At 63.3% G+C, this 50,630-nt stretch carries 59 protein-coding genes and 1 pseudogene (1 of these 60 cut by a window edge); 41 read left to right on the top strand and 19 right to left on the bottom strand.

Going from position 1 to position 50,630, the window contains the following annotated elements:
• A partial coding sequence (locus B3349_RS01850; protein ID WP_291585897.1) for a hypothetical protein occupies window positions 1-220 on the bottom strand: 220 nt, incomplete at its 3' end.
• Between B3349_RS01850 and B3349_RS01845 the strand changes: the two genes are divergently transcribed.
• From B3349_RS01845 to B3349_RS01720, 26 genes are all read left to right on the top strand, one after another.
• Window positions 214-1,569 carry a pseudouridine synthase gene (locus tag B3349_RS01845; RefSeq protein WP_291585896.1) on the top strand — a complete coding sequence of 452 codons (1,356 nt, stop codon included), beginning with the start codon at window positions 214-216 and terminating at the stop codon, window positions 1,567-1,569. The genes B3349_RS01850 and B3349_RS01845 overlap by 7 nt on opposite strands.
• A 101-nt stretch (window positions 1,570-1,670) precedes the next feature.
• Window positions 1,671-2,096, top strand: a complete 426-nt coding sequence (ndk, locus tag B3349_RS01840; protein ID WP_066533958.1) for a nucleoside-diphosphate kinase — start codon at window positions 1,671-1,673, stop codon at window positions 2,094-2,096.
• A gap of 90 nt (window positions 2,097-2,186) precedes the next feature.
• Window positions 2,187-3,311, top strand: coding sequence for a dual-specificity RNA methyltransferase RlmN (gene rlmN, locus B3349_RS01835; protein WP_291585895.1), 1,125 nt, complete (start codon window positions 2,187-2,189; stop codon window positions 3,309-3,311).
• Window positions 3,312-3,737: 426 nt separating this feature from the next.
• On the top strand, window positions 3,738-3,980 hold the full coding sequence (locus B3349_RS01830) for a hypothetical protein (protein ID WP_291585894.1): 243 nt from the start codon (window positions 3,738-3,740) through the stop codon (window positions 3,978-3,980).
• A gap of 16 nt (window positions 3,981-3,996) precedes the next feature.
• A complete protein-coding gene (locus tag B3349_RS01825) occupies window positions 3,997-4,974 on the top strand; it encodes a helix-turn-helix domain-containing protein (RefSeq protein WP_291585892.1) in 978 nt (325 codons plus the stop codon).
• Between the two features lie 3 nt (window positions 4,975-4,977).
• Window positions 4,978-6,261, top strand: a complete 1,284-nt coding sequence (ispG, locus tag B3349_RS01820) for a flavodoxin-dependent (E)-4-hydroxy-3-methylbut-2-enyl-diphosphate synthase (protein WP_291585890.1) — start codon at window positions 4,978-4,980, stop codon at window positions 6,259-6,261.
• Window positions 6,262-6,414: 153 nt separating this feature from the next.
• Window positions 6,415-7,710, top strand: coding sequence for a histidine--tRNA ligase (gene hisS, locus B3349_RS01815; RefSeq protein WP_291585889.1), 1,296 nt, complete (start codon window positions 6,415-6,417; stop codon window positions 7,708-7,710).
• Between the two features lie 20 nt (window positions 7,711-7,730).
• Complete coding sequence (locus tag B3349_RS01810; protein ID WP_291585888.1) at window positions 7,731-8,411, top strand: YfgM family protein; 681 nt, start codon at window positions 7,731-7,733, stop codon at window positions 8,409-8,411.
• Window positions 8,412-8,449: 38 nt separating this feature from the next.
• Window positions 8,450-9,574: an outer membrane protein assembly factor BamB gene (gene bamB / locus B3349_RS01805; protein ID WP_291585887.1), complete on the top strand. Its 1,125-nt coding sequence runs from the start codon at window positions 8,450-8,452 to the stop codon at window positions 9,572-9,574.
• A 13-nt stretch (window positions 9,575-9,587) separates the two neighbouring features.
• On the top strand, window positions 9,588-10,922 hold the full coding sequence (gene der, locus B3349_RS01800; protein WP_291585884.1) for a ribosome biogenesis GTPase Der: 1,335 nt from the start codon (window positions 9,588-9,590) through the stop codon (window positions 10,920-10,922).
• 109 nt (window positions 10,923-11,031) lie between these two features.
• Entirely contained in the window at window positions 11,032-11,280 is a 249-nt protein-coding gene (hfq, locus tag B3349_RS01795) for an RNA chaperone Hfq (RefSeq protein WP_066533936.1), read from the top strand.
• 72 nt (window positions 11,281-11,352) lie between these two features.
• Window positions 11,353-12,522 carry a GTPase HflX gene (gene hflX, locus B3349_RS01790; RefSeq protein WP_066533932.1) on the top strand — a complete coding sequence of 390 codons (1,170 nt, stop codon included), beginning with the start codon at window positions 11,353-11,355 and terminating at the stop codon, window positions 12,520-12,522.
• A gap of 69 nt (window positions 12,523-12,591) precedes the next feature.
• Window positions 12,592-13,962, top strand: coding sequence for an FtsH protease activity modulator HflK (gene hflK, locus B3349_RS01785; RefSeq protein ID WP_291585880.1), 1,371 nt, complete (start codon window positions 12,592-12,594; stop codon window positions 13,960-13,962).
• Window positions 13,963-13,974: 12 nt separating this feature from the next.
• Complete coding sequence (gene hflC / locus B3349_RS01780) at window positions 13,975-14,868, top strand: protease modulator HflC (protein WP_066533928.1); 894 nt, start codon at window positions 13,975-13,977, stop codon at window positions 14,866-14,868.
• 29 nt (window positions 14,869-14,897) lie between these two features.
• Window positions 14,898-15,089 carry a DUF2065 domain-containing protein gene (locus B3349_RS01775; RefSeq protein ID WP_291585877.1) on the top strand — a complete coding sequence of 64 codons (192 nt, stop codon included), beginning with the start codon at window positions 14,898-14,900 and terminating at the stop codon, window positions 15,087-15,089.
• Window positions 15,090-15,182: 93 nt separating this feature from the next.
• Window positions 15,183-16,337 carry an ATP phosphoribosyltransferase regulatory subunit gene (locus B3349_RS01770; protein WP_291585875.1) on the top strand — a complete coding sequence of 385 codons (1,155 nt, stop codon included), beginning with the start codon at window positions 15,183-15,185 and terminating at the stop codon, window positions 16,335-16,337.
• A gap of 29 nt (window positions 16,338-16,366) precedes the next feature.
• Window positions 16,367-17,743, top strand: a complete 1,377-nt coding sequence (locus B3349_RS01765; protein WP_291585873.1) for an adenylosuccinate synthase — start codon at window positions 16,367-16,369, stop codon at window positions 17,741-17,743.
• 50 nt (window positions 17,744-17,793) lie between these two features.
• Entirely contained in the window at window positions 17,794-18,318 is a 525-nt protein-coding gene (locus B3349_RS01760; protein WP_066533924.1) for a phosphoribosyltransferase, read from the top strand.
• A gap of 518 nt (window positions 18,319-18,836) precedes the next feature.
• Window positions 18,837-19,892, top strand: coding sequence for a YncE family protein (locus tag B3349_RS01755; RefSeq protein WP_414646835.1), 1,056 nt, complete (start codon window positions 18,837-18,839; stop codon window positions 19,890-19,892).
• Between the two features lie 83 nt (window positions 19,893-19,975).
• On the top strand, window positions 19,976-20,812 hold the full coding sequence (locus B3349_RS01750) for a polysaccharide deacetylase family protein (protein ID WP_291585914.1): 837 nt from the start codon (window positions 19,976-19,978) through the stop codon (window positions 20,810-20,812).
• Window positions 20,813-20,821: 9 nt separating this feature from the next.
• Window positions 20,822-21,808 (top strand): sterol desaturase family protein, encoded by a 987-nt coding sequence (locus tag B3349_RS01745; RefSeq protein ID WP_291585870.1) that lies wholly within the window; start codon window positions 20,822-20,824, stop codon window positions 21,806-21,808.
• 91 nt (window positions 21,809-21,899) lie between these two features.
• Window positions 21,900-22,736 carry an EI24 domain-containing protein gene (locus B3349_RS01740; protein ID WP_349682174.1) on the top strand — a complete coding sequence of 279 codons (837 nt, stop codon included), beginning with the start codon at window positions 21,900-21,902 and terminating at the stop codon, window positions 22,734-22,736.
• A 350-nt stretch (window positions 22,737-23,086) separates the two neighbouring features.
• On the top strand, window positions 23,087-24,502 hold the full coding sequence (gene glnA, locus B3349_RS01735; protein WP_192334992.1) for a type I glutamate--ammonia ligase: 1,416 nt from the start codon (window positions 23,087-23,089) through the stop codon (window positions 24,500-24,502).
• A 327-nt stretch (window positions 24,503-24,829) separates the two neighbouring features.
• Window positions 24,830-25,900 carry a nitrogen regulation protein NR(II) gene (gene glnL, locus B3349_RS01730; RefSeq protein WP_291585867.1) on the top strand — a complete coding sequence of 357 codons (1,071 nt, stop codon included), beginning with the start codon at window positions 24,830-24,832 and terminating at the stop codon, window positions 25,898-25,900.
• A 40-nt stretch (window positions 25,901-25,940) separates the two neighbouring features.
• The gene (gene ntrC / locus B3349_RS01725) at window positions 25,941-27,509 is read left to right on the top strand and encodes a nitrogen regulation protein NR(I) (protein WP_291585866.1); all 1,569 of its coding nucleotides are present in this window, start codon (window positions 25,941-25,943) and stop codon (window positions 27,507-27,509) included.
• Window positions 27,510-27,690: 181 nt separating this feature from the next.
• On the top strand, window positions 27,691-28,608 hold the full coding sequence (locus tag B3349_RS01720) for a hypothetical protein (protein WP_291585864.1): 918 nt from the start codon (window positions 27,691-27,693) through the stop codon (window positions 28,606-28,608).
• Window positions 28,609-28,812: 204 nt separating this feature from the next.
• Here B3349_RS01720 and xth read toward each other — a convergent pair whose 3' ends face one another.
• The 4 genes from xth to B3349_RS01700 all read right to left on the bottom strand — a co-directional run bounded on the left by xth (window position 28,813) and on the right by B3349_RS01700 (window position 30,476).
• Window positions 28,813-29,589 carry an exodeoxyribonuclease III gene (gene xth, locus B3349_RS01715; protein ID WP_291585862.1) on the bottom strand — a complete coding sequence of 259 codons (777 nt, stop codon included), beginning with the start codon at window positions 29,587-29,589 and terminating at the stop codon, window positions 28,813-28,815.
• A 112-nt stretch (window positions 29,590-29,701) separates the two neighbouring features.
• On the bottom strand, window positions 29,702-29,971 hold the full coding sequence (locus B3349_RS01710; RefSeq protein ID WP_291585859.1) for a MerR family transcriptional regulator: 270 nt from the start codon (window positions 29,969-29,971) through the stop codon (window positions 29,702-29,704).
• Complete coding sequence (locus tag B3349_RS01705) at window positions 29,968-30,177, bottom strand: hypothetical protein (RefSeq protein WP_291585857.1); 210 nt, start codon at window positions 30,175-30,177, stop codon at window positions 29,968-29,970. The genes B3349_RS01710 and B3349_RS01705 overlap by 4 nt, the downstream gene beginning before the upstream one ends.
• Window positions 30,174-30,476 (bottom strand): ASCH domain-containing protein, encoded by a 303-nt coding sequence (locus B3349_RS01700; protein WP_291585855.1) that lies wholly within the window; start codon window positions 30,474-30,476, stop codon window positions 30,174-30,176. The genes B3349_RS01705 and B3349_RS01700 overlap by 4 nt, the downstream gene beginning before the upstream one ends.
• 113 nt (window positions 30,477-30,589) lie before the next feature.
• On the opposite strand from B3349_RS01700, the gene B3349_RS01695 reads away from it, so the two are divergent.
• Complete coding sequence (locus B3349_RS01695) at window positions 30,590-31,042, top strand: hypothetical protein (protein WP_291585853.1); 453 nt, start codon at window positions 30,590-30,592, stop codon at window positions 31,040-31,042.
• Between the two features lie 41 nt (window positions 31,043-31,083).
• Here the strand turns inward: B3349_RS01695 and B3349_RS01690 are convergent, their stop codons facing one another.
• Window positions 31,084-32,829, bottom strand: a complete 1,746-nt coding sequence (locus B3349_RS01690; RefSeq protein WP_291585851.1) for a DNA cytosine methyltransferase — start codon at window positions 32,827-32,829, stop codon at window positions 31,084-31,086.
• A gap of 99 nt (window positions 32,830-32,928) precedes the next feature.
• On the opposite strand from B3349_RS01690, the gene B3349_RS01685 reads away from it, so the two are divergent.
• On the top strand, window positions 32,929-33,189 hold the full coding sequence (locus B3349_RS01685) for a hypothetical protein (protein ID WP_291585849.1): 261 nt from the start codon (window positions 32,929-32,931) through the stop codon (window positions 33,187-33,189).
• A 102-nt stretch (window positions 33,190-33,291) separates the two neighbouring features.
• Here B3349_RS01685 and B3349_RS20650 read toward each other — a convergent pair.
• The 6 genes and pseudogenes from B3349_RS20650 to B3349_RS01655 form a co-directional block, all read right to left on the bottom strand.
• A pseudogene (locus B3349_RS20650) lies at window positions 33,292-33,402 on the bottom strand (H-NS family nucleoid-associated regulatory protein); the annotation flags it as partial.
• Between the two features lie 56 nt (window positions 33,403-33,458).
• Entirely contained in the window at window positions 33,459-35,228 is a 1,770-nt protein-coding gene (locus B3349_RS01675; RefSeq protein ID WP_291585848.1) for a YqaJ viral recombinase family protein, read from the bottom strand.
• 2 nt (window positions 35,229-35,230) lie between these two features.
• Window positions 35,231-36,196: a recombinase RecT gene (locus B3349_RS01670; RefSeq protein WP_291585846.1), complete on the bottom strand. Its 966-nt coding sequence runs from the start codon at window positions 36,194-36,196 to the stop codon at window positions 35,231-35,233.
• A gap of 26 nt (window positions 36,197-36,222) precedes the next feature.
• Window positions 36,223-36,345, bottom strand: a complete 123-nt coding sequence (locus tag B3349_RS01665; protein WP_291585844.1) for a hypothetical protein — start codon at window positions 36,343-36,345, stop codon at window positions 36,223-36,225.
• The gene (locus B3349_RS01660) at window positions 36,342-36,482 is read right to left on the bottom strand and encodes a hypothetical protein (RefSeq protein ID WP_291585842.1); all 141 of its coding nucleotides are present in this window, start codon (window positions 36,480-36,482) and stop codon (window positions 36,342-36,344) included. The genes B3349_RS01665 and B3349_RS01660 overlap by 4 nt, the downstream gene beginning before the upstream one ends.
• 136 nt (window positions 36,483-36,618) lie before the next feature.
• The gene (locus tag B3349_RS01655) at window positions 36,619-36,912 is read right to left on the bottom strand and encodes a hypothetical protein (protein WP_291585840.1); all 294 of its coding nucleotides are present in this window, start codon (window positions 36,910-36,912) and stop codon (window positions 36,619-36,621) included.
• A gap of 208 nt (window positions 36,913-37,120) precedes the next feature.
• Between B3349_RS01655 and B3349_RS01650 the strand changes: the two genes are divergently transcribed.
• Together B3349_RS01650 and B3349_RS01645 are read left to right on the top strand one after the other, a co-directional pair.
• Entirely contained in the window at window positions 37,121-39,064 is a 1,944-nt protein-coding gene (locus tag B3349_RS01650) for a bifunctional diguanylate cyclase/phosphodiesterase (protein WP_291585839.1), read from the top strand.
• Between the two features lie 233 nt (window positions 39,065-39,297).
• Complete coding sequence (locus tag B3349_RS01645; protein WP_291585837.1) at window positions 39,298-39,708, top strand: hypothetical protein; 411 nt, start codon at window positions 39,298-39,300, stop codon at window positions 39,706-39,708.
• A gap of 204 nt (window positions 39,709-39,912) precedes the next feature.
• On the opposite strand, the gene B3349_RS01640 is transcribed toward B3349_RS01645, so the two are convergent.
• The 6 genes from B3349_RS01640 to relB all read right to left on the bottom strand — a co-directional run bounded on the left by B3349_RS01640 (window position 39,913) and on the right by relB (window position 43,908).
• A complete protein-coding gene (locus B3349_RS01640) occupies window positions 39,913-40,197 on the bottom strand; it encodes an H-NS histone family protein (protein WP_291585836.1) in 285 nt (94 codons plus the stop codon).
• A gap of 251 nt (window positions 40,198-40,448) precedes the next feature.
• A complete protein-coding gene (locus tag B3349_RS01635) occupies window positions 40,449-40,628 on the bottom strand; it encodes a hypothetical protein (RefSeq protein ID WP_291585834.1) in 180 nt (59 codons plus the stop codon).
• Window positions 40,629-41,728: 1,100 nt separating this feature from the next.
• Window positions 41,729-42,157, bottom strand: a complete 429-nt coding sequence (locus B3349_RS01630) for a hypothetical protein (protein ID WP_291585833.1) — start codon at window positions 42,155-42,157, stop codon at window positions 41,729-41,731.
• A 163-nt stretch (window positions 42,158-42,320) separates the two neighbouring features.
• Complete coding sequence (locus tag B3349_RS01625; RefSeq protein WP_291585831.1) at window positions 42,321-42,569, bottom strand: hypothetical protein; 249 nt, start codon at window positions 42,567-42,569, stop codon at window positions 42,321-42,323.
• 141 nt (window positions 42,570-42,710) lie between these two features.
• Entirely contained in the window at window positions 42,711-43,229 is a 519-nt protein-coding gene (locus B3349_RS01620; RefSeq protein WP_291585830.1) for a hypothetical protein, read from the bottom strand.
• A gap of 13 nt (window positions 43,230-43,242) precedes the next feature.
• Entirely contained in the window at window positions 43,243-43,908 is a 666-nt protein-coding gene (gene relB, locus B3349_RS01615) for a type II toxin-antitoxin system RelB family anti-toxin (protein ID WP_291585828.1), read from the bottom strand.
• A 74-nt stretch (window positions 43,909-43,982) separates the two neighbouring features.
• On the opposite strand from relB, the gene B3349_RS01610 reads away from it, so the two are divergent.
• Window positions 43,983-44,213, top strand: a complete 231-nt coding sequence (locus B3349_RS01610; RefSeq protein WP_291585827.1) for a helix-turn-helix domain-containing protein — start codon at window positions 43,983-43,985, stop codon at window positions 44,211-44,213.
• Between the two features lie 209 nt (window positions 44,214-44,422).
• Here B3349_RS01610 and B3349_RS01605 read toward each other — a convergent pair whose 3' ends face one another.
• Window positions 44,423-44,782, bottom strand: a complete 360-nt coding sequence (locus B3349_RS01605; protein ID WP_349682173.1) for a DUF2513 domain-containing protein — start codon at window positions 44,780-44,782, stop codon at window positions 44,423-44,425.
• Window positions 44,783-44,889: 107 nt separating this feature from the next.
• Here B3349_RS01605 and B3349_RS01600 point away from each other — a divergent pair, with 107 nt between their 5' ends.
• The 10 genes from B3349_RS01600 to terL form a co-directional block, all read left to right on the top strand.
• Window positions 44,890-45,378 carry a hypothetical protein gene (locus B3349_RS01600; protein WP_291585822.1) on the top strand — a complete coding sequence of 163 codons (489 nt, stop codon included), beginning with the start codon at window positions 44,890-44,892 and terminating at the stop codon, window positions 45,376-45,378.
• A gap of 312 nt (window positions 45,379-45,690) precedes the next feature.
• Window positions 45,691-46,170 carry a phage regulatory CII family protein gene (locus B3349_RS01595; RefSeq protein WP_291585821.1) on the top strand — a complete coding sequence of 160 codons (480 nt, stop codon included), beginning with the start codon at window positions 45,691-45,693 and terminating at the stop codon, window positions 46,168-46,170.
• Between the two features lie 3 nt (window positions 46,171-46,173).
• Window positions 46,174-47,265, top strand: a complete 1,092-nt coding sequence (locus B3349_RS01590) for a YdaU family protein (RefSeq protein ID WP_291585819.1) — start codon at window positions 46,174-46,176, stop codon at window positions 47,263-47,265.
• The gene (locus B3349_RS01585) at window positions 47,255-47,713 is read left to right on the top strand and encodes a hypothetical protein (protein WP_291585817.1); all 459 of its coding nucleotides are present in this window, start codon (window positions 47,255-47,257) and stop codon (window positions 47,711-47,713) included. The genes B3349_RS01590 and B3349_RS01585 overlap by 11 nt, the downstream gene beginning before the upstream one ends.
• 8 nt (window positions 47,714-47,721) lie before the next feature.
• Window positions 47,722-48,036 carry a hypothetical protein gene (locus tag B3349_RS01580; protein WP_291585815.1) on the top strand — a complete coding sequence of 105 codons (315 nt, stop codon included), beginning with the start codon at window positions 47,722-47,724 and terminating at the stop codon, window positions 48,034-48,036.
• On the top strand, window positions 48,029-48,442 hold the full coding sequence (locus tag B3349_RS01575; protein WP_291585813.1) for a recombination protein NinB: 414 nt from the start codon (window positions 48,029-48,031) through the stop codon (window positions 48,440-48,442). The genes B3349_RS01580 and B3349_RS01575 overlap by 8 nt, the downstream gene beginning before the upstream one ends.
• Window positions 48,439-49,026, top strand: coding sequence for a recombination protein NinG (locus B3349_RS01570; RefSeq protein ID WP_291585811.1), 588 nt, complete (start codon window positions 48,439-48,441; stop codon window positions 49,024-49,026). The genes B3349_RS01575 and B3349_RS01570 overlap by 4 nt, the downstream gene beginning before the upstream one ends.
• Window positions 49,023-49,547: a hypothetical protein gene (locus tag B3349_RS01565; protein WP_291585810.1), complete on the top strand. Its 525-nt coding sequence runs from the start codon at window positions 49,023-49,025 to the stop codon at window positions 49,545-49,547. Before B3349_RS01570 ends, B3349_RS01565 begins: the two co-directional genes overlap by 4 nt.
• Window positions 49,547-50,104, top strand: a complete 558-nt coding sequence (locus tag B3349_RS01560; RefSeq protein ID WP_291585809.1) for a helix-turn-helix domain-containing protein — start codon at window positions 49,547-49,549, stop codon at window positions 50,102-50,104. Before B3349_RS01565 ends, B3349_RS01560 begins: the two co-directional genes overlap by 1 nt.
• 64 nt (window positions 50,105-50,168) lie before the next feature.
• A protein-coding gene (terL, locus tag B3349_RS01555; RefSeq protein WP_291585806.1) for a phage terminase large subunit crosses the window boundary here: on the top strand, window positions 50,169-50,630 show its start. Its footprint extends 873 nt past the window's final position; only the first 462 of its 1,335 coding nucleotides appear in the window; its start codon is at window positions 50,169-50,171; its stop codon lies beyond the right edge, outside the window.

Raw genomic sequence — 50,630 nt, 5'->3', positions numbered from 1 at the left:
GCCGCCAGAGCAGCCGGAGCAGCCGGAGCAGCCAGAGCAGCCAGAGCAGCCAGAGCAGCCGGAGCAGCCAGAGCAGCCAGAGCAGCCAGAGCAGCCAGAGCAGCCAGAGCAGCCAGAGCAGCCAGAGCAGCCAGAAGACGATGGCGGAAACCAGAGCTGGATCTGGAAGAACCGCTTTTAAGTGCGCAAAGCCCGCCGGCTTCGCCACATGCAATGACACTAGACTGCGCCCGGGTGGCGCAGGGAATGGATCGTATGAACCCCAAAGACCGGGCGCCCCGTGGCGCCGCCAAACCTGCTGCCGGCGCCCGCAAACCGCGCGCAGCCGCACCGCGTGCCCCCCAGGTGGTGGACGCCGCCGAGGTGAATGAAGCCGTGGACGCCGCTGACACCGCCCTGGAAGCGCAAGGCTATGCCTTCGAAGATGTGGTGTCGGGTGCCCTGGACGCCGACGAAGCACGCGAAGACCTGGCGCCGGCCAAGCGCGTGCTGCAACCGCAGGCCGAATCGCCCAAACTGCACAAGGTGCTGGCCCAGGCCGGCATGGGGTCGCGCCTGGAGATGGAAAAGCTCATCCTGGAAGGCCGCATCTCGGTCAACAACGAGCCGGCCCACGTGGGCCAGCGCGTCCAGTTCGGCGACCAGATCAAGGTCAACGGCAAACCCATCCACTTCCGCATCGAGCCGCCACCGGCCCGTGTGATCGCCTACCACAAGCCCGTGGGCGAAGTGGTGACCCACGACGACCCGCAAAACCGCCCCACGGTGTTCCGCAAGCTGCCCAAGCTGCACGCCGGCAAGTGGCAGTCGGTCGGTCGTCTGGACCTGAACACCGAAGGCCTGCTGCTGCTGACCAACTCCGGTGCCCTGGCCAACAACCTGATGCACCCACGCTTCGGTCTGGAGCGTGAGTACGCGGTGCGCGTGCTGGGCGCCTTGAGCAAGGAAGAAAAGCAGCGACTGCTCGACGGCGTGCAGCTGGAAGACGGCGAAGCCAGCTTCGGCTCCATCGAGGACGGCGGCGGCGAAGGCGCCAACTGCTGGTACCGCGTCACCATCTCGGAAGGCCGCAACCGCGAAGTGCGCCGCATGTTCGAGGCGGTGGGCCACGCCGTCAGCCGCCTGATCCGTATCCGCTACGGCGCCATGATGCTGCCCAAGGGGCTCAAGCGCGGTGCCTGGCTGGAGCTGGACGACAAGGACATCCAGGCCCTGATGCAGGCCGCCGGTGCCGCCATCCCCAAGGCCGCGCCGCGCGAAGGTGCCGGCCTGCGCCGTCCCAGCGCCGACCGCGGTGCAAGCCGCCGCAGCGGCCCGGGTGCCGCGCGTCCGCAGGCGCCACGGCGCTTCCAGGACGGCGGCGGGCCCGAGCGCGACCGTCCGGCACGCTCCGGCGCGCTGTTCGGTGACGAAGGCGCCGCCCGCAGCAGTGCGGCCCGCGCCAAGCGCAGCGCACAGCCGGATCCGCTGAAGACTTCCGCTGGCTATATCGGCCGCGACAGCCTGGAGCGTTACCGCGCCACGCAGAAGAAGGGCTCTGGCGGCGGCCGCCGTGGCGGTAGCCGCTGAGCGGATAGGTCCTGCTTGCCAAGGCTTTGTGCCACCCCGGTAGAATCAAGGGTTTTGCCGGTGTGGCAAAAAACGAACTAAAACCTGATTAGGAAAATCAAATGGCTATCGAACGCACCCTCTCCATCATCAAGCCCGACGCAGTTGCCAAGAACGTGATCGGCCAGATCTACTCGCGTTTCGAAGGCGCTGGCCTGAAGATCGCCGCTGCCAAGCTGGTGCACCTGTCGCGCGCTGATGCCGAGCAGTTCTACGCTGTGCACGCCGCACGTCCTTTCTTCAAGGACCTGGTGGACTTCATGATCTCCGGCCCCGTGATGATCCAAGTGCTGGAAGGCGAAAACGCCATCCTGAAGAACCGCGAACTGATGGGCGCCACCGACCCCAAGAAGGCTGAAGCCGGCACCATCCGCGCTGACTTCGCTGACAGCATCGACGCCAACGCCGTGCACGGCTCCGACGCTGCCGAAACCGCAGCCGTCGAAGTGTCCTTCTTCTTCCCCGGCATGAACGTCTACGCACGTTAATCCCATGACTCCCATGCTGGCCAAGGCTGCTGCTAAGGCGGCACCCCCTGCATGGGAGTGCCGCCCATGCCGTGGTCTGGGCATGCAGATATGACCACCAATCTTCTTGATTTCGACCTCCAGGGGCTGGTTGCTTATTGCGAGCAACTGGGGGAAAAGCGTTTCCGTGCCACGCAATTGTTCCGCTGGATCCACCAGCGTGGCGCGAAGGACTTCAGCCAGATGACGGATCTGGCCAAGTCGCTGCGTGAAAAGCTGCAGCATGAGGCGGAAATCCGCCCGCTGCCGGTGATCACCCAGCACGAATCCCAGGACGGCACCATCAAATGGCTGTTCGATGTGGGGGACGGCAATGCCGTCGAATCCGTATTCATTCCCGAAGACGACCGCGGCACGCTGTGCGTGTCCTCGCAGGCGGGTTGCGCCGTGGGCTGCCGTTTCTGCTCCACGGGCCACCAGGGCTTCAGCCGCAACCTTAGCACGGGCGAAATCCTGGCGCAGCTGTGGTTTGCCGAGCATTTCCTGCGCAAGCACCTGAAGACCGATGAGCGCGTCATCACCAATGTGGTGATGATGGGCATGGGCGAGCCGCTGCAGAACTACAGCGCGCTGGTGCCCGCCCTGCGCACCATGCTGGACGACCATGGCTACGGCCTGTCGCGCCGCCGCGTCACCGTGTCCACCTCCGGCGTGGTGCCGATGATGGACCGCCTGTCCCAGGACTGCGCCGTGGCACTGGCCGTGTCGCTGCATGCGCCCAATGACCCGCTGCGCGACAACCTGGTGCCGCTGAACAAGAAGTACCCGCTGGACGAGCTGCTGCAGGCCTGCCAGCGCTATCTGGAATTTGCCCCGCGCGACTTCATCACCTTCGAGTACTGCATGCTCGACGGGGTCAACGACCAGCCGGAGCATGCCAGGCAGCTGGTGGAGCTGATCCGCAGCTATGGCAACGGCCGTCCCTGGTGCAAGTTGAACCTGATCCCGTTCAACCCGTTCCCGGCCTCCGGCCTGTTACGCTCGAGCAATGAACGGGTGGCAGCCTTTGCCAAGGCACTCAGCGATGCCGGGATTGTGACCACGGTGCGCAAGACGCGCGGTGACGACATCGACGCTGCATGTGGACAATTGGCGGGGGATGTGAAAGACCGCACCCGCGCCGCAGAACGCATGGCCAAGCAGCGCACCATCATGCTCAAGCCGGCGGCAGGTTAGAGAACTCAGAGCGAGCGGCCAGACCACCATTCGACAAGGGACCTCCAGATGTGCTTTCATTCCGGGAATGCCAAGACAGGTTGCCAGCGCAGGGCGATGCGCCCCAGCGGCGCAGCAACTTGGGCATTTGCGGTGGCGCGATGCGCCAGCACATCTTCGGTCCGCATCCTGCAGGCGCTGGAAAGCGTCGCTGCACCCTGCCATGTCCGCACCGGCATGGCATGTGACTTGCAAGCAGTCCCGCCGCACCAGGCCGGGCTGGCGAACGGACCGCAGCCCACCCTGCAACACGCCCTGTACCGCACTGCGCACCGCAGCGGGCAGGCCGGGGTACTCAGGGGTAGCTGCGGCCAGCCTCGGCCCGCAGGTCCTGTGGCCGCAGGTCGGACCAATGAAAAAGCTTACGAGATAGATGCAGGCAATCGCGTGATCGCCTACCATCTGGCAGATTTGCTGTTCGAGCTGCAAAGGGGGGAGCGTGCGCGCTTTCCCTTCTGTCGTTTGAACAATGGCGGGTACGCCAATGCCAAGTCCCTGAGGGAGGGGAGCCGCGTGGAGCGGGCATTGGATGCGACCTTGGCCATGCGACAGCGGGTTCGCCCGCTGCCGCGCCGGTTAGCGGATTCCACAGAATGGCAACGTTATGAGCAAGGGGCTTTCCATGGCTGAGCTCCAGGAAGCAGAAGTGACAGAACAACTCGAATCGCCACCCGCACAACAGACTGCAGGCAGTCTGCTGCGCCAGGCCCGTGAAGCGGCGGGCATGCATGTTTCCTCCTTGGCCGATGTGCTCAAGGTACCCGTGGCCAAGCTGCAGGCGCTGGAAGCCGACGACTGGCAGGCCCTGCCGGATGCGGTGTTCACCCGCTCGGTGGCGCTGAGCATCTGCAAGGCCTTGCAGGTGGATGCGGCACCGGTCATGGCCTTGCTGCCCAAGTCGGCAGCCACACAGAAGTTCACCGCGCCCGGTCCGGGCATCAACGAGCCTTTCCGTGACAAGGCCGTGCGCTCCGTGCACGACACGCCCAACCCGGGCGGTGCCTGGAAGTGGCTGGCCTTGGCCCTGCTGGCAGGTGCCGGCGGCGGGGTGTGGTACTTTGCCCAGAAGCAGGATCTGCGCGATGCGGTGGTCGCTTCGGTGCAGGAACGCTCGGAGCGTGCCATGGGCACGTCACAGTCGGCGCATACCGTGGATGTGGCGCCGCCGGAAGTCCCGGCGGCCGAACCCGTGGCCGCCCAGGAACCGGTGGCTCCGGCCGCCGCCGAAGCGGCCGCGCCTGCGGTGGCAGCCGTCCCGGCGCCCGCAGCAGTGGCGGAAGCCCCGACAGCGCCCGCTGCGTCTGCGGCACCGGCTGCCGTGGCTCCGGCAGCGGCTGCGCCAGTGGAGCCTGTGGCTGCTGCGGCGGCCACTCCCGCGGCTGCTGCGGGCCAGGCAACCTTGCGCATCCAGGCCCGCGCTGCGACCTGGATCCAGGTGCGTGGCGGTGGCAAGGTGCTGGAGCAAAAGACCCTGAATGCGGGCGAATTTTTTGAAACCCAGGCACCCAAGCCGCTGTCGGTGGTGATTGGCCGCGCAGATGCGGCCGAGGTGCAGGTGGGCGGGGCAGCGTTCGATCTGGGGGCCGTGGCCCGCGAGAACGTCGCCCGATTTGAGGTGAAGTAAGAAGTGCAAGACTCGCAAAATTTGCAGCAGACAGGCAGCAGTCCGATCGCGATTGCCAGCCCGCTGCCGCGCAAATCGCGCCAGGCCCGTGTGGTGTGGCGCAACAACGTGGTCACCGTGGGGGGCGATGCGCCCGTGCGCGTGCAGTCCATGACCAACACCGACACCGTGGAGGCCGTGGAGACGGCCATCCAGGTGCGCCAGCTGGCCCAGGCCGGCTCGGAGATGGTGCGCATTACCGTCAACACGCCGGAGGCGGCGGCAGCCGTGCCCTACATCCGCGAGCAGCTCGACCGCATGGGCGAGTATGTGCCGCTGGTGGGTGACTTCCACTACAACGGCCACCGTCTGCTGACCGACTACCCGGCTTGCGCCGAGGCGCTGTCCAAGTACCGCATCAACCCCGGCAATGTGGGCAAGGGCGACAAGAAGGACAAGCAGTTCGGCCAGATGATCGAGATCGCCGCCAAGTACGACAAGGCGGTGCGCATCGGCGTGAACTGGGGCTCGATGGACCAGGAAATCATGGCCGAGCTGATGGACCAGAACTCCCGCCGTGCCCGGCCCTGGGAAACGCGCCAGGTCATGTACGAGGCGCTTATCACCTCGGCCATCAGCTCCGCCGAGCTCGCCCGCAACATCGGCCTGAATCCCGACAACATCATTCTGTCCTGCAAGGTCAGCGGCGTGCAGGACCTGATCTCGGTCTACCGCGAACTGGCACGCCGCTGCGACTACGCGTTGCACCTGGGCCTGACCGAAGCCGGCATGGCCACCAAGGGCACGGTGGCGTCCACGGCGGCGCTGTCGGTGCTGCTGCAGGAAGGCATTGGCGACACCATCCGCGTCTCGCTCACGCCCCTGCCGGGCGAAGCACGCACGCAAGAGGTGGTGGTGGCGTCCGAAATCCTGCAGGCCCTGGGTCTGCGCGTGTTCGTACCCAGCGTCACGGCCTGCCCGGGCTGCGGCCGCACCACCAGCACCACGTTCCAGGAACTGGCCAAACAGATCGACGACTTCCTGCGCGGCGAGATGCCCGTCTGGCGTGCCAAATACCCCGGCGTGGAGGCGATGAAAGTCGCCGTGATGGGCTGCATCGTCAACGGTCCGGGCGAAAGCAAGCATGCCGACATCGGCATCAGCCTGCCGGGCAATGGCGAAGCGCCTGCGGCACCCGTGTTCATCGATGGTGAAAAGGCCTTGACACTGCGCGGCGAGCACATTGCCCAGGAGTTCCAGGCCCTGGTGCAATCCTATGTGGAGCGCCGCTACGGCCAGCCCGGATGAGCGTGCTGGCACAATCGCCTGGAAAAACCATAGCTGCCTGTGCTTGTGCACCATGAATTTCGGGTTTGTTTCAGCCTGAAATTCATGTTGTCAGTGCAGAAGTTGCTCCTGAAATTGTGAGCGCACATCCGAATTGTTGAAGAGATCGTTGAAGTGGCAAAGACCGAAAAACTGAGCGCCGTCAAAGGCATGAACGACATCCTTCCCGGCGAATCCGAACGCTGGGAATGGCTGGAAGCGCAGGTGCGCGATCTGATGGGGCGCTTTGCCTATCGCAATGTGCGCACCCCCATCGTCGAACACACGCAGCTGTTTGTGCGCGGCATCGGTGAGGTCACGGACATCGTCGAAAAGGAGATGTACTCCTTTGAAGACAAGCTCAACGGCGAACGCCTGACCCTGCGCCCCGAAGGCACGGCCAGCCTGGTGCGTGCCACCATCGAAAACAATCTGCTGTACGACGGCGGCAAGCGCATGTGGTACATCGGCCCCATGTTCCGCCACGAACGCCCCCAGCGCGGCCGCTACCGCCAGTTCCACCAGATCGGTGCCGAAGCCCTGGGCTTTGCCGGTCCCGATGTGGATGCAGAACTGATCCTGCTGGCCGTGTCGCTGTGGAAGCGCCTGGGCCTGACGCAGTGGCGCCTGGAAATCAACAGCCTGGGCCAGCCCGAAGAGCGCAAGGCCCACCGCGAGGCGCTGATTGCCTACCTGGAGCAGCACACCGAGGTCATGGACGAAGAGGCCAAGCGCCGCATGTACAGCAACCCGCTGCGTGTGCTGGACACCAAGAACCCGGCGATGCAGGAGATGGTCAACGCAGCGCCCAAGCTGCTGGACTACTTGGGCGAAGCCTCGCTGGCCCACTTCGACGGCCTGAAGGCCATTCTGGACGCCAACGGCGTGCCCTGGACGGTCAACCCGCGTCTGGTGCGCGGCCTGGATTACTACAACCTCAGCGTGTTCGAGTTCGTGACCGATCTGCTGGGCTCGCAAGGCACCATCTGCGCCGGTGGCCGCTACGACTACCTGATCGAGCAGGTGGGCGGCAAGCCGGCACCCGCCGTGGGCTGGGCGTTGGGGGTGGAGCGCGTGCTGGAGCTGGTCAAGGAGCTGGGCACCGACATCCCCGCACCGCAGCTGGACGTCTACGCCATCGTGCCCGACGCCGCCGCCATGCCCGTGGTGCTGCGCACCTTGCAGCAGCTGCGCGAAGCCGGTGTGCGTGCACAGATGCACACCGCAGGTGTTGAGGGCATGGGCTCGATGAAGTCGCAGTTCAAGAAGGCCGATGCCTCGGGCGCGCGCCATGCGCTGATCTTCGGCGGTGATGAACTGGCGCAGGGCCAGGTCACCGTCAAATCCCTGCGCGACGGCGAAGGCCGCCAGCAGCTGCAAGCCCTGGCCGAAGTGGCCCAATGGGCTGCCACCCTACAATCGAACGCTTAACCTGATTGCAGACACACGCTATGGCAACGCATCTCGACCTCGAAGAACAAGAACAGATCGACCAGCTCAAGCATTTCTGGAGCCGTTGGGGTACGCCCATCACCGGCGTGCTGGTGGTGGCTTTCGGCGGTTTCGCCGCCTGGAATGGCTGGCAGTACTGGCAGCAGCGCCAGTCCGTGCAGGCGGCGGCCCTGGCCGACGCCGTGCAGGTGGCCATCGAATCCAAGGACGACGGCCGCGTGGCCCAGAGCCTCAAGGACATCCAGGAAAAATACGCCAGCACCCAGCAAGCCGGACTGGCTGCACTGGCTGCCGCCAAGGCCCAGGCCGATGCCGGCAAGCTCGATGACGCCAAGGCCACGCTGACCTGGGCCAGTGAGAAGGCCGGAGACGACGGTCACAAGGCCGTCGCCCGCCTGCGCCTGGCTGCGGTGCTGATGCAGCAAAAAGACCTGGACGGCGCCAGCAAGGTGCTGGCCGGCAGCTTCCCGGCGGAATTCGCCGGCGTGCAGGCCGATCGCCAGGGCGATCTGCTGCAGCTGCAGGGCAAGGCCGAAGAGGCCGTGCAGGCCTACGAACGTGCCTACAAGGCGCTGGATCCACAGAACGAATACCGCCGCCTGGTGGAATTCAAGCTCAACGCACTGGGCGTACAACCCCAAACCATGGCTGCCGCTGGCGGCACGGAGACTGCAAAGTGAAGATTCGGGCACATCGCGCAGAGGGCGCAGCAACATGGATGACCGTCGGCCGCTGGGCAGCCAGCGCCGCACTTGTGACCGCCCTGGGCGGATGTGCCTGGTTCGGCACCAGCAAGCCCAAGCCGCAGGATCTGGGTCCGAACGTGGTCAAGCTGGACATCCGCCAGGCCTGGACGGCCCGCGTGGGCGCCATCAAGGACGTGAGCCTGAGCACCCACGTGCTGGGTGACGCCGTCTATCTGGCGGCTGCCGACGGCACGGTGGTGGCGCTCAATGCCCGCAACGGCCAGGATCTGTGGCGCACCTCGGTGGGCAAGCCCTTGTCCAGCGGCGTGGGCAGCGACGGCGTGACCACGGCCGTGGTGACCAAATCCAACGAACTCATCGGCATCATCGACGGCAAGCAGGCGTGGAGCAAGCGCCTGGAGGCCGGTGCCTACACCGCACCGCTGGTGGCTGGTGCCCGGGTGTTCCTGGTGACGGCAGACCGCACCGTGGCGGCCTATGACGCCCGCACCGGCCAGGCCCTGTGGTCGCAGCCGCGCACCGGCGAGCCGCTGGTGCTGCGCCAGCCAGGCGTGCTGCAGGCGGTGGGCAACACCCTGGTGACGGGCATGGCCGGTCGCCTGGTGGCACTGCAGCCCGACAACGGCGCCGTGTTGTGGGAGGCCCCGCTGGCCAGCCCGCGCGGCACCAACGACGTGGAGCGACTGGTGGATCTGGTCGGTCCCACGTTCACACAAGGCAATGTGGTGTGCGCACGCGCCTTCCAGGCCAGTGTGGGTTGCGTGGACGCCGCCCGTGGCCAGGTGCTGTGGACGCAAACTGCCAGAGGCTCTGTGGGTGTTGGCGGCGATGCAGAATTGCTGGCAGGCACGGAAAGCAACGGGGTGGTGCAGGCGTGGGACCGGGCCGACGGCAAGAAGCTGTGGTCGGTGGAACGCTTCCAGCACCGCCGCCTGACGGCACCGTTGCTGCTGGGCCGCTCCGTCATCATGGGTGACGATGCGGGCCTGGTGCACGTACTCTCCAAGCAGGATGGTTCGCACCTGAACCGCCTGCAGACAGATGGATCCGGCATGGCAGCCGCACCCGTGGTTGCAGCCGATACGCTGGTGGTCGTGACACGCAATGGTGGCGTGTACGGCTTCCGGCCGGAATGAGATTTTCTTCGGAATGAAGCCAGTAATTGCCCTCGTAGGGCGGCCCAATGTGGGCAAATCGACCTTGTTTAACCGCATGACCAAGTCGCGGGATGCGATCGTGGCCGACTTCGCCGGCCTGACGCGTGACCGCCACTATGGCCAAGGCAAGCAGGGCAAGCACGAATACATCGTGATCGACACCGGTGGTTTCGAGCCCGATGCATCCAAGGGCATCTTCAAGGAGATGGCCAAGCAGACCCGCCAGGCCGTGGCGGAAGCCGATGTGGTGCTGTTCATCGTGGACGCCCGCGCCGGCCTGTCGGCCCAGGACCATGAAATCGGCAACTACCTGCGCCGCCTGGGCAAGCCCGCGCTGCTGGTGGCCAACAAGGCCGAAGGCATGCGCGAAGGCGCACAGCTGACCGAATTCTATGAATTGGGTCTGGGCGACGTGGTGGCCGTTTCGGCCGCCCATGGCCAGGGTGTGCGCAGTCTGGTGGAGCAGGCACTGGGTCAGCTGAACCTGCCCGAGCCCGAAGAGGAAACGCTGGACGATGTGGAGAAAGCCCCCATCCGTCTGGCCGTGGCGGGCCGCCCCAATGTCGGCAAGTCCACGCTGATCAATGCCTGGCTGGGTGAAGAGCGCCTGGTGGCGTTCGACATGCCGGGCACCACGCGCGACGCCATCTCGGTGCCGTTCGAGCGCAATGGCCAGAAGTTCGAGCTGATCGATACCGCCGGCCTGCGCCGCAAGGGCAAGGTGTTCGAGGCCATCGAGAAGTTCTCGGTGGTCAAGACGCTGCAGGCCATCGAAGGCGCCAACGTGGTGCTGCTGCTGATCGACGCCACACAGGGCGTGACCGACCAGGACGCCCACATCGCCGGCTATGTGCTGGAGAGCGGCCGCGCCGTGGTGGTGGCGGTCAACAAATGGGATGCGGTGGATGACTACCAGCGCCAGATGTTGGAGCGTTCGATCGAAACGCGTCTGTCGTTCCTGAAGTTTGCGCCGCTGCACACCATCTCGGCACAGAAGCGCCAGGGCCTGGGCCCGCTGTGGGCGTCGCTGGTGCAGGCACACAAGTCGGCCACCTGCAAGATGCCGACGCCGGTGCTCACGCGCCTGCTGCTCGAAGCGATCCAGTACCAGACGCCCAAGAAGGTGGGTTCCTACCGTCCCAAGATGCGCTATGCCCACCAAGGTGGCATGAATCCGCCGCTGATCGTGATCCACGGCAACTCGCTGGAGCATGTGACGGAAGCGTACAAGCGCTTTCTGGAAGGGCGGTTCCGCAAGGAGTTCAATCTGGTCGGAACCCCCTTGCGCATCGAGATGAAGACCTCCCACAATCCCTACTCGGATTGAGGCAGGAATAGTCAGTCCACAGCCCGGTCCCAGCCATGCGCAAGGCTGGAATACCAGGGCTGTGTTAAGGTGTACGTTTACAACAACATTTCCGAACACGGAGAATATCGTGAGCAACAAAGGCCAACTTCTGCAAGATCCTTTCCTGAACGCACTGCGCCGTGAACACGTGCCGGTGTCGATTTACCTGGTCAACGGCATCAAGCTGCAAGGTCAGATCGAATCGTTCGACCAGTACGTGGTGCTGCTGCGCAACACGGTCACCCAAATGGTTTACAAGCACGCCATCTCCACCATCGTCCCCGGCCGTGCCGTGAATTTCTCGACGGCCGATACCAGCGAAGCCCCTGCCGCTTGATTAGGTTTTTCATGTTTCCCTCCCTGTGCCAGCCACAGGGTGGGGGTGTGATGTCGGTGCTGCGGAGGGTCCATGACTGATACTTCGCGCTCTGCCACGGCATCCGCCCCAGTGGTTCTGGTGGGTGTGGACTTCGGTCTGCCCCATTTCGACCAAGAGCTGGAAGAGTTGGGCTTGCTGGCACAGACTGCCGGCCTGAACCCTGTTGCGCGCATCACCTGCAAGCGCAAAGTGCCCGACGCGGCACTGTTTGTCGGCAGCGGCAAGGCGGACGAGATCCGCATGCTGGCCCAGATGCACGGCGCCAAAGAAGTCCTGTTCGACCAGGCGCTCAGCCCTGCGCAGCAGCGCAACCTCGAGCGTGCGTTGGAAATGCCGGTCAACGACCGCACGCTGCTGATCCTCGAAATCTTTGCCCAACGCGCCCGCAGCCACGAAGGCAAGCTGCAGGTCGAGCTGGCGCGTCTGCAGTACGTCGCCACCCGCCTGGTGCGGCGCTGGACCCACTTGGAACGCCAGGCCGGCGGTATCGGCGGCCGTGGCGGCCCCGGTGAAAAGCAGATCGAGCTGGACCGCCGCATGATTGCCGACGCCATCAAGCGCACCAAGGAACGTCTGCAGAAGGTCAAGAAGCAGCGTGCCACGCAGCGGCGCCAGCGTGAGCGCCGGGATGTGTTCAACATCTCGCTGGTGGGCTATACCAATGCCGGCAAATCCACGCTGTTCAACGCCCTGGTCAAGGCCCGCGCCTATGCGGCCGATCAGCTGTTTGCCACGCTGGACACCACCACACGCCAGTTGTATCTGACGGAAGCGGGGGCTTCGGTCTCTCTGTCTGATACCGTGGGCTTTATCCGTGACCTGCCCCACGGTCTGGTGGATGCCTTCCAGGCCACGCTGCAGGAAGCGGTGGACGCCGATCTGCTGCTGCACGTGGTGGATGCATCCAATGCAACCTTTCCGGAGCAAATGGATCAAGTGCACAAGGTGTTGGCGGAAATCGGTGCCCAGGACATTCCCCAGGTGCTGGTGTTCAACAAGCTGGATGCCCTGGAACCCGGGCAGCGTCCGGCGGTGTTGCAGGACAGCTACGAGGTGGACGGGGTGGCCGTACCGCGGGTGTTTGTCAGTGCCCGGTCGGGTGAGGGCTTGCCTGCGTTGCGCCAGTTGCTGGCCGACATTCTGCTGGCACGCCAGGAAGGGGCTGCAGATATGACCCCAGATGACGACGCCAATTTGTAAACGGCTGGCTGACAGGATTGGGCACAATGTTGCGCAACTGTGTCTTTTTCAAAAATTGAGACTTTTCGCATGAATTTCTTGAATCGCGCCCCACGGTGGGCGGTGTTGCCGGAACGACTGCGGGGCATGTTCAATCTGAACGATCCCCGCTGGGGGCGTGGAGGGGAGGACCGTCCCGAAGACGCCAACAACCCGCGTCCGGAGCAGGACCGTCCCACACCGCCTCCACAACCGCCCCGGGGTCGCGACGGTTCCAATGCCTCGCAGCCACCGGATCTGGACGAGATCTGGAAAGATTTCAACCGCAAGCTCTCGGGCCTGTTCGGCGGCAAGCCGCCATCGGGTGGCAACACCGGTGGCCGCAGTGGCGGCACCCCGCCGGACATGCGCAATGCCGGCATGGGCGTGGGCCTGATCGCTGGCGTGGCCGTGCTGATCTGGCTGGGAACGGGTTTCTTCATCGTCCAGGAAGGCCAGCAGGCCGTCATCACCCAGTTCGGCAAATACCATTCCACCGTGGGAGCCGGTTTCAACTGGCGCCTGCCGTACCCGCTGCAGAACCACGAGCTGGTGTATGTGTCGCAGATCCGCTCGGCCGATGTGGGGCGTGACAACATCATCAAGAGCACGGGCCTGCGCGAGTCGGCCATGCTGACCGAAGACGAGAACATCGTCGAAATCAAGTTCGCCGTGCAGTACCGCCTGAGCGATGCGCGTGCCTGGCTGTTCGAGAGCAAGAACCCGGCAGAAGCCGTGGTGCAGGCGGCCGAAACAGCGGTGCGCGAAGTGGTGGGCAAGATGCGCATGGACTCCGCGCTGGCAGAAGAGCGCGACCAGATCGCCCCGCGGGTGCGCGAGCTGATGCAGACCATTCTGGACCGCTACAAGGTGGGCGTGGAAGTGGTGGGCATCAACATGCAACAGGGCGGCGTGCGTCCGCCCGAGCAGGTGCAGGCCGCGTTTGACGACGTGCTCAAGGCTGGTCAGGAGCGCGAGCGCGCCAAGAACGAAGCCCAGGCCTATGCCAATGACGTGATTCCGCGTGCCGGTGGTACCGCCTCGCGCCTGAAGGAGGAAGCGGAAGCCTACAAGGCCCGTCTGACCGCCCAGGCACAAGGTGATGCACAGCGCTTCAGCTCGCTGCTGACGGAATACAAGAAAGAGCCGCAGGTCACGCGTGACCGTCTCTACACCGAGACCATGCAGCAGGTCTACAGCAACGTGACCAAGGTCATGGTGGATTCCCGCCAGGGTTCCAACCTGCTGTACCTGCCGCTGGACAAGATCATGCAGAGCGTTTCGCAGCAGTCGAATGCCGCGGCCGGCACCGAAGCTGCTTCCGGCAACGCCGCCGCAGCGCCGGCCGCCGTGCCCCAGGTCCATACCATCGATCCCCGTGCCCGCGATGCCAATCGCTCGCGCGAGCGAGATTCCCGCTAAGAGGAGTAATACGTGAACCGCGTTGGATTTTTTGTTTCCTCTTTGCTCGTCGTGGTGGCGTTGCTCAGTTCCATGCTCTTTGTCGTGGACCAGCGCCAGTTCGGTGTGGTCTACGCCCTGGGTCAGATCAAGGAAGTGATCACCGAGCCTGGTCTCAACTGGAAGATGCCGCCCCCGTTCCAGAACGTGCGCTACATCGACAAGCGTCTGCTGACGCTCGACAGCACGGACACCGAGCCCGTGCTGACGGCCGAAAAGCAGCGTGTAGTGATCGACTGGTATGTGCGCTGGCGCATCTCCAACCCATCGGAGTACATCCGCAACGTGGGTCTGGATGAATCTGCCGGTGCCATGCAGCTCAACCGCGTGGTGCGCAATGCCTTCCAGGAAGAAATCAACCGCCGCACCGTGCGCGAGTTGCTGTCTTCCAAGCGCGAAGCGCTGATGGCCGATGTGAAGCGTGAAGTGGCGGAGTCCGTCAGCGGTGCCAAGCCCTGGGGCGTGGACATCGTGGACGTGCGCATCACCCGTGTGGATTACGCCGAAACCATCACCGAATCGGTCTACCGCCGCATGGAGGCCGAGCGCAAGCGCGTGGCCAACGAGCTGCGCTCCACCGGCGGTGCCGAAGGCGAAAAGATCCGTGCCGAGGCCGACCGCCAGCGCGACATCACCATCGCCAATGCCTACCGCGATGCCCAGATCATCAAGGGCCAGGGCGATGCCGAAGCCGCGCGCGTCTACGGCGAGGCCTTTGGCCGCGATCCGCAGTTCGCACAGTTCTACCGCAGCCTGGAAGCCTACAAGGCCAGCTTCAACAAGAAGAGCGATGTGGTGGTGGTCGATCCATCGTCCACCGACTTCTTCAAGGCCATGCGCAGCAGCGGCGGCAGCTCCGCACGCTGACATTGCGCCAACCACCGCCACGCCATCCCATGGAGTTCTGGAACCACCTGGGCATGGCGCTGGCGCTGGTGCTGGTCATCGAGGGCTTAGGCCCTTTTCTTTTTCCTGGCGCCTGGCGCCGGGCGTTCTCCCAGATGCTGGCCCTGCGTGAAGGCCAGCTGCGTTTCATCGGTCTGCTGGGTATCGCAGTTGGCCTACTGGTGCTGCTGCTGTTGCAATAACGTGCGTACGGGCTGGGCCTTGCGGCGGCCGGTTTTGGGTGCGCGCAGTGATAGCCGGTAGAATCACGTTTTTAACAGCCTCTCCCTTTTTCCATGTCTGCTTGGGTCCTGCCGGATCACATCGCCGATGTTTTGCCTTCCGAGGCACGGCACATCGAGGAATTGCGTCGAGGACTGCTCGATACCGCCCGCAGCTACGGGTACGAGCTGGTCATGCCACCGTTGCTGGAGTACCTGGAGTCTCTGCTGACGGGTTCTGGCGAAGCGCTCCATCTCCAAACCTTCACACTGGTGGACCAGCTGTCCGGTCGCACGCTGGGCTTGCGTGCCGACATGACGCAGCAGGTCGCGCGCATCGATGCCCACTTGCTCAACCGCGACGGCGTCGCGCGCCTGTGCTATTGCGGCCCGGTGCTGCACACCACGCCCGACCGTCCCCGCGCCACCCGCGAGCCGCTGCAGTTCGGTGCTGAAATCTATGGCCATGCCGGCCCGGAAGCCGATCTGGAAGCGCTGCAGCTGGCCCTGGCCTGCCTGAAGGGCGCCCAGGTCAGTGACTACAGCGTGGACCTGGCCGATGTGCGCATCGTGCGCAGTCTGCTGGCGGGCGTGATGGTCGACACCAGCGTGCTGCAGCGCGTGCACTCGGCGCTGGCCGCCAAGGACGCCACTGGCCTGGCCGAGCTGACCCGGAATTTTCCCCAGGCTTCGCGTGAGGGCCTGCAAGCCCTGCTGCAGCTGTACGGAGACGTGCGGGTGCTGGACGAGGCCGAAAAGGCGCTGGCCCGCGTGCCCGGTGCCCAGCATGTGATCGCCCACCTGAAGTGGTTTGCCGCCCAGCTGCCTTCCGATGTGAAGGTGACGGTGGACCTGGCCGACCTGCGCGGCTACGCCTACTACAGCGGTACCCGCTATGCGGTGTATGCCCCGGGCGCCAGCGATGCGCTGGTGCGTGGCGGCCGCTATGACGAAGTGGGCGCAGTGTACGGCCGCAACCGGCCTGCCGCCGGCTTCTCGCTGGACATCAAGCAGCTGGTGGCGGTGGTGCCTGCGCGGCCGCTCAAGGCGGCGGTGCGTGCGCCCTGGGGGGCCAGCGATGCCAGTTTGGCGCAGGCGATTGCCGCACTGCGCGCCCAAGGGGAAACCGTGGTCTGCGTGCTGCCTGGGCACGAGAGCGAGGTTGATGAATTCCACTGCGATCGGGAGCTTGTGCTGCGTGCCGGGCAATGGGTCGTACAAGCCTTCTGAGGCATTTTTCCATTTCAACGGATTTAGACATGAAAGCAAGCAAAGGTCGCAACGTCGTCGTAGTCGGCACCCAGTGGGGTGACGAAGGCAAGGGCAAGCTGGTCGATTGGCTGACCGAAAGTGCCCAAGGCGTGGTCCGCTTCCAAGGTGGTCACAACGCCGGCCACACCCTGGTGATCAACGGCAAGAAGACAGCGCTGCACCTGATTCCCAGCGGCATCATGCGCCCCGGCGTGAAGTGCTACATCGGCAACGGTGTGGTGCTGTCGGTCGGCAAGCTGTTTGAAGAAATCGAAGGCCTGGAAAAGGCCGGCGTGCAGGTGCGTGACCGCCTGCGCGTGTCCGAAGCCTGCCCGCTGATCCTGCCTTTCCACCAGGCACTGGACGTGGCCCGTGAAGCGGCCCGCGAACAAGGCGGTGTGCAGAAGATCGGCACCACGGGCAAGGGCATCGGCCCCTCGTACGAAGACAAGATCGCCCGCCGTGCCCTGCGTGTGCAGGACCTCAAGCACCCCGAGCGTTTCGCCACCAAGCTGCGCGAGCTGCTGAACCTGCACAACCACATCCTGGTGAACGTGCTGGGTTCCAAGAACTTCGACTTCGGCGCTGCCCTGGCACCGTACATGAAGGACGGCGAAGTGCAGTTTGACGCGGTCTACAGCGAAGCCATGCGCCACGCCGAACTGCTCAAGCCCATGATTGCCGACGTGTCGCGCGAGCTGAATGCCGTGCACGCAGACGGCGGCAACCTGCTGTTCGAAGGCGCCCAAGGCACGCTGCTGGACGTGGACCACGGCACCTACCCCTATGTGACTTCGTCCAACTGCGTGGCAGGCAATGCATCCGCTGGCGCCGGTGTCGGCCCGGGCATGCTGCACTACATCCTGGGCATCACCAAGGCGTACTGCACCCGCGTCGGTGGCGGTCCTTTCCCCACCGAACTGGAATGGCGCAAGGAAGGTACTCCCGGCTACGTGATGTCCACCGTGGGCGCCGAGATGGGGGTGACCACCGGTCGCTACCGCCGCTGCGGCTGGTTCGATGCCGCGCTGCTCAAGCGCTCGGCCCAGATCAACGGTCTGTCCGGTCTGTGCATCACCAAGCTGGACGTGCTGGACGGCATCGAAGAGCTGCAACTGTGTGTGGGCTACGAGCTGGACGGTGAAAAGATCGACCTGCTGCCCCTGGGTGCGGACGACATCGAGCGCTGCACGCCCATCTACGAATCCATCCCCGGCTGGACCGACTCCACCGTGGGTGTGACCGAATACGACAAGCTGCCGGTGAATGCCCGCCGCTATCTGGACCGTATTGCCGAAGTGACGGGCGTGCCCATCGCCATGGTGTCGACCAGCCCCGACCGCGATCACACCATCCTGATGCACAACCCCTACAGCGCTGCCTGAGCGGTGTGCACCAGCCAACCACCCCACACGCGAGAGACCGGAGCCAACCTATGTTGACTGAAGACGGAAAGCACCTGTACGTCAGCTATGACGAATACCACGGCCTGATCGAAAAGCTGGCCATCAAGATCCACCAGTCGGACTGGCAGTTCGACACCATCCTGTGCCTGGCACGCGGTGGTCTGCGTCCCGGTGACATCCTGAGCCGCATTTTCGACAAGCCCCTGGCCATCATGTCCACCAGCTCCTACCGCGCCGAAGCCGGCACGGTGCGCGGCCACCTGGACATCGGCCGCTTCATCGCCACCCCCAAGGGTGAGATCGCCGGCCGCGTGCTGCTGGTCGACGACCTGGCCGACTCCGGCGTGACGCTGAACGCCGTGGTCAAGATGCTCAAGGAAAACTACCAGCCCATCACCGAGCTGCGTACCGCCGTGATCTGGACCAAGGGCGTGTCCACCTTCCAGGCCGACTACTCGGTGGAAGACCTGCCGACCAACCCCTGGATCCACCAGCCTTTCGAAGGCTACGACAACCTGTCGCCCGAGAAGCTGCTGGAAAAGTGGAAGGTCTGAGCTCCGGCTCGGCTCCGGTCTGAAGGCCGGTGCATTCCACCCCCGCACAAGGCCCCGCAAGGGGCCTTTTTGCATGGCGTCTGCGGGGCCTTGGGGTCTGGGCAGTGCCATGGCCTGGCTATCGGTGCGCAACCTCCGATTGCAGGCTGCGTATATCAAAAAGTGAGCGCCTTAGACAGGTGTAATGGTGATCTAAGCCAATAATTTATTTGAAGTCGCCATAGGCTAGGTGTTGAGTGCTCATAAAAATATAGCTATCTGCGCTGATGGCTGTATGCCCCAGGATCGATTGGAGGGAGTGGTCGCTGCGCCTGCAGCACAGGCGCCGCGTCGGATATGGCCCCGGGCCGGTGTCGCAAAAATGCGTGATGTCCCCCATCGGCACTACACTGCCATTGCAAGCCTCTGCGGCAGGCATACACTGCGGGCTCATTTTTGAAAGTGGTGTCCCTGTGGCGGTTTCCCGTTCCAAGCGCCAGAGCCTGATGTGGCTGCTGGGTTCGCTCTCTACACCGGCCATGGCTGGAGTCTTCTCCAACCTGTTCGGCGCGTCTGAACCCGCCAAGGTGTCCGCAGGTTCGACGGCATCCGGCGCGGCGGCACACCCCGCCCCTGTGGCTGCTGCTGCAGCGGCCGCACCGGCTGCCGGTGGCAAGCCGCCCCCTGTGTTCGTGCTCAATTCGCTGGACGCCACCATCAGCGTGGTCGACCCCGCCACCTGGACCGAAACCGCGCGCCTGCCCACCGGCAAGGAGCCGCACCACCTGTACCTGACGCCGGACGAGAAGTCCATCATCGTGGCCAATGCCACGGGCGATACCTTGACCTTTGTCGACCCGCGCACGGCCGCCATCCAGCGCACGGTGCGCGACATCGTCGACCCCTACCACCTGCGGTTCTCGCCGGACATGAAGTGGTTCATCACCGCCGCCAATCGCCTGAACCACGTGGACATCTACCGCTGGGACGGTAGCAACCCGCAGCTGGTGCAGCGCATTCCCACGGGCAAGACGCCCAGCCACCTGTGGATCGATGCCAAGAGCACCACGATCTACTCCACCATGCAGGACAGCGATGAGCTGGTCGCCATCGACCTGCACACGCAAAAGCTGCTGTGGCGCGTGCCCACGGGCTCCATGCCGGCCGATCTGTACGGCAGCCCGGACGGCAAGTTCATCTTCATCGGCCTGACCGGCAGCGATGGCGTGGAGGTGTTCGGCATCAACCCCGCCGCCACGGCCACGCCGGCCAAGCGCGTGGGGCAGATCCCCACGGCCAAGGGCGCACACGCCTTCCGCGCGCTGGGCGACGGCCGCCACCTGCTGGTGAGCAACCGCGTGGCCAACACCATCAGCAAGATCGACATGACCACCCACACCGTGGTGGACAACTACCCCGCACCGGGCGGTCCGGACTGCATGGACGTGACGGCCGACCTCCGCTACATCTACCTGTCCTCGCGCTGGGCGCGCAAGCTCAGTGTGATCGACATGGTGGAAAAAAAGGTGATCCGCCAGGTCAATGTGGGCAAGTCGCCCCACGGCGTGTGGACCCTGGCCCACTCGCCGCGCTGAACACCGCCAGACCGCGAGGAGGGTGCATGGCCGCCTATCTGCCTGCCGCACGCAGGACCGCCGGGGTGTTGGTTGGGTTGTACATGGGTGCTGTCAGTGGCGGCACCCATGGCAGCAGCCAGATCGCCCCGCAAGACTGTGACAAACCGGTCTATCTGACCTTCGACACCGGCCACATGGGCGTGGCCGATCTGGTGGCCGACGTGCTGCGCCGCCACCAGGTCCGCGTCACCTTCTTTGCCGCCAACGAGACCACGCAGCAGGGTGACGGCAGCCTGGGCACGCACTGGGCGCCGTGGTGGAAGGCGCGCGCCCAGGAAGGGCACCGCTTTGCCAGCCACACCTGGGACCACACCTACTGGCGTGGCGACCTGGGCACGGCGGCGGACCGCTCCTTCCGTGTGCGGCCTTCGCAGGGGGCACGCAAGGACCAGACCTTCACGCTCAGCGCCGCGCAGTACTGTGCCGAGATCCGCAAGTCCAGCGACTGGCTGCGCCAGACCACCGGCCAGGCACCGCTGCCGCTGTGGCGTGCCCCCGGTGGCAAGACCTCGCCGCAGCTGCTGCAGGCGGCCGAGGCCTGCGGCTTCAAGCATGCCGGCTGGTCGCCGGCCGGCTTTCTGGGGGATGAGCTGTCCAGCGAGAAGTTCAGCAACGCCGCCTTGCTGCAGCAGGCGCTGGCGCGCATCCGTCCGGGCGATGTGCTGCTGGCCCACCTGGGCATCTGGTCACGCAAGGATCCGTGGGCGCCTGCGGTGCTGGAGCCACTGATCACCGGCCTGCAGGCCAAGGGCTTTTGCTTTCGCACGCTGGACCAGCACCCCGACTACCGTGCCTGGGTGCAGGGGTCACACCGCCGCGGCGGCGGCTGCGCGCCAGCCGTAGGACTACAGTGCGGACAGCAGGATCCGCCGCAATGAGGGAAGAACATGGTGTGGGAGACATTGTCCCAATGGTTTGGCCAGGCCCAGCAAGGCCTGTACGAAGGCGTGGTGCAGCCGGTGCTGTATTACGCCGGCATGGCCAGCCTGATGGAAGACGCCTTTGAGGCCTCCGGCTGGCTGCTGGTGGGACTGCTGCAACTGCTGGTGCTGGTGCTGGTGATCGCCCCGCTGCAGCGCTGGCGCCCGGTCGAGGCGGTGACCGACCGCCGCGCCATCCGTGTGGACATGCTCTACACCCTGGTACACCGGCTGGGCCTGTTCCGGGTGGCGCTGTTCTTTTCCACCGAGCCGCTGTGGAATGACCTGTTCGGCCAGCTGCATGTCTGGGGTCTGCCCACCTTTCAGCTCGAAGGCCTGTGGCCGGGCGTGACGGACAAGGCCTGGATCAGCTTCATCCTCTACCTGCTGGTGTTCGACCTGCTGGACTACTGGATCCACCGCGGCCAGCACAGCTGGGGCTGGTGGTGGAAGCTGCATGCGCTGCACCATTCGCAGCGGCAGATGACCATGTGGAGCGACAACCGCAACCACCTGCTGGACGATGTGGTCCGCGACAGCATCATCGTGCTGGTGGCCCAGCTGATCGGGGTGCAGCCGTCGCAGTTCGTGCTGCTGGTGGCGCTGACGCAGCTGAGCGAAAGCTTCCAGCACGCCAATCTGCGCGTCTGGTTCGGCACAGTGGGCGAGCGCCTGTGGGTCAGCCCGCGTTTTCACCGCCGCCACCACACCATCGGCATCGGCCATGAAATGCGGGCCCCGGTGCGCAACCAGAAGGCCCATGGCAACAACTTTGGCGTGCTGCTGCCCTGGTGGGACATGCTGTGGGGCACGGCCAACTTCGAGCTGCGCTGGGACCCCACCGGCGTGCGCGACCAGGTGCAGCCCAATGCCCAGGGCCAGCTGCGCGATTACGGCCAGGGTTTCTGGTCCCAGCAGTGGAAGGGCCTGCTGCGGCTGGTGAACCGCGCCTGAGCGGGCAGGGGGCAGGGCGCCCGGGCATGCACAGCGGCAAAGTGGCCGCTGTCCTATGGCATTGTGCGCACAGGCCGCTATGCTGCGGGGCATGAACCTGCTGTTAGCCTCATTTGTCCGCGCGCTGGGCAATTGCCTGCACCGCAAGGTGATTGCCTGGTCGCTGTTCCCGCTGCTGTTGATGGCGCTGCTGGCCGCGCTGCTGTCCTGGCTGTTCTGGCAGCCGGCGCTGCACTGGACGGTGCAGACACTTGAAGGCGTGGGCTGGCTGGGCGCGGTGTGGCACTGGATGCAGGAGCGCGGCCTGAGCTGGGGTGTCGAGGTGCTGGGTTCCGTGCTGCTGGTGCTGGCGGCCACGGGGCTGCTGGTGGTGCTGGTGCTGATGCTGGTGTCCCTGTTCATGACGCCCACGCTGGTGGAATGGGTGGCCGAGCGGCGCTTTCCCTTGCTGGAGCGCAAGCAGGGCGGTCACTGGTGGCAGGCACTGGCCTGGGCCCTGGGCTCCACGCTGATTGCCCTGGTGGTGCTGGTGCTGTCCATCCCGCTGTGGTTCATTCCCCCTTTGGTGCTGGTGGTGCCGCCGCTGGTGTGGGGCTGGCTCACCTACCGCGTGATGGCCTTCGATGCCCTGGCCGAACACGCCAGCCAGGCCGAGCGCCAGGCGGTGCTTACGCGCTTTCGCATGCCGCTGCTGGGCATGGGCGTGGTCTGCGGGGTGATGGGGGCTGCGCCCAGCGTGGTCTGGGCCTCGGGCGTGGTGTTCGTGGCGCTGTTCTGGCTGCTGGTGCCGCTGGCCATCTGGATCTACGCGCTGGTGTTCGCGCTGTCGTCGCTGTGGTTTGCCCATTTCTGCCTGGCGGCACTGGAACAGCTGCGGCGCGAGGCCGTCACCCAGGGGGCGGCACCGGACGCGGTGCGCGTGCCCTGAGCTGCGCTGGGCAGGGGTGCACCAGGATGGCAGCACAATGGCGTGCGAAACCGGTGCAAGCCTTCGCTACAGCCCTGGGCGCGGCTACACTGACGGCCTGCGATGCGGAGCATGTGGTTGAGCCAAGGCACTATTTAGGTGCTAAATTGCACCAAAATAGTGCAATCAAAAGTTCGACAGGCGTACTCTGCTTTTTTGCACCAACTCGGTGATTATCGAGGGGTGCATGGCAGTGGTTTTCGGTGTGCGGCGCCACTGCACCCAGGGAAGACAGTCCAACTGCGGCCCTGGCACGCATTCTGCTTTGCATCCCCCGTACTTTTTTCAAGCGCTTTTCCAGGAGATACCTGATGGCTAAGACCGTTGCAGACGTGATGAGCATTGTGAAGGAGAACGACGTCAAGTTCGTCGATCTGCGCTTCACCGATACCCGCGGTAAGGAACAGCACGTGACCGTGCCCCTGTCGCACTTTGACGAAGACAAGTTCACGTCGGGCCACGCTTTCGACGGTTCGTCGGTCGCCGGCTGGAAGGGTATCGAAGCCTCGGACATGCTGCTGATGCCCGATCCCAGCACCGCCAACATCGATCCCTTCTTTGAAGAAACCACGCTGATCCTGCAGTGTGACGTGATCGAACCCGGTGACGGCAAGGCCTACGACCGCGATCCCCGCTCCGTGGCCAAGCGCGCTGAAGCCTACCTGAAGGCTTCCGGTCTGGGCGACACCGCCTACTTCGGTCCCGAACCCGAATTCTTCATCTTCGACGGCGTGCGCTGGGGCACCGAACCCCACAACCCCTTCTTCGAAATCGAAGAATACGAAGCCCCCTGGAACAGCGGCACCAAGTTCGAAACCGGCAACCGTGGTCACCGTCCCCGCGTCAAGGGCGGTTACTTCCCCGTGCCTCCCGTCGACAGCACGCAAGACATGCGCGCCGAGATGTCCCTGATCCTGGAATCTCTGGGCATTCCGGTCGAAGTGTTCCACCACGAAGTGGCGGGCGCTGGCCAGAACGAACTGGGTACCCGCTTCTCCACCCTGGTGGAACGCGCTGACTGGACCCAGCTGCAGAAGTACGTGATCTGGAACGTGGCCAACACCTACGGCAAGACCGCGACCTTCATGCCCAAGCCCTACGCTGGCGACAACGGCTCCGGCATGCACGTGCACCAGTCCGTGTGGAAGGACGGCAAGAACCTGTTCGCCGGTGACGGCTATGCCGGTCTGTCCGACTTCGCCCTGTACTACATCGGCGGCATCATCAAGCACGCCCGTGCCCTGAACGCCATCACCAACCCCGGTACGAACTCGTACAAGCGTCTGGTGCCCGGCTTTGAAGCGCCCGTGAAGCTGGCTTACTCGGCCAAGAACCGTTCCGCTTCCATCCGTATTCCTTACGTGAGCAACCCCAAGGGCCGCCGCGTGGAAGCCCGCTTCCCCGATCCGCTGATGAACCCCTACCTGGGCTTCGCAGCGCTGCTGATGGCCGGTCTGGACGGCGTGGAAAACAAGATCCACCCCGGCGAAGCCGCCACCAAGGACCTGTACCACCTGCCTCCGGAAGAAGACAAGCTGGTGCCCACCGTCTGCCACAGCCTGGACCAGGCTCTGGAAGCCCTGGACGCCGACCGCGCCTTCCTGACCAAGGGTGGTGTGTTCTCCGACAGCATGATCGACGCCTACATCGAACTGAAGATGGGCGAAGTGACCCGCTTCCGTCAGGCCGTGCACCCTGTCGAATACGACATGTACTACTCGCTGTAAGCCCTGTGGGGGTCTGCCGTTCGCGGCAGGGGCCCTCCAGGCACTCTAAAAAGGCGGCCTCCGGGCCGCCTTTTTTTTGTCGGCGTCCCGTCCGGGTGAGGTGCTTCCTGCCGGGGGGAGCAATGGCGTGCTGCCGGGCGGCATCCCCGTCACCTCCGCAGGACCTGCCAGGCCATCACCTGCGCCGGTGTCCACCCTCGACGAACCGGCCCATCGACCGTGATTCATGCCCATAATGCGATGCAGGGCCTCTGCAGCGCGCGTCGCCTGCTCTTGTTTTTTACCTGAACGCACCCCGGCCAGGCACTGAGCTTGCTTGGTATTTGCATGACCGATACGCATCTGACCGCCCAGCGCTTTGCCGTGCTGGACCTGTTGTCCACACTGACCGTGGTGCTCAACCGCCATGGCGAGGTGATCTTTGCGAACGCGGCGCTGGAAAACACCCTGGGCATGTCGCGCCGCATGCTCGACGGCAGCCGCTTCTCCACCTTCATTGCCCAGCCTGCGCTGCTCGACAACGCGCTGGCGGGCGGCAAGGGGCTGGACTATGCCGCCATGCGCTTTGACACCACGCTGGTTCCGCCGGTGCAGGAGCCGCTGATGGTGCACGCCACCATCGCGCCGCTGGAAGAGCGCGGCGAGGTGCTGGTGGAGCTGTGGGTGCTGGACCAGCAGGTGCGCCAGGACCGCGAGGAACGGCTGGTCGAGCAGGCGGCCGCCAACAAGGAGCTGGTGCGCAACCTGGCACATGAAATCAAGAACCCGCTGGGCGGCATCCGTGGCGCGGCCCAGCTGCTGGAGATGGACCTCGACAGCCGCGAGCTCAAGGAATATACCCAGGTCATCATCCACGAGGCGGACCGCCTGCAAAGCCTGGTGGACCGTCTGCTGGCCCCCCACCGCCACCCCCACCAGGTGGGCGACGTCAACATCCACGAAGTCTGCGAACGCGTGCGCTCGCTGGTGCTGGTGGAACACCCGCAGGGGCTGACCGTGCGGCGCGACTACGATATTTCCATCCCGGAGTTCCGGGGCGACCGTGCCCAGCTGATCCAGGCGGTGCTGAACATCGTGCAGAACGCGGCCCAGGTGCTGGCCGACCGGATGGCCGTGGGCGATGCCGAGATCACCTTGCGCACCCGCGTGGCCCGCCAGGTCACGATGGGCCGCCAGCGCCACAAGCTGGCATTGGAATTGCATGTGATTGACAACGGACCAGGCGTGCCTGAGCACATCAAGGAGCGGATTTTCTATCCGCTGGTGACAGGCCGGGATGGGGGATCCGGATTGGGACTGCCGCTGGCGCAGACCTTTGTGCAACGCCACCAGGGGCTGATCGAATGCGAAAGCAGCCCGGGACGCACCGATTTCCGTATCCTGATCCCTCTGCCTTGAGGTCTGGTGTTTCACATAGAAAGAAAAGGGTTACGCGAACATGAAGCCGATCTGGATAGTAGATGACGACCCCTCGATCCGCTTCGTCCTGGAAAAGGCACTGGCCCGTGAAAACCTGGCCACGCGCAGCTTCACCAACCCGCGTGAAGTGCTGGAGGCGCTGAGCGCCTTGCCCGCCGGGGACCCGGCGCGCCAGGGCCCGCAGGTGCTGGTCAGCGACATCCGCATGCCCGGCGGCAGCGGCCTGCAACTGCTGGAGCAGGTGCGCGAGAAAGACCCGGAGCTGCCCGTCATCATCATGACGGCGTACTCCGACCTGGACAGCGCCGTTTCCGCCTTCCAGAGCGGTGCCTTCGAATACCTGCCCAAGCCGTTCGACCTGCCCAAGGCCGTGGCCCTGATCCGCCGTGCGGTCGAGGAAAGCAGCCGCGAACAGGTGGCCGAAGAGCGCCAGTCCGCCATGCCCGAAATGCTGGGCCAGGCACCGGCCATGCAGGACGTGTTCCGCGCCATCGGCCGCCTGAGCCAAAGCCTGGTGACCGTGCTGATCACCGGCGAATCCGGCTCCGGCAAGGAACTGGTGGCCCGCGCGCTGCACAAGCATTCGCCCGTGGCCAATGGACCGTTCGTGGCCATCAACACCGCAGCCATCCCCAAGGACCTGCTGGAATCCGAGCTGTTCGGCCATGAGCGCGGCGCGTTCACCGGCGCGCAGACACAGCGCCGCGGCCGCTTCGAGCAGGCCGAAGGCGGCACGCTGTTCCTGGACGAAATCGGCGACATGCCTTTCGAGCTGCAGACCCGCTTGCTGCGCGTGCTGTCGGACGGGCATTTCTACCGCGTGGGCGGCCACTCGGCCGTCAAGACCAGTGTGCGTGTGATCGCTGCGACCCACCAGGATCTGGAACTGCGCGTCAAGGACGGCGTGTTCCGCGAAGACCTGTTCCACCGCCTGAATGTGATCCGGTTGCGCCTGCCGTCGTTGCGCGAACGTGGCGAAGACGTACCGATGCTGGCGCGCCACTTCCTGCAGAAAAGCGCCAAGCAACTGGGCGTGGAGCCCAAGCGCATTGCGCCGGAAGCGCTGCAGCGGCTGACGCAGTTCAGCTTCCCCGGCAATGTGCGCCAGCTGGAGAACATCTGCCACTGGCTGACGGTGATGGCGCCTGCCCAGGTGATTTCGGTGCAGGACCTGCCGCCGGAAGTGCTGCACACCCCGGCCAGCGCGCCGGCGGTCGAGGCCGTGGCGGCAGAACACCGTCCCGTGGCCGTGGCCAGCGGTGCGGGTGATTACCTGCCAGAGCAGCCTGCCGCACGTGGTGTGGAATCCTATCTGCCGGCATCGCATGCGGCCGGCGCAGGTGCGGCGGAGGCGGCAGCGGCGGCCCTGTGGGACGACGGCCTGTCGGCCGAGGCCACGCGCCTGCTGGCGGCCGGCCACACCGATGTCTGGGATGCCCTCAGCCGCCGCTTCGAGTCGCGCCTGATCCGCGCAGCCCTGGGCGTGACCCATGGCCGCCGCATGGAGGCCGCGCAGCGCCTGGGGATCGGCCGCAACACCATCACCCGCAAGATCCAGGAACTGGGTCTGGAAGACGCCGGCGAATAGGCGCCGCGTCTCTCCCCCACGGGCGGCCGGCCTGGTCTGGCCGTCCCGTGGGGCCCGCGCTGCGGATGTAACGCAAAACTGTCCTACAAGGGTTCCGAGTGCGGACTGACCCCGGGGGCGTGGACAGTTTTTGACAATATGGACTCCATCGGCACTTATTTGCTTTCGGAGTCATTTCCCCATGGGCAAAGCCCTTCCTCTACCGCGCAAATTCCAGCCGGACAGCCTGGGTGCACGCGCACCGCAGAGCTTTCGCTCCGGGATCGTGGCGCCTGGCGGCCACCGACTGCTGGGAGGCCATGCGGAGCAACCGGCCGCCAATGGGCGCTACCACCCGCTGCGCGACGGTGCGGCCGCCGTGCAGGAAGATGCCTTCTGGCACGACACCTATATCCACGCGCCGTACTACGTGACGGGCCGCGGCTACGACCAGTACCGTCCGGCCTACGCCATGGGCTGGCAGGCTGCCTTCGATTTCAAGGCCTCCGAATTCACCCAGATCGAACAGGAGCTGGAGCGCCGCTGGGAATCGCACGACACCAGCAGCCTGCTGGAGTGGGTGCAGGTGCGCGATGCGGTGCACGGGGCCTGGCTGCGTGCCCGCCAGCGCCAGGGCCGCAAAATGGCCGTGCGGGCCAACGACCGCCAAGACGGCGCATTGCTGCGCCCCCTCTACCGCCTGCAGCTGCATACGGTCCATGACCTGGTCCTGCTGCTGCGCAGAGCCGATCCTCCGCCGACCGCGTTTGTGCGCCAGGTCGTGGACCGCCATCTGGCCATGCTGCAGGAGTTTTCCGGCGAACTGGCGCCCGCCACACGCAGCGTCAGGGACTGGGTCGATCCCTTGCTGCGCATTGGCACCAGCATGCACTACGGTGCAATATGGTTGCGTTCCTGGGTGCAGGAGGTGAACACCGAGCGCGTGCTGCAGCTGTGCGCCGAACGCGAGCAGCAGATGCTGGCCCTGTATCCCGCTTTGCTGGCCGCGGTGGCGCTGTCGCCGGAGCCTTCCAGCCTGCTGCAGCGCCAGCAGAACCGCCTGCAACTGCACCACGCCAAGCTGCAGTGGGTGCGCCAGCACTGGATGGAGCGCGGCTGAACCAGCGCCGCCTTCGGGCGGCAGGGGCGGCGCACGCGAGGGGCACGGGTGTTCTGCGTGCCACCCATCCCCCTGCGTCTTTGCGCGGCTGCATGCCACAACGCCCTTGCGGGCTGTGCCCGCAAGGGCGTTGTGCGTTGTGTCGGTGTTCTGGCCGGTGGCGCGCCCCGCTGGTTGGGCCGCTGGAGCCTAAGTGAGCTGGGTTTAACGCAGTTCCAGCACCACAGGGGTGTGGTCGCTGGGCTGCGGGTTCTTGCGCGGTGCGCGGTCGATGTGGCAGGCCGCGGTGCGCTGGCGCACGGCTTCGCTGACCAGAATGTGGTCGATGCGCAGGCCGCGGTTCTTCTGGAAGCCCAGCATGCGGTAGTCCCACCAGGAGTAGCTTTTCTCCGGCTGCTCGAACATGCGGAAGGCATCGGTCAGGCCCAGGTCCAGCAGGGCCTGGAAATGCGTGCGCTCTTCCACGGTGTGGTGGATGGTGTCCTTCAGTCCCACGGGGTCGAAGGAGTCGCGGTCTTCCGGCGCCACATTGAAGTCGCCCACCAGCACGAACTGCGGGTGCTGCGCCATTTCGGCCTGCACCCAGTCGTGCAGGGCCTGCAGCCACTGCATCTTATAGGCGAACTTGTCCGTGCCCGGCGCCTGGCCGTTGACGAAGTAGCCGTTGACCAGGCGCACCGGGCCTTCGGGCGTGTCCAGCGTCGCGGCAATGGTGCGGGCCTGGGCATCGTCCAGACCGGGAATGTTGCGCACCACATCGCGCAGCGGATGGCGGCTCAGGATGGCGACGCCGTTGTAGGTCTTCTGGCCATGGGTCACGGCGTGGTAGCCGGCGGCCTGCAAGGCGTCAAAGGGGAATTTGTCATCGGTGAGCTTGAGCTCTTGCAGGCCCAGTGCATCGACCGGGTTGTCCTGCAGCCAGGCCAGCACCTGCGGCAGGCGCACGGACAGGGAGTTGACGTTCCAGGTGGCTATTTTCATTTTTTAAGAAAATCCATATTTCATGCGGCTTGTGGAGGTGCTATTTGGCGGATATACCAATTAGCTACCCATCTAGCTACCCATCTAGCTACCCGAAATTATCGAGTCACTTTCACCGCGAATCTGGCGTCAGAAGCTTGCGCAGGCTGGCGTCTGTGACGCGGCTTGCGCCCTTGCTGACGCGAACAAGCTCAATGGTGCCAGCTTTCGCCATTCGATAGAGGGTTGCCCGGGAAATCTGCAGCTTCTCGCATGCTGCGCTGATCCGGTGGACATTCGGGAGGGTGTTTGCATCCATGATCGTGCCGTCGAAAAAAAGCCCCGGCGGGCGGGGCAAGTGGTCAATTAAGGGGTTGGGCTGGCGCTGGGCGCCGTCGCTCACGTTCCCGGCGGGAGGAACACGGCGCGGCCGGCGTCAGTGGGGTTGTGGTCGACACCCGCCAGCAGTCCCCGGCGGTGCAGGGCCTGCAGCGTGCTGCATGTGCGGTGGGTGACGGCTGTGGTGCGCAGCCCCTGGTGCAGCGGTTTGCCGGTGATGGCGTTGTGCAGCATGGTGCGCTGCGCCCGTGTGAGCGGCTTGGGCTTCATGGCTGGTCGACCTCCTGTGTGGCGGGCTCCGAAACGTCGATGGCAAACACTTCCACCGGGTCGGTACCGAAGTGCGGATGCGTGATGGTCTTGATCGTGAAACCGCGCCATGCGCGCACAAGGCGCCGGGCCTGGTCGTCGCGCGCCGGGTACCCCAGCGTCAGCACCACCTGGTCGAACTCGCGGCCCTCCAGGCGCTTGCGCCAGTGCGGCGTGCACAAGCGGTATTCCTCCGGCTTGCGGCCGTCGCGGATGGCCTCGAAATACTCGCGCTTGAGGGGGAGGTAGAGGGTGGTCATGCCTAGCCTTTCTGCTCGCCTGTGCAATCAGGGCACGGCGCGCCGCCTTCCCCCGGGTCTTGAAAGCTGGGCCCTCCGATCAGCCCGTATCCGTTGCACGTTTTGCAGAACTGATGGGGCACTGCTGGTGGAATCCCATTGCGCTGGGCAGCCAGCATGGCCACGCCCAGGCGCTGCACTGCGTGGGCGCTGCATTCGGCAGCTTCTGCGGAGCTGCAGTTGCCGCGCTGGCGCTGCTGGGCAGCGAACTCTTCCAACTGCTCAATGGCCTGGTTCAGCAGGACGGCGTCTTGCTCCGTCAGCACGATGGCGGGCTCTGCGATCTGGTGCAGGCATTGCTGCGGTGCAGGGCGGTTCTGCAGCCAGGCGCGCGCACGGTCAACGATCTTGGATTCGCCATCCTCGAATGGAAGGTCCAAGCCGTCCACAGCAAAGGTGTTCAGCAGCTGCAGCACAAGCTGGGCGGCGTCGTCGTTCGGTGCAATCGCGCAGCTGCAGTCCTTGCATTTGCCTGGGTGGCATTGGGGCTTGATGCACGTATGGGGCGTTGTGGTGGTCATGGCTGATTTCAGAAAGAGAAAGGCCCGCGGTGGGCGGGCCTGGGTTGTCATGCGGCCATGCGTTGGGGCAGGGCCTCGGTGTAGTTCGCTTCCACGATGCGGCGCATGGGTAGCGGGCTGACGCTGTTGCCGGCCATGCGCACCTGGGCGGTTTTCGTCAGTGGCTTGCCTGCGGCCGTGCGATCGATGACATAGCTCTGCGGGAAGTCCTGGGCGTTGTAGAGCTCGCGCGGCACCAGCATGCGCAGGGTGATGTCCACAATTACCCAGGGCTCACCCTTGAGCCACACGGTCACCAGGGCCAGGCGGTCGTGCGTGGTGATGGTGGTCATCGGGTCGCGCAGGTCTGCCCACTGGCCGCCGCTGGCGTGATAGCGCATCAGGAATGCGGCGCAGCGCAGGGCGCCTGCCTCGTCTTCCTGGTCCAGGTGGTACTGCGCCAGGTGTGCTACGGCCAGCTGCTGCTGGCTGCCGGAGGTGGTCACCACCGATACCGGGTCACGCAGATCTTTCGCCAGTGTGGTGTTGAAGCCTCCATTGGCCTGGACCATGAAGGCGGTCGCCAGACCCTGGCCGCCGCCGCTGGCAGTGATTGCGCCCACCGGCCCTTTTATTTCGTTCGCGCCGTAGCTGCGGCGTGCTGATGCCCCGCTGCCCTGGCCGTGGCCCATCTGAACCAGGCACGCAGATGCGGTGGCGAACTTCTGCCCGCCGGCCGTCACCACGCCCAATGGATTGCTCAGGTCAAGCACACGGGGTGCCTGGCCTGCGCGCTCTCCGTAGCCCATCTGAATGAGGGTGGGTGTCACCAGGGCTCGGCACCCGCCTTTCTCTGTGGCGATGGTGCTGATGGGCCTGTCAATCGCTTCCAGCTTGCCGCCGTGGGCCATATTGACGATGAAGGGGTCAGCGCTGCCGAGCACGTATTTCTGCATGCCGTGGGCGATGCGGCGCATGGTGGCCTCGGCAAGATCCTTCTTGCGGCCAAAGATGCTGGTACCGGGAATGCTCCAGTCGATGCAGTCAGCAGCTGGGCGCCAGGCCTTGCGCTGGCCGGTGGGCTTCTTGGCGTGCGTGGCCTCGGGCCACACGATGGGCAGGCCATCGCGGCGGGCCACCATGTAGAGCCTGGTCCGGGTGCTGTGCGCGCCCAGGTCGGCATTGCAGATGACGCGCCACTGCACGACGTAGCCCATATCGCGCAGGCCCTGCACAAAGTGGTTCCAGTTCCGGCCCATGGCCTTCTTGTCGGGCACCAGGAATTGCCGCTGACGTGGCACACGCTCACCCGGGGCGGCCACGCGGTAAACCGTCTTGCCGTGGGCATCCTGCACCTTGTCCAGCGTGATGACGCGGCCGGTGGCCGGGTCGCGCTTGGCCACCAGTGGGGACCACTGCAGCATCTGCTCCACGTTCTCCAGGGTGATCACATCGGGCTTGGACTTGCCGGCCCACCGGTGCACCACCCAGGCGAGGGATCGGATTTCGCGGCTGCGCGGCTGGCCGCCCAGGGCCTGGCTGTGGTGGGTGCAGTCGGGCGAAGCGTGCAGCAGGCCCACGGGCATGCCGGCGGTGACAAGCACCGGGTCCACTTCCCAAACGTCAGCCTGATAGTGGCGCGTCTGGGGGTGATTGATTTCGTGCATGCCGATGGCGTCGGCATCGTGGTTGATGGCGATATCGACGTGGCGGCCGATGGCCTGCTCGATGCCGGTGGATGCGCCGCCGCCGCCGGCGAACAGGTCCACCACCAGCTTGGCGGAGAGTGCAAGGACAAACTGGGGTGTAAGCATTCAGGGCTCCAGAAAAGACAAAGCCCGCGCGGCGTGGGCCGGGCGGGCTGGTGGTGGCCGAAGCCAGGGTGGGTATTGCGTCTCCAATAGACTCAGGCCATGGCCAACATCTATGACGCAATGGTCGCTGCGCTGCGCGATCACTGGAATGCACACGACAAGGCGTACCCCCAGCGCTTTGAGCTCACACAGGATGCGTTCAACACGCTGAACGAGACGCGCAAGACGGTCATCACGACAATGAATTTCGCCTTCCGGCCCGGCTGGGAAACCGACTTCCTGGGCGTGCCCGTCGCTGTGGCCGATGGTGGCAACTGCCTGGTGGACAAGGACGGCAATCAGGTGCCGCTGGCGCTTTGACCCATTAAAAAGCCCCTGGCGCTCGCGCTCCCAGGGGCTGGTGCACCGCCTAGACTTGGCGCGTACCTGTTAGGTGGTTTGTCGGCACTGTACTGCAGAACGTTAAGCAGAGGTGATCAAGAAGGCATCGCGGTCCTGGCCCCGGATCCACACTGGTTCCTTGCCGCGGCCGGTCCAGGTCGCGCCGGTTGCTGGGTCGTGGTACTTGGCCGGCCAGCACGGGTGATGCGTGGCTCGGCTTGGCGGATGCTCGGGCGCGAGAGGCGCAGTCAGGCTGTGGCTATCACGCCCTGCAGGTGCTTGACCATCGCTGACAAGATGTGCGGCACGCTGCCAGTTGGGTAGTGCTTCGCAGCTTTGATCGTCGTGGCCACAAAGCCGAGTTCGGCCAGGCCGGCGGCGTCGACTTTGATGGGCGCAATCAAGGCGTTGATCTGTCCCAGCGTCATCGTCTGGCCGGTGTCAACTGCAGCAGCACTGGTCTGCGCCGTTGCGATGGCATGCCGGGTGTCGATTTCGGCCACGCCGCTGTCTCGCAGGCCTTTGGCCAGTGAGCTGAGGTCATCCAGCAGCGGGCCTGGAAGCTCATCGGCAGAACGTGCTTCAGCAATGCCTGCCTGCGCTTGAGCTTCGGTCAGAATGAGCTTCTCCCGCATTTCTGCATCGGCGCGCTGCTGCTCTTCTTGGCGGATACGCTCGCGCTCTGTCTCCAGCCGTTTGGCTTCCGCCGTGCGGTGGTTCCCGATGCGCAGCGCGGCCAGGGCTTGAAAGTCCTCTGCGGCCTTGGTGCCCACGGTGGCAAAGTCCGGGAACAGGGTGATCCAGTCTTGGTCCGCCTGCTGCAGGTGCTTGCGGTTCGCCGCCAGGCGCGCGGCGGTGCCGTCAGCGTCGGCCATGGCGCCGGCCAGTGCCACCTTCACCTTGTCCTCCATGCTCGCCAAGGACTTCAGTCCTTTGACGATCGGGGCGAAAAGCCCACGCGGCGAGGTGATGTAGCTGGCGCCGAGCTTGTCGTTCAGGGCGGTGACGTGCGCGGCCAGCGCCTTGTCACCATCCAGGACGATCTTCTCTTTGCGCGCGTCCTTCTCGGACTTCACCAGCTTCTCGATGGCGATGGCCTTCTTGGTTGCGATGTCGTCCAATTGCTCCAGCACGCGCAGCACCTCATCCACGGTCTGCATTCCGCCGCGCACGCGCTGCACTGCTTCCTTCATCTTGGCGGACACATCGCGAAGCCACTCTGCATCGGCGGCACCGTCGGCGAAGTTCTGATCTGTGACCAGCTCCATGCTCACCGTGTTGATGCGGTCCAGCACCACCACCTTGAACTCGTCCAGGTTGCTGGCCGTGATCTCGCCGCTGGCTTCGATGCGAAGGACGGGCAGGGCGGCGTGCACCTTGTCGACCGTGGCCTCGGCCTTCGGCGGCGTGTAGGCGGCAACGTCTTTCTCCAGCAGAGCCCACCCCGTGAAGACGCGTGCGCGCAGCTCAAGGTTCGGCGTGTACCAGCAGTGCCGTTCTTCGATCAGCTCCCACTTGCCCGCGTCTCCGTTCATGCGCCACTCGGACGCCATGAACAGGATGCGCTCGATGGACTCGTTCACCAGGCATTGCTGCTCCATCTGCACTTGGTAGTGCAGGGGCAGGTCTGCGCCGGTGCAGCCTTCCACCATGGCATCACGCAGCGCTGCGTTCAGGCGCTTGTGCTCGAAGGCCGTGTCCTCCAGCATGGTGAGGCCGTCGTAGCTGGCGCCGTACACGCCATCGTCGTGCACCCCCACCACCGGGTAGAACTCCTCGCCCACGATCTCCTCGGCCAGCGGGCGGGCCAACGCCTCGAAGACGTGGCCGCTGTTCAGGATCGCCTGCTGCTCGGGGCTGAACTCCTGGCCGATGCCAGTGGCGAGTTCGCGCACCAGCTCCGAGCGCTTTTTGTAGGGGCTGCAGTCCAGCACGGCCGCCGCATCGCTGGCGTTGCGTGTGGTCTTGCGGTGGGCCAGCCACTCGGGGCTGCCTTGCTTGTGTCGGATGTGGCGCATGTTCAGCCTCCCAGCTCGTGCAAACGTTCGTTGAATACTTGGTCCAGATCCGCGCGGATCTCGGTGTCGGTGATGGCGTCCATCAGGCCGGCGGCCTCGTACAGCTGGTCGAGGTCGGGGGCTTCACGCAGCCGCTTCTCCAGCGTGGCCGCGTCCACCGGAGGCGCGCCGGTTGTGGTCTTGGAGACCACGTCCTGGGGCTCCAGCTTCTTCACCTCGTCGGCCAGCGCGGCCTTCTGTTCCTCGGTCAGCGGTGCCTTCGCTTCCACAGTGGAGATCACCGCGTCCATCGACTTCTTGCCGGCAGCGATGGCTTTGGCCCAAGCAGGCATGTTCTTGTCGAAGTCGGCCTGCGGGTAGGCCGCGGGTTCGGCTGGCGGCTCTGGCGTTACGTCAGTCGCCTGGCCCATGTGGCGCTCGGTCGGAATGTCCTGCACCTCCTCTGCAATGGGCATGCCGCGCAATACGTCGGGGAAAACGTCACGCAGGGCAAAGGCTCGGGCACGCATCTGGCGCATGCGCTTCGGATACTGGCTCCACGGTCCCTGCTTGCCTGCCAGGCCGGCCTGCTTCGCGTCGTCCATGCTGAAGGTCACGACGTGCTCGGCTTCGCCCTTGCGCTTCGCACGGCAGGTTGCGGTGTGGCCGTCGTCCGTCTCTTTGACGTACTCGCAAACTGGGCTGCCACGCACCAGGGCGATGACCGCGTCGCCCCACAGAGCGGCGCGGCCATTCACCACAGCGATGTTGGACAGCGCCTGAAGCGGCTTCAGGCCCAGCTCGGAACCCCATTGCATGGCGATCATGCAGTTCCCTGGCTTACCCTTGAAGTCCTTGGGCACCAGGTCGGAGTCCGCCAGCATCTTGCTGAACGACATGGCCTGCTCGAAGGTCTGCGGGCTCAGGTCGAACTGTCCTGCAGGGCGGAGGCTGCCTGTTGCTTGCTGTGGCGCGAGCGCGTTGCTCATGGAATACCTCGTTTAGTTGGTGATGGTCAAAAGACGATTACGGCGGCAGCGGTCAGAGCGAGTGCGCTGATGCCAAGCCACTTGAGCAGGTCCAGAAAATAAGAAGCCCGCCACGAGGCGGGCTGGTGGAAGGGAGTGGTGGTGTTCATACGGAACCTTGCACGCCGGCGGTGGTGATGCCCGCGATGACGCTGCCGGCGCGCAGCAGGCCTGCGGTGTAGGCCGCATCGCGGGTGCAGAAGGTGTCAGCGCTGGGCTGACCGTTCACGATGTAGATGAAGCGCATGGGATCTCCTAAAGCTGGGTGGCCGCCAGGGCGGCGAGGATGGCCAGGGCCAAAAAGAACAAAGCCCGCTTGATGGCGGGCTTCCTCCTGCGGCGCGGCAGGCGCTGGAGTTGGATGGGTGGGCGCATGCTGGCTCTCATTTCGAGAAGCCGGCTCGGCGCTCAACCAAGGCATCGTCGCGCAGGGCCTGGCGGTGGGTGTCGTAGGCGCTGAGGATGGACTCGTCAATGCTCGGCTCCAGCAGCGGGGCGATGTTCACGCCGCGGTGCCAGATGGCCGAGACAGACAGGTCAAAGTCATCGCCGTAGTGGATCAAGGTATCCAGCGTGACGCCCTCGACGGTCACCTGAAAGCGCGTGGTGTCTGGCTCATAGGGTGGAATGCCATTTGCGTTGGAGGGGATGACGCGCAGTTGAAGTGGTGCGTTCATGAATGCTCCTGCTTGAAAGCAAAAAGGCCCGCCGAAGCGAGCCCGAGAAATGAAAAAGCCCGCTCTGAGCGGGCCGCTTTTGGGTATTACAAAAGGTGATGGGGCATTCGCTAATGCTCATGCGGGCTTTGACGGCTGGTCGAGCAAGAGGTTCGCTATTGACATAGGCTTCTCTATTAGCAACCGCTAAGTAACAACGGAATTCATCTTGAACGATCGCATCCCGCTCGTGAAGAGCACCGGCTTCATTGATCGCCTTGTAAATGGGCTAGTGCTAAGTCTCATTCAGTCCGGGCAGCTTCTACTGAAAACTGTTTTAGGCATTGTTCTTATTGCTACTTTATTAGTAGCGGCAACTTGGCATAACCTGCGTGACTCTCATAAGTATCACGTTCAACGCGGCGTGGATGCGGCCGTAAACCAAGCCCGCCTTTTGAGCTACGAGCTCAACACCGAGTTGCGGTTGGTCGATAACGCCCTTGCGACGATTGGCCACGAATTCCGCCAGACAGGGTCAACTGCCCAAACATTTGAGGCAGCAGTGAACAATCAGGGTGGTTTGCTGCCTTTCTCCAAGGCAGTTCGTGTGGCTGATGCAAGTGGCATGGTCCGCCTGGGGCTCTTGCCTGGCGAACAGCCCTTTTCGATCGCGGACCGGGCGTACTTTGCTGAGGTCAGGCAGTCGGACAAGATGGTCATCTCCGAGCCGCTGATCAGCCATTCATTTAAAGAATGGAGCGTGGTCCTGAGCCGCAAATTGGTGGGGCCTGACGGCACCTTTCAGGGGGCTGTATTTGTGGTCTTGGATGTTGCCCATTTTCGCCGTCTGTTCGAGAAGCTGACACCCGGCAAAGACAGTGCAACCTCATTGCGCTCTGGCGAAGGTCGTTTGGTGGCCCGCTATTCAGCAATGGAGCCGACGTCAACTGCGGGCGTTGGCGGCACGGTGACGTCAACAGCGCTGAAGGAGACTCTGAGCCGCAATCCAGAGCATGGCTGGTACATCACTCCGACTGCACTCGATGGCATTGAACGCATTACTGCCTACCAACGGCTTTCCACTCCTTATCCGCTGACGGTGTATGCCGGTATCAGCACAGCAAGCTACCTTCAGCCTTGGCGCAATGAAGCCATGCTCGCATGGAGCCTGACGGTACTTTGCCTGGTGCTTGTGACGCTTGGCGCTGGCAGTCTCTTCATACATCAGCAACGAGAGCTGATCGCCAAGCTGAAGAATGCGCAGCTGCTGAAGGAGCAGAACTTCTTTGTCGAGAACGACTTGATCGGCATGATCAAGGTGCGCGATCGAAAAATACTCTGGGCCAACAAGGCCATGGCACGCATGCTGGGTATGCATGTTTCGGATCTGAACCAGCAGTCCAAGCGATGCATTTATCCAGACGATGAGACATATGAGCGCTTAGGGCGAATGTCCAGCGAAGCGCTGAGCCATGACAAGCATTTCCGCAGTGAAGTTCTATTGCAGAAAAGCAATGGTCAAACCTTCTGGGTGGACGCCAATGCTGCCCAGATTACAGATACGGACTCAGTGTGGATCTTCGTGGATGTAGATGCTCATAAAAAGCGCCAGGAAGAGAGCGACCATCAAGCCTCGCACGATGCGTTGACGGGCCTGGCCAACCGCCGGCTCGTCATCGCTCAAATGGAGCGGTTTATTGCGCTTGCCGACCGCCAGCAGAGCTCTGTCGCAGTCTGCTTCATTGACCTGGACGGGTTCAAAGCAGTGAACGACACCTATGGGCACGATGCTGGTGATGTCGTTTTGCAGACGGTAGCCAAACGCTTAAAAAGCACGGTGCGTGACCATGATTGCGTCGCTCGCTTGGGAGGTGACGAATTCGTAGTGGTGCTGACCGGGCGTAACGATCACGCCAGCGTAGTGCACACCATGCAGCGTTGCCTGGAGGCTGTGTTGGTTCCTATCGTGGTGGAAGACGTCCACACGGCAACCGTAGGGTGCAGTATTGGCATTGCCTACTATGAGGGCGACGGCGAGTCCTGTGATTCGTTGATAGAGCGTGCTGATGAGGCCATGTATGAGGCAAAGCATGCAGGTAAAGGGCGCGTCATTGAATCGAGTAGGCGGCTACTTGGCGAGAGCTCAAATAAGGACTCGACTGTTGCCATCTAGCGCGCCAACTCGGTGCAGGCTAGATGGCCTGCTCAATTGACGAAACCCGGCAGATAGGGGGGGCGGCCGTGTCCGCCCCGGTTTTTCACAACACCTCAGCGGACTTGCTGCAGGGAATTCTGGGTTCAGCTGGATGGCTACAACCGTGCCTTTGAACATCTGACTAGATCTGTGCTTGAACTCTGGAGGCGAATCTTTGTGTTACAAATGTGAGTCCATTTAAGGAGATCGCGGTGCTGAACACAAAATTAGTAGATGCTCTTTTCCCTGCTGCACCATTGATTCGCAAGCTATCTGCACGTATTGCCGAATCTGAGGTTGGAAAAGCAACAATCAACGCGTTTTCTATAGATCAGCTGGCAGAGCATGTAAAACGTCGCGAGTTTGAGGCGGCAATTGCTAGAGAAGATGCTAGAACAGCTCAAGAGGTGGCTATTGCTCAACGCATCAGCGTTGCAGAAGAAGTTGAAATTGAGGAGTTTTACGAAAACTCTCTAGAAGGCAAGGGCGGGCTGAATACCGATGGAACGGTAGTCAATCTTGGGGCATCAGGTGCTGGTCGTAAGGTCACTAAACGGGTCTACAAGTTTCGCGGGTTTAGCTCACGAGAGGATATATTGGAGGCACTGAGCGAAAAACAGTAGCTCCGTACTTAACGCTCGAGTGCTCGGTGTAGCGCTTTCTTTCCTGAGAGGGCGTATCACGTACGCCTCATCTAGCGCATTGAAGAGGTATCTATTTCATGATGCAAATGTCATGCGGCAGAGCACTCTATCGATGCTTTCTGAGTATGTGACATAGACGTCAAAGCCCGCATGCAGCGGGCTTTTTTGTTCGTGCGCCTACGCTTAAATCGCAAACGCAGTGCGGTCTTGGTCCGCAATCCACTTGGGCGGCTTGCCGCGGCCAGTCCAGGTGGCTCCGGTAGCGGGATCGCGGTACTTGGGGGCCACAGTTCCGCGGAGGCCGGTTGCAGCCTTCTTGCCACCGAACACATCATCAGGAGTCAGGCCGTATTGCGCGACCAGTTCACGCGCTTGGGTCACCGCGTGGGCCAGTTCGGTTTTACGCGCCTCGGCAATCTTGGCTTCCAGTTCGGCTTTTTGTTGAAGAAGGCTTTGGTACGTGCTCATGTTGAGGATCCCTATGTTTGAGAGTTTGCAGTTGCCGTTTGAGATGTGCGCATATGAGTCGCGCTTGGGTCTTGCCTTGTGTGCCTACACCGAAGAAGCAGAGCCCATATAGTAATTCTCGATAGTATTAAGATTTCTTTAACTTCTGAAATATAGGACATTCCATTAAAAAATCAATTCCCAAAGCAGAGCATCCGTTTTGACAGGCGCTCTGGTTTGGCCCGGGCTTCCCCGGGCGGACAGTTTCTGGATCAGGCCGGCGTGCACAGGGCAGGGCGTGTTTTGAACGGCTTCGCGTCCTTGTCGTTGGGCTGCACGGTCACCCACAGACCCTTGGTGGTTTCGATGATCTCCTGCACCTTGCCGGCAATGGTGGCGGTGCCACGGATGGTGCGAGCTTTCACGGACTGGCCTTTTTTCAGTTGAGTCATGGTTGAGTTTCAGTTTGCAGGGGAGGGCCGCCCTGCTATCGGCGTAAAAAAGCCAAGCGCTCTCTGGTGAAAGGGCTTGGCTTTTCCCCGGTGACCCGGGTGGATGGGTTGCCGCGCGTCCTTGGCTATCGATACCTGCTGTCCCAGGTGCAGGCGTGCGCGGCGGCTGGCATATCCCGAAGAGGGCCGGTGCCAGCGTCCTGATTTACCGCTCAGGCGGGCGAGGGGCATGCTGTTTTGATCTGGCCCAGCTGGGCCTGGCTCGCGAGTGTTGGTTCTCGCGCCACCTGTCTTTTGCGTTCTGCCGACAGATCACAGGGGCAGGGCCTTTCGGCCGGTTCATCCTGGTTGGCTGATGTGATTGAGAGAGGCAGGCAGGGCGGCCATTCCCTGCTATGACACTGACTGCCGTGCCTCACAAGTTCATGAGCCCGCGCAATTGCGCCGCCTGGCCATGCCCTTAAGTCTTCCCCCGGTCTTTTCATCCCCGGGCATTTCGGCTGTGGCGCACCCCCGTTGCATGTTTCCAGTACTTCGGTGCCGCCGCCTCTCTCAATCACACCAGCTGCTTTTTAAAGACCCGAGGTGCTGGCTCGATCACTTTGCACCCATCGCGTCTGCAACTCCTGTCTGCGCTCCCTTGGGAGCTAACCCCGCCTTTGCGTCCTGTCGGCTTCGGCCCCGTATCGCTGGGCCTTGGGTGTCTCGCGGTGTGTTGCTGCGATGGATGAAGTATCGGAAAGCCGATAAATTATGTCAAGCGGTATTCCGATATTTTCCGATAATTTCCCGATACTACTGAAGACCCACCGAGAGAGGCATGAAAACGCCAGCAGTTGCGGTGCGTGCGTTCGAGCAAGGGGCATTCAGGCTGCGTGCGCTCGGAGGCTGTTTTTGCTCAGACAAAAAGAAGCCCCGACATACGGGGCTAACCTCTCAGAGTGAGAGGAGGGAGAACAGGAGACGCTCACATTGTGCGGCGGCCCCACGGTCTCAGGAGTCCATTGATCGTAGGTGGGGTGCAGGCCTACAGGGTGACGAAGCGCGGCATCTGGGTATGAACACTCCCGCGCGGGCGGAGTGGCGACGTGGCGGAGAGACTACTTCTTTTGCCCAGATATTGCAGGTGTTGATGCTGCCGCCTTCGCCTGGGCCTCTAACTGAGCCTGCAGCTTCTCCATGCGCACAGTTGCCTCCGAGATGCTCTTGGAGGTCTCGCGACCGGAGTCGAAGGCCGCTAAGCCAAAACCTACGATGGCTGCCACAATCGTGATGGTAGCTACAGCCGCGCCCCACACATTGCCGACAACTGTCTTGAAACTGGCTTTTGTTCCCGTAAGCTCTGACTTGATGTCGCCGATGTCTTTGAGCACGGCAGCAAAGCGAACATTGCTGGCCTCACGGTCAGCCCGCATCTCTGCCAGAGCTATGTCCAGCTTTGCCGACATTCCAGCCACGCGCGAATCCATCCGCGCTTCGATTGCTTCGAGGCGTGCGTCTAGGAGGTCTTTCGTGACTGAAGGATCCATTCCCTCATTATGAGGCAGTTGGCTGCCTCGATCTTTGTCTGAAGAGCGTAGGCGGCCCGCGAGGCGCGCAGATGGTGCTGTATCTATGCTGATGACCGATGCGGAAACGGTGGCTTGTGAGTGGTGCCCGCTTTCTGTCGCAGCGCTTCTAGAGATTGCGCTGTCACTGCTTTGGCTCTTCATTTTCAGGCTGCGATTCAATGATTTCGCCTAACGTTTTTTGCAGCGCCCTAGCTGCATCAATGCTCATGCTCACGGTGTTGAGTTGCAACATTACGAGCTCGTGAGTGGCTTCTTGAGGAATGGCTCCCTGCCGCATGAAGGTCACTGCTACCCGATCGCCATCGCTGCGGGTTACGTAAGCAACTGAAGCTAACTCCGCAATTTCATTCTGGTAGTTGGGCGAGATCATGTATTTGCTCATTGACGTCCTTGGTTTGTCATTTATGTTTTAAGACCGGTGCAGCGAGACGCGGTGCCGATAGCGAGGATGGGTGCTTCTTGATTCGAGGGTTCTCAAACACCATCGAATCCGGCCCATAGGCGACGGCCATCAGCATGCTCGTCTCCATGCCTCATCGAATTCCGCCGGCGTCAGTCGCTTCTCGCCCTCAAAGACCACCAAGTCCTCGTTGGCTGCCATGAAGCGCCGGAATCCTGTGTAGCCGCCAAATCCATTCTTGGCGTTCACTTCTCCGCACATACCACTCTGATTTCGGAACTCCGCGCTTGCAGGATCTTTCAAATGCCTGGACACGAAGCCTCTGGCAACTCTTTGTATCTTGATTTCCTGCATGGCCGCCTCGTTGGCTGCCTTGCGTTCCGGATTGCCAGAGTTCCGTGTGCACTTGGTGACCAAGACGGTCAAGCTGACGGCAATGATGGCCGCAACAATAATTCCAGGCCAAAGTGCCGGAGACTTTGGCGCCAACATAGGAGTAGGCTGGGTTGCAGGTGTTGCACGAAAACCTGGTGCACTTACACCATCTTCGTGAGCTTGGGCCTGTTCTTTGGTGGCAAAACCGACTCCTTTGGAGTACCAGAGCCCATATTTCCCCTGTTCAACAGCCATCCCTCTCCCCTTATTAAATCCGCTCACTTTGTTTGTGCACGATCTCGCCAATGAGAGAGACACCCTCATGACAGACCTTGCGCGGGTACCGGCGCTGGTCGGGGTTATCTGAGGCGAGCCACCACTGCCCGTCATCGCGCACCAACCGCTTTATGACCATCTCGCCTTCGTAGTTCACAGCAAACACTGCGCCATCTTTCGGCTCGGTTTGATCGGTGTTCACGATCACCGTGTCGCCGTCGTAAAGGCCCGGCTCCATGCTCCCATTTGCGACGGAGGTGGCGAAAAGCGCATCAGGGTCATAGCCGTTGTCCTCGTACCACTTCCGGCGGAATACCAGCGGGTTGCCCTCGTCGTCCTGGTAATCGAGGCCGAACCCTGTAGCCCCAGCGGACAGCTTGAAGCGCACTCGACGGACCGCGGGGTATTCGGGGTTGTTTTGCAGACTGATCGGCTGCTTTTTCGACTGGTCCAGCATCTCGCCTGTGCCATTGGCAAGCCAGAGCGGGGACACGCGCAGGTGCGCAGCAATGGCAGGCACGTGGCTCGACCCCTGCCCAGACTTCTCCAGCTCGGCAATGGTGGATTGACCGATGCCAACTTTCTTGGCCAGTTGCTGCTGGGTCAGCCCAGCGTGCTTCCGCGCCTCTTTGAGTCGTTTTCCGAAGTCGGTGTTCATGTTTAAGAGCATACGGAATTCCGATATTGGTAAACCGCTTGATGAAAAATCGGAAAACCGATACATTGCATCCTATGCAATGGAAAGACTACATCGCCGCGATATGTGCAAAGGGGGTCTCACAGAGCCAGCTTGCGAAGCAGGCAGGCTGTGGGCAGGCCACGATTTCCGACCTCGCGTCGGGAAAAACGCTGGAGCCTCGCCACTCCCTCGGCATGGCTTTGATACGGGTCGGCGGACGGCACGGCATCAGAGTTCTGAACGAGATCACCCCCACACAACCAGCCACCCAGGAGGTGGCGTGATGGGGAGTCGCAAGCCTCCAGCAGTGGATATGGCGGCAGTGCGAGCGGGAGAGCAGGGCGCACTAGTCACAGCTGTTGCTGCCTGTGCTGCGCGCTGGTTCGGCATGGCTGATTCCCATATCGCATTTCGGCACCACGCATCCCACGTTTCGCGCGAGGCAGGCTCACCCAAGGCAGGCCTTCTGGCCGCCGCCATGGATCTGCGTGAGCTACTGGCCCAAAGCCCGGATGGTCGGCAAGCCCTGCGTGATCTCGGTTTTGAGCCAGTCCTTCAGGACGTCGAAGGTGAATGACATGGATGGCTTCATCACGTTGTCTTTGGCTTTTTTCCAGAGGGTGTCGCTTCGGATTGCATCCGCGAACTCGCACCCGTCCCATGTCAAGCGCCTGACCAGAGCCAAGGTCTCGCCGCCCATGTATTCCTGGATGACCGCATCGACGAGCCCAGCCTCTTTCATCCACATCACGTGGAGCGCAAAGACTTCCTCCTCCACTCCATCGATCCCACTCAGATCCTCGCCGACATCCTGGCTCTCGACTTCGAGTGCTATCCGCCGGATCAAGTCCATATCCCGTTTCATGTCCGCCCTCTCTGGTGATGGTTGTGTAGGTGCTTTCATCGTAGCCCAGGGCAGGGTGGGCACCCATTCCAAGCCAAACGCCGAGGAGGTGAACCATGGCTGAGTTAGTCCCCCATCCAGCTTCCTCCACCAAGAATGCCGGTATTGGGCAAGGCGTCGACGCGAGTGTTCGACCCACATCCATTGCACTTAGCTGTGATGCCGTTGAGGCGCAAAACGACCTTCTTGCCAGCATCGAAGCAAGGCTGACAGAGGAAATGCGGGGGCTCGCCTTGTCGCTCGCTGAGTTCGGCTGCAGGACGAAGGCGATACGCGAAGAAATCCCCGACAGTGCCCAGTTTTGCAAGCTCGTAGCGGGATGTCTCCCTCTCTTTGCTCTCCAACTCTCGGATGCGATCTTGCGCGCGCCGCAAGGCTTCACCTTCGAGGACGACGGCGCTTTGTACCTCAAGCAGCTTGGTCTGGAGCTCAAGGATTTTGTCCGTGAGCTCGATCTTGAGGGCCGCAAGTTTCTCGCGGTCGCGTTCTTGGACAAGAGCGGCCGTGATGTTCTTGATAGCCCCGCCAATGGGAATGAGTTGTGAAAGCTCAGAAAGCATTTTTGTCCGCCCTCCCGGTGGCCTTTGATGGTGGTGTAGGAACTCCCATCGTAGCCCGGGGTGCGGCGGGCACCCCTACACATCACGCTGCCCCAGTGCGATCGCACGCAGCGCGCGTGCCTCAATCCTCCCAAGCCACATCTGAGCCCGCTCAATGGCTGCTTGCACCTGCTCTGGTGTCAGTGCTTCGGGCTTGGGTGGTTGTGGCTTGGGTTCCATCTTTTTCCCTTTCTTCGTTGGGCCAAGTGTCGGATCGATTCCGTTCGGCTGCAACGTCCGTTTTTCTGGAGCCCGGACATGAACTCCCTTGATGCATTGCGGCGCATGGTTGCCAACTACCCGGGAGGCCGGGCTGCCCTGGCTGTGCGCCTGGGTAAATCTGATGAAGTGCTGCGCAAGGAGCTGAGCGGTGCCTCTGCCCACCACAAGATGGGCTTGGCAGATGCCGAGCAAATTGCCGAGATGTGCCGCGAGGCCGGCAGCCCGGAGGCCCACGCCCTGGGCACGGTGTTTTCGTTCAAGGCGGGTGTGCTCTCGCTGCCGGTGATGGACATGGGAGAGGGCGCCTTGTGCCTGTCCAGGACCACGGCACACGCTGTTCACGAGACCGCTGATGTGCTGCTGGCCGTGACGCGCTCCAAGGCTGACGGAAACATCAGCGACAACGACAAGCGCGAGGTGCTGACCGAGATTGGCCAGGCGGTCTCTGCCTTGCAGGCCGTGGCCGCCGCGCTGAAAGCCGAGCATGCGGCCGACAACCGCAGCCGCGTGGAGTAGGCCATGAACTACTACGCTTTTCACATTGGCGACTACGCCAGCGCAACCAGGCACCTGACTTGGGAAGAGGACTGTGCATACCGGCGCCTGCTGGACGTCTACTACACCCGGGAAGAGCCGTTCCCTGACGACATGCGCGCAATCTGCCGCCTTGTCGTGGCAAGCACACCGGAGCAGCGGCAAGCCGTTGAGGTGGTCTTGCATGAGTTCTTCATCCAGACCGATATCGGTTGGATCAGCCCGCGCGCTGACCGTGAGATCGACTCCATGCGTGTCAAGCAGACGGCGCAGGGAGAGAAAGCGCAGCATGAGTCCGAGCGCATGCGCCGTTACCGCGAACGTCGAGCAGCCATGTTCGAGGCGTTGCGGGAGAAGGGCATTGTTCCGGCCTGGGACGTTTCAGTTAAGGAACTGCAACGCTTACATAAGCTGCACTGCAACGTTGCTGGTCCAGAACCTGAAACGGACCTGCAACGCGAACAGGTCATTTCTGGTGACGCACCTGCAACGGCTATCTCTACCAATCCCATAACCAATACCAATACCAAGGTAGATACCCCCCTTACCCCCCAGGGGGCGGTGGGTGGGATCCAGCCGACAACGAACGATCTGCCCGAACCGCACGAGCTGCCACGACCCACCGGCGATAACAGCCACCCGCTGGCCGGCACGGTGTGCCAGCTGATGAAGCGCCTGGGGGTGGGGCTGGTCAACCCGGGGAACTCCAAGCTCAACGCCCTGCTGAACGCCGGGGTGACCGTGGGCCAGCTCGAGGATGCGGCGCACAAGGCCCTGGCGGCGGGCAAGAGCTTCAGCTATGCGCTGGGCATTGTGGAGCGTGAGGAGCGGGAGGCGCGGGACCTGCAGACACAGCTGAGCAAAGCCCGTGTGGCTGGCGTGGACCCTCATGCACCGGTCGAAACCTTCGCTCAACGGGCGGCCCGCCAGCGCATGGAGGAGGTTGCGCCCATGGCGGCGCGCAAGGCCCCCGGCGCCGTGAGCAGCTTCGACATGGCTCAGAACTTCATGAACGGTGGCGACGTGATCGACGTTGCTCCCAAGCAGGCATTGATCGGAGGCCAGCATGCAGGATGAATCGTTCCCCTGCGTGATCGACGCGATCTTTGCCAAATTGGCCGTCCGCTACGGGGCAACCTGGCTGCGGCAATGGGACGGCGTGGACATGAACCTGGTCAAGAGCGACTGGGGCAGCGAGCTCTCTGGCTTCGCGCAGAACCTGGAGCCGCTTCGCTATGCGCTGCGTCACCTGCCCGAGCGCTGCCCGAACGTGAGCCAGTTCCGGGCCATTGCCAACAACTGCCCGCTGCCCGAGTTCCAGCGTCTGCCGGCCCCGCTGGCCAATGAGCGAGTGGTTGCAGAGCAGATCGCCAAGCAAACCGAACTCAAGCAGGCGCTGGCTCCTCGCATCGATCCCAAGCAGTGGGCAAAGACGTTGATTGCCCGCCACCAAGCAGGAGAGCGGCTTGCGCCTGCTCAACTGCGATTCGCATGCGAGGCGCTTGGCATGGAGGTGATCGCATGAAGGCGGCAATGGAACAAATCAAGAGCCGCTGCCGTGTCGACGGCGGCTGCTGGATCTGGCAGGGCGCGCTGATCCGCCAGCGCCCGTACCTGAGCGTGCACGAGGGCGGGGTGCGCTTCAACCGCCGGGTGCACAAGCAGGTGCTGGAGCTGACGGGGATGGTGGTGCCCGCGCAGGCCCGCATCACCCAGCGCTGCGGCAACCCGCTGTGCTGCGCACCGGCGCACCAGGTGCTGGAAGCGCCACGGGTGCAGGCGGACTTTCTGCAGGCCCTTCAAGGCAACCCCTGGGCACCTTTGCTGTGGAGGGCGGCCCATGCCTGAGAAGCTGGAGATTGACCTGTTCAGCCGGCAGCAGGCCTGGGTGGCCATCAAGGCGCAGTTGTTCCCGTTCTTGCGAGGTGCACTGCAAGGCTCTGGCCGCTGGGTGCTGACCGTGGCGCGCCGCAAGCGCACCCGGGCCCAGAACCGCCGGTATTGGGGCAATGGTGTCCTGGCCCAGATCGCGCAGCAGGCGGTGGTCAACGGCCGGCAGTTCGACGCCGAGACCTGGCACGAGCTGCTCAAACGCAAGTTCATCGGCGTGGTGGAGCTGCCCGATGGCTCCGTGGTGGGGGCCAGCTCCAAAGACTTGAGCACCGCGGAGTTTGCCGAGTTCTGCACCCAGGTGGAGGCCTATGCTGCCTCCGAGCTGGGCGTGACGTTCTACGACCTGTGGGAGGGCGCATGACGTTCCGCCGTACACGCTGCCCGCACTGCAAGGGCAAGCTGGAGCAGGGCCAGCGAATCCACCCGGGCTGCATCGATGGCTACGCCGAGGCCCAGGCCGCCAAGGCCGCGCGCGCTGACGAGAAGAAGGCCCGCATGGCGGCCAAGGTGGAGAGGGCCGAGACGCGCCGGCGCAAAGAGGCACTGAAGACTGTGCCCCACCTCATCAAAGAGGCGCAGATCGCCTTCAACGCCTTCATCCGTGAGCGTGACCGCCAGGCAGGGCATGTATGCATCAGCTCCGGCCGCCCGCTGGACTGGTCCGGAAATGCCGTGGACGCCGGCCACTACCGCAGCACCGGTGCCGCATCGCACCTGCGGTTCCACGAGGACAACTGCCACGCCCAGAGCAAGCACGACAACCAGTTCCTGGCCGGCAACGCCGTGGACTATCGCATCCGCCTGGTCGCGCGCATCGGCCTTGCCCGGGTGGAGGCGCTGGAGGCGGATAACCAGGTGCGCAAGTGGACCCGGCAAGAGCTGATCGCCATCCGTGACGAATATCGACTGAAGAACAAGAAGCTGAAGAAGGAGGGCGGAGCATGAAGAAACGCCATATGGACATCTACACCTTGAGCCTGTTTGAGGAGCTGCGGGCCGCACGCACGCCTGCTCCTTCTGTGAGGATCAAGTCCCCGCGCGCCAGGGCGGCGAAGGTTGCCGAGGTCACTCAAGCGGCCAAGGCCATCGAAGAAGAGGTGGACGGGCCAGCAGACCCCATCCTCACCGTGCGCCAAAGTCGGTCCGGTAAGTGGGCTGGCATGCCCGCAGAGGCCAAGGCAGGGCTGTCGTCAGTGTTCGACCTGGCTTCCAAGGCTCTCAGCCTGCGCCGTGGCAGCCAGAGTACTGCTGCGGCCACGGCTGGGGGCAGCAAGTACGCATCCCGCATACAGCCAAGCCGCGGGGTGACGCGCATTGAGGGCGCGGCCTATCCGTCCCGGTGGACTGCCGAGGACTACAAGCGTGAGGAGCAACGCCGGGCCCGCCAAGTGCCCCCACGCCCTGGGGCCAAGGCACGCACGCGTGGCAAGGCGGTTCGGGCTATGGATGGGGAGGCGGTGGACTGATGGGGCGGAAATCGAAGCTGACAGAAAAGCAGTGGCAAGAAATTGAGCGCCGCATGCTGGAGGGCGAGGCAGTACGCAAGCTGGCCAAAGAGTTTGGGGTGTCCGAAGCCACCATCCGCGCCCGCAAATCTACGCAGGTTGAAGAAATAAAAAGCGTTGCCAATCAGATAGTTGCGACTGAGCGCGCAGTTATGGCACTGCCGATTTCTGCGCAAATAACTGCGCATAACCTCGCATCCAAGCTGCGGGCCATCAGCGACAACCTGGCCAGCGCAGCACAGTACGGTGCGCAGACAGCACACCGGCTAAGTGCCCTGGCCAACAGCGAGGTGGACAAGGTCGATGATGTGGAGCCGCTGAAGTCCATCGAGAGCCTGAAGGGCGTGGCCGCGCTGACCAAGCTGGCCAACGACAGTGCAAGCATTGCCCTGAACCTCATGGCGGCCAACAAGGAAACGATCAAGGAGCTCAACACGGGTGAGCAGCCGGTGGGCTATGGCAGCGTGTCTCCGGCGCAGTTGAAGGAAGTGGTGGAGAGTGTCCAAACCAAGTTTTAGCCCAGCTGAGCGCCTGGCGGCGGTGGGCTGGGCCCGGGAGGATCTCTACAGCTTCTCGCGCTGGATGTTCCTGCAGCGCAAGGGGTTCGTCTGGCAGCGTGCCCGGCACCACCAGATGATCTGTGATGCCCTGATGCGGGTCTACCGTGGCGAGTGCAAGCGCCTGGTGATCAACATTCCGCCGCGCTATTCGAAGACCGAGTTGGCCGTGGTGAACTTCATCGCCTGGTGCTTTGGCAAGGTGCCCGACTGCGAGTTCATCCACGCCAGTTACTCCAGCGCCCTGGCCACGAACAACAGCACCAACGTGCGAGGCCTGGTGCAGCACGAGGCGTTCAAGGAGATTTTCCCTGGGCTGCAGTTGGCCAGCGATGCCCAGCACCACTGGAAAAACTCAGAAGGCGGCGTGATGTATGCCACCGGCACCGGCGGCACGATCACCGGCTTTGGCGCGGGCAAGCACCGGGAGGGGTTCGGCGGAGCCATCATCATCGATGACCCGCACAAGGCCGACGAGGCAACCTCG

This window comes from Comamonas sp. UBA7528 (assembly GCF_002479375.1).
Taxonomy (GTDB): domain Bacteria; phylum Pseudomonadota; class Gammaproteobacteria; order Burkholderiales; family Burkholderiaceae_C; genus Comamonas.
This window is presented reverse-complemented; position numbering and strand designations above follow the sequence as displayed.

Excerpts from the sequence above, each read along its gene's own strand:
- B3349_RS01705 (WP_291585857.1), bottom strand. The coding sequence starts at position 30,177 with ATGAAGCCCAAGCCGCTCACACGGGCGCAGCGCACCATGCTGCACAAC.
- B3349_RS01675 (WP_291585848.1), bottom strand. The coding sequence starts at position 35,228 with ATGCGCCACATCCGACACAAGCAAGGCAGCCCCGAGTGGCTGGCCCAC.
- hflX (WP_066533932.1), top strand. The coding sequence starts at position 11,353 with ATGACTGATACTTCGCGCTCTGCCACGGCATCCGCCCCAGTGGTTCTG.
- hflK (WP_291585880.1), top strand. The coding sequence starts at position 12,592 with ATGAATTTCTTGAATCGCGCCCCACGGTGGGCGGTGTTGCCGGAACGA.
- der (WP_291585884.1), top strand. The coding sequence starts at position 9,588 with ATGAAGCCAGTAATTGCCCTCGTAGGGCGGCCCAATGTGGGCAAATCG.
- xth (WP_291585862.1), bottom strand. The coding sequence starts at position 29,589 with ATGAAAATAGCCACCTGGAACGTCAACTCCCTGTCCGTGCGCCTGCCG.
- B3349_RS01700 (WP_291585855.1), bottom strand. The coding sequence starts at position 30,476 with ATGACCACCCTCTACCTCCCCCTCAAGCGCGAGTATTTCGAGGCCATC.
- ntrC (WP_291585866.1), top strand. The coding sequence starts at position 25,941 with ATGAAGCCGATCTGGATAGTAGATGACGACCCCTCGATCCGCTTCGTC.
- glnA (WP_192334992.1), top strand. The coding sequence starts at position 23,087 with ATGGCTAAGACCGTTGCAGACGTGATGAGCATTGTGAAGGAGAACGAC.
- B3349_RS01770 (WP_291585875.1), top strand. The coding sequence starts at position 15,183 with ATGTCTGCTTGGGTCCTGCCGGATCACATCGCCGATGTTTTGCCTTCC.
- B3349_RS01660 (WP_291585842.1), bottom strand. The coding sequence starts at position 36,482 with ATGCGCTTCATCTACATCGTGAACGGTCAGCCCAGCGCTGACACCTTC.
- B3349_RS01690 (WP_291585851.1), bottom strand. The coding sequence starts at position 32,829 with ATGCTTACACCCCAGTTTGTCCTTGCACTCTCCGCCAAGCTGGTGGTG.
- B3349_RS01775 (WP_291585877.1), top strand. The coding sequence starts at position 14,898 with ATGGAGTTCTGGAACCACCTGGGCATGGCGCTGGCGCTGGTGCTGGTC.
- B3349_RS01745 (WP_291585870.1), top strand. The coding sequence starts at position 20,822 with ATGGTGTGGGAGACATTGTCCCAATGGTTTGGCCAGGCCCAGCAAGGC.
- ndk (WP_066533958.1), top strand. The coding sequence starts at position 1,671 with ATGGCTATCGAACGCACCCTCTCCATCATCAAGCCCGACGCAGTTGCC.
- B3349_RS01560 (WP_291585809.1), top strand. The coding sequence starts at position 49,547 with ATGGGGCGGAAATCGAAGCTGACAGAAAAGCAGTGGCAAGAAATTGAG.
- B3349_RS01580 (WP_291585815.1), top strand. The coding sequence starts at position 47,722 with ATGGAACAAATCAAGAGCCGCTGCCGTGTCGACGGCGGCTGCTGGATC.
- B3349_RS01575 (WP_291585813.1), top strand. The coding sequence starts at position 48,029 with ATGCCTGAGAAGCTGGAGATTGACCTGTTCAGCCGGCAGCAGGCCTGG.
- B3349_RS01585 (WP_291585817.1), top strand. The coding sequence starts at position 47,255 with ATGCAGGATGAATCGTTCCCCTGCGTGATCGACGCGATCTTTGCCAAA.
- B3349_RS01600 (WP_291585822.1), top strand. The coding sequence starts at position 44,890 with ATGGCTGAGTTAGTCCCCCATCCAGCTTCCTCCACCAAGAATGCCGGT.
- B3349_RS01610 (WP_291585827.1), top strand. The coding sequence starts at position 43,983 with ATGCAATGGAAAGACTACATCGCCGCGATATGTGCAAAGGGGGTCTCA.
- B3349_RS01630 (WP_291585833.1), bottom strand. The coding sequence starts at position 42,157 with ATGGATCCTTCAGTCACGAAAGACCTCCTAGACGCACGCCTCGAAGCA.
- B3349_RS01695 (WP_291585853.1), top strand. The coding sequence starts at position 30,590 with ATGGGGCACTGCTGGTGGAATCCCATTGCGCTGGGCAGCCAGCATGGC.
- B3349_RS01640 (WP_291585836.1), bottom strand. The coding sequence starts at position 40,197 with ATGAGCACGTACCAAAGCCTTCTTCAACAAAAAGCCGAACTGGAAGCC.
- B3349_RS01670 (WP_291585846.1), bottom strand. The coding sequence starts at position 36,196 with ATGAGCAACGCGCTCGCGCCACAGCAAGCAACAGGCAGCCTCCGCCCT.
- B3349_RS01570 (WP_291585811.1), top strand. The coding sequence starts at position 48,439 with ATGACGTTCCGCCGTACACGCTGCCCGCACTGCAAGGGCAAGCTGGAG.
- B3349_RS01760 (WP_066533924.1), top strand. The coding sequence starts at position 17,794 with ATGTTGACTGAAGACGGAAAGCACCTGTACGTCAGCTATGACGAATAC.
- B3349_RS01620 (WP_291585830.1), bottom strand. The coding sequence starts at position 43,229 with ATGGCTGTTGAACAGGGGAAATATGGGCTCTGGTACTCCAAAGGAGTC.
- B3349_RS01565 (WP_291585810.1), top strand. The coding sequence starts at position 49,023 with ATGAAGAAACGCCATATGGACATCTACACCTTGAGCCTGTTTGAGGAG.
- B3349_RS01590 (WP_291585819.1), top strand. The coding sequence starts at position 46,174 with ATGAACTACTACGCTTTTCACATTGGCGACTACGCCAGCGCAACCAGG.
- B3349_RS01655 (WP_291585840.1), bottom strand. The coding sequence starts at position 36,912 with ATGAACGCACCACTTCAACTGCGCGTCATCCCCTCCAACGCAAATGGC.
- bamB (WP_291585887.1), top strand. The coding sequence starts at position 8,450 with ATGACCGTCGGCCGCTGGGCAGCCAGCGCCGCACTTGTGACCGCCCTG.
- B3349_RS01845 (WP_291585896.1), top strand. The coding sequence starts at position 214 with ATGACACTAGACTGCGCCCGGGTGGCGCAGGGAATGGATCGTATGAAC.
- B3349_RS01625 (WP_291585831.1), bottom strand. The coding sequence starts at position 42,569 with ATGATCTCGCCCAACTACCAGAATGAAATTGCGGAGTTAGCTTCAGTT.
- rlmN (WP_291585895.1), top strand. The coding sequence starts at position 2,187 with ATGACCACCAATCTTCTTGATTTCGACCTCCAGGGGCTGGTTGCTTAT.
- B3349_RS01665 (WP_291585844.1), bottom strand. The coding sequence starts at position 36,345 with ATGAACACCACCACTCCCTTCCACCAGCCCGCCTCGTGGCGGGCTTCT.
- glnL (WP_291585867.1), top strand. The coding sequence starts at position 24,830 with ATGACCGATACGCATCTGACCGCCCAGCGCTTTGCCGTGCTGGACCTG.
- B3349_RS01635 (WP_291585834.1), bottom strand. The coding sequence starts at position 40,628 with ATGACTCAACTGAAAAAAGGCCAGTCCGTGAAAGCTCGCACCATCCGT.
- relB (WP_291585828.1), bottom strand. The coding sequence starts at position 43,908 with ATGAACACCGACTTCGGAAAACGACTCAAAGAGGCGCGGAAGCACGCT.
- B3349_RS01720 (WP_291585864.1), top strand. The coding sequence starts at position 27,691 with ATGGGCAAAGCCCTTCCTCTACCGCGCAAATTCCAGCCGGACAGCCTG.
- B3349_RS01810 (WP_291585888.1), top strand. The coding sequence starts at position 7,731 with ATGGCAACGCATCTCGACCTCGAAGAACAAGAACAGATCGACCAGCTC.
- B3349_RS01595 (WP_291585821.1), top strand. The coding sequence starts at position 45,691 with ATGAACTCCCTTGATGCATTGCGGCGCATGGTTGCCAACTACCCGGGA.
- B3349_RS01685 (WP_291585849.1), top strand. The coding sequence starts at position 32,929 with ATGGCCAACATCTATGACGCAATGGTCGCTGCGCTGCGCGATCACTGG.
- B3349_RS01750 (WP_291585914.1), top strand. The coding sequence starts at position 19,976 with ATGGGTGCTGTCAGTGGCGGCACCCATGGCAGCAGCCAGATCGCCCCG.
- B3349_RS01755 (WP_414646835.1), top strand. The coding sequence starts at position 18,837 with ATGGCTGGAGTCTTCTCCAACCTGTTCGGCGCGTCTGAACCCGCCAAG.
- B3349_RS01605 (WP_349682173.1), bottom strand. The coding sequence starts at position 44,782 with ATGGACTTGATCCGGCGGATAGCACTCGAAGTCGAGAGCCAGGATGTC.
- B3349_RS01740 (WP_349682174.1), top strand. The coding sequence starts at position 21,900 with ATGAACCTGCTGTTAGCCTCATTTGTCCGCGCGCTGGGCAATTGCCTG.
- B3349_RS01765 (WP_291585873.1), top strand. The coding sequence starts at position 16,367 with ATGAAAGCAAGCAAAGGTCGCAACGTCGTCGTAGTCGGCACCCAGTGG.